Here is a 57,671-nt window from a genome sequence, read left to right on the forward strand (position 1 = left end):
GGCGGGATGAGCGGGGACAATCGCTGCATGAATATCAGCAGTTTCGCTTCGCTCTTTACCCTCAGTGCAGTGGCCAGGCACCAGAACTAGATAACCCATCCCATCTTTTTGCCTTAGGTAATACATTAGGTCGCTTACATGCGGTGTCGTCTAAGAAGCCATTCAAGTATCGGCCAACACTGGCATGGGAGTCTGATATTGCTGATGCGCAAGCACGTGTGATAGCAAGTAAGCGGCTTAATAAGCATCAGCAGCGTGCTTACCATGGGGTCGTGCAAAAAATTCTTCGGCAGCTCAATAAGCATCCTATCGCTAGCGCTCAAATGATCCGTACCCATGGAGATTGCCATTTAGGCAATGTGCTGGGGCGAGATGAATCATTCACGCTGGTGGATTTTGACGACTGCATGATGGCGCCAGCTATTCAGGATATATGGATGTTGCTACCAGTGGGTGATCCCTCTAGCTGGCGAGCCCAATTGAGTGAAATTATGGAAGGATATGAGGAAGAGCAATCCTTTCCGCATGAGCAGCTTTCATTAATTGAGCCTTTGCGTGCTTATCGGCTTATTCGCTATACCGCGTGGCTGTTGTCGCGGTGGGATGATCCTGCTTTTCCTCGTGGATTTCCATGGCTGGCGGAGAGTGGCTACTGGGACCAACATATTCGCCAGCTTGAGCAGCAGTCGCTACAACTTGAGGAGCCTATTTGGCTTGCATAGCTCGCAGCCCTAATAACGTGTCGCTACTTTGATGGGCTGCTGGGCGAGATAAATGCCCCCGTTTGTTTGGTAAAAATTAGTTATTGCCGCTCTCATCAGGGTTGGGGCGTTCAGAAGGAATAGGGTTCGCCACGCCTTCGCCATTGGCTCGGCGACGGGCAGCATTGATTTCTGCTGATGGGTTGTTTTGCGCGTCTATGTTGATGCTTTCGTCGAGTGTGATCAAAAAAGCCTGACCTGGCGATAGGGTGCAAGAAGCATCATCACAAGCGAGGCCATACTGACCATCTTCACCGTAGGCGCTTGCTTCAAAGGCGCCTGTGAAAATATTGCTCTCGGCATCGTGTGTCTCAATGCATGTTGCATCTTGTGTGGTGATACGAATACGCCCGTTTGTCAGCTGTGCGTTCGCTACCAGGATACAATATTTGGGTAACTCATGAGTGGCACCATCGGCTTCCGTCGGGTGCAGTAAAATAGCTTGGTGACGAGACTGGTCGTCTGAAAAAGAAAACTCTTCAATAAGCTCAACACCGATGTTTGCGCCGCTGGGTAGCGATAATGTCTGGTCGTCGGCCAGCAATGGAGAGGTCAGCGCAGATCCAAGAAAAGCAGTTAGTAAAAAAGAGGAAGATTTTAAAAATATAGATTTGGGTGACATAGATTTGGGTGGCATAGATAACTCTCGGATGAGCGCAGCGGATTGAGTTGACATGTTGGGCTCATGATAGCACAGCTTAAATAGTCTCAAAGGGGGGTGCGCGGCACTCTGCCACAGAGGGGTTAGGTGCGTTAAAATATACCAATGTAACGTTTTTTATTGTGCAAAAGTTATTTCAGGTATATTTTTTGTACATGATTGGCTCGCTGCCATCAGCGACTTTTAAACGCAGATAAATTCGCTGGGGATAAACGTTTGTAATCGACAGGCGATTATTTTACTGCGAGTTCGCACAGTTTTGATGAGGCTTTATATGACCGACGACATCGCCCAGCACTATCGGCAAATTATTACAGCACTTGGCGAGAACCCCGATCGTGAGGGGTTGCGTGATACGCCCAAAAGAGCGGCAAAAGCGATGCAGTTTTTGAATGCAGGCTACCAACAATCTCTCGAAGAAATTGTCAATGGCGCTGTATTCGAGTCTCAAACTGATGAAATGGTACTTGTCAAAGATATTGAGCTTTACTCTATGTGTGAGCACCATTTACTGCCTTTTATTGGCAAGTGCCACATTGCTTATTTGCCTAGTGGTCGAGTATTAGGCCTATCGAAGTTCGCTCGCATTGTTGATATGTATGCTAGGCGCATGCAAATCCAAGAAAATTTGACCCGTGAAATAGCGGAAGCAGTGCAACTAGTGACCCAGGCAAGAGGCGTCGCAGTGGTAATAGAGGCGCGACACCTGTGCATGATGATGCGAGGGGTTGAGAAGCAGAACTCCAGTATGACATCGTCTGTGATGCTAGGTGGGTTCCGTAGCAATCAAGCCACCCGTCATGAATTCCTAACCCTGATCAAATGAGTTGATATACGGCAAACATTTGGTCAATGATGCTTTTTCGTCTTAGCATGAGCAGGTGGATGAGCCAACGAGGCCAATCATTCGGTTAGGAGTCTGTCATGGAAGCGCTGAAAGAAACACAGCTGTACTGCCCATTTGCTTATATTGATGGTAGTTGGGTTGCCGCCGACAGCGGTGAACAAATCAACGTCATAAACCCCGCGACGGGAGAGCCTGTCGGTGATATGCCTCGGCTAGGCAAAGTCGAAACAGATCGTGCTATCGATGCAGCAGATGCTGCCCTGCCTGCTTGGCGTGCTTTAACAGCTCAAGAGCGAGCGGATTTACTGCTTAAATGGCACGATCTAATGCTTGAGCACAAGCATGATCTCGCGCTACTCATGACCTATGAGCAAGGCAAGCCGGTAAAAGAGGCTGAAGGTGAGATTGTCTACGCAGCCAGTTTTTTACGCTGGTTTGCTGAAGAAGCTCGGCGTGTATATGGTGAGACGATACCGGCTGCTAAATCGAACCAACGTATTGTCGTGACGAAGCAGCCTGTCGGCGTTGTTGGGGCTATCACGCCTTGGAACTTCCCGTCAGCGATGATCACAAGGAAGGCGGGTGCGGCGTTAGCGGCGGGATGTACTATTGTGGTTAAGCCTGCCAGCCAAACACCCTTTTCCGCGACGGCCTTAGCTTTGTTGGCGGAACGGGCAGGTATACCACGTGGTGTGTTCAATGTGGTGCCTGGTCGTGCAGCTGATATTGCTAAAGCACTCACCCAGTCTCCTAAAGTCCGTAAAATAACCTTTACAGGTTCTACGGAAGTTGGGCGCGATTTGATGGCTCAAGCTGCTGAAAATATTCAAAAAATATCACTTGAATTGGGGGGGAATGCCCCCTTTATAGTCTTTGAAGATGCAGATCTCGATGCTGCTGTCGAAGGTGCTATGGCGGCTAAGTTCCGTAATGCAGGCCAAACGTGTGTGTGTACTAACCGGTTTTTAGTGCAGTCCAGCGTCATCAATGCTTTTTGTGAAAAGCTGGCCGTTGCCATGAATAGCGAGCTATACGTAGGCGATGGCACTAAGCCTAATATCAACATTGGACCGTTGATTGATGAAGATGCTGTGAAAAAAGTCAGCGAGCACGTACAAGACGCTGTCGATAACGGGGCTGAGCTATTGCTTGGTGGGCATCCGCATCCGTTGGGTGGCAATTTCTTCACGCCCACATTAATTAGCTTCGCAACGGATAAAATGAAGGTCGCCCACGAAGAAACGTTTGGCCCGCTGGCGGCTGTGTTTCCTTTCGATGATGAGGAAACTGCCATCGAAATGGCTAACGACACTGAGTATGGCTTGGCGTCCTATTTCTATTCACGAGACCTGGGGCGCGTCTGGCGCGTTGCCGATGCACTGGAGTACGGCATGGTAGGGATTAATACCGGCCTTATCTCTAATGCGGCCGCACCTTTTGGTGGCGTGAAAGCATCAGGGCTTGGGCGTGAAGGGGGACATCAAGGTTTAGAAGAGTATCTTGAGACAAAATATCTGTGTATCGATCTAGGTTAAACGCAGGCGCAAACAGCGCTACCATTTAATAGTACTACCAACAAAAGAGCCCCCACCGGATTTTTCCGGTGGGGGCTCTTTTACATAACGACTCAGTTGCTGCTTATGGCAAGCCGATTAATGGCGGAAATGGCGCATGCCCGTAAATACCATGGCAATGCCCGCTTCGTTGGCGGCGTCAATGACTTCCTGGTCGCGCATAGAACCGCCGGGTTGGATGACTGCGGTAATACCTGCAGCAGCTGCCGCGTCAATGCCGTCACGGAAGGGGAAGAAGGCATCAGATGACATGACTGAGCCAGGCACTGAAAGGCCTTCGTCAGCGGCTTTGATGCCGGCAATTTTCGCTGAGTAAACACGGCTCATTTGGCCTGCGCCAACGCCGACTGTTTGTCCTTCTTTGGCATAAACAATCGCGTTCGACTTAACGAATTTGGCGACTCGCCATGCAAAGGCCAGATCACGAAGCTCTTGTTCTGAAGGTGTCCGCTCGCTCACGACGGTCAGTTCTTCGCGAGTGACCATGCCCTGGTCACGTTCTTGTACCAGCAGCCCGCCATTGACGCGTTTAAGGTCAAGCGCTGGTTGCGCTTCGCCTGGCCAGTGTGCGCTAACATCCAGAAGGCGAACATTCTGTTTTTCTGCCACGATCGCCGCAGCATCGTCACTCACGCCGGGGGCGATAATAACTTCAACAAACTGACGGTCAATAATTGCCCGTGCTGTTTCTGCATCCAGTGCTACGTTGAAGGCGATGATACCGCCAAAGGCGCTGGTTGGATCGGTAGCGAACGCTTTGTCGTATGCTTCCAACGCGGTGGCGCCAATTGCTACGCCGCAAGGGTTGGCGTGCTTGACGATAACGCAGGCAGTCTCATCAAAGGCTTTTACGCACTCAAAAGCTGCGTCTGTGTCAGCCACGTTGTTAAACGAGAGAGGTTTACCCTGCAGGGTTTTAGCGGTGGAGACACTCGGCTCGCTGGCCGTCGGGTCAACATAAAATGCTGCTTGTTGATGCGGGTTCTCGCCGTATCGCATGTCCTGCTTTTTGTGTAGTTGTAGGTTAAAGGTGCGAGCAAACGTTGACTCGTCGCTGGTGACTTTGCGTCCCAGGTAGTCGGCAATGGCACCATCATAACCCGCGGTATGCTCAAACGCTTTCACAGCAAGGTCAAAGCGGGTGGCAGCACTGACTTGCCCCTCTTGAGCGGCTAGCTCTCCCAGCACACGAGCGTAATCACCAGCATTCACGACAATGGTGGTATACGCGTGATTTTTTGCGCATGCGCGCACCATCGTAGGCCCACCGATATCGATGTTTTCGATAGCATCTTCCAGCGTGCATCCAGGGCTGGCAACAGTGGCTGCAAAGGGGTAAAGATTAACGACCACCATGTCGATAGGGGTAATGTCGTTTTCGGCCATTACTGCATCATCTTGACCACGGCGCGCTAAGATTCCGCCGTGAATCTTGGGGTGCAGTGTTTTGACACGCCCATCCATGATTTCGGGAAAACCTGTGTGTTCTGAGACTTCTTTAACAGGAATAGCGTTTTCCTGAAGCAGTCGGAATGTGCCGCCGGTAGAGAGTAGCTCTACGCCGTGTTGGCTCAAGCCGCGGGCAAATTCAACAATGCCAGTTTTATCGGATACGCTCAAAAGGGCGCGACGGACGGGGGTAGCAGTGCTATCAGCCATTAGAGTGCTCGTGTGCAGAGTCGAGAATTATAAACAACAACGCCCCTTATGGGGCGTCACCTTCAATCAATCCGTAAAGTTTGAGTTTTTTGCGCAATGTGCCGCGGTTCAAACCCAGTACATCAGCAGCGCGGGTTTGGTTGCCGTCGGTGTGCTCCAGCACACAGGCGAGTAACGGCGCCTCTACTTCGGCCATCACCATGGCATACAGGTCAGTTGCCTGGCTGCCATCGAGATGCTCGAAGTAGCGGCGTATAGCCGTTTCAACCGCTTCTCTTAAGGGTTGGGGCGGTACGCTGGCGGTTATGTCTGCCAGCGTACCATTGAGCCGAGGCGAGAGTTCGTGAGTGAGCAGGTCGCGTTCAGTCATGCAGCATGGCTTCCTTTAGCTAGCAGACGCGCTGTAGCGTCTTGCGTCATGGCATCGTTAATCCAGTCAGTTTGCGATTCTGGCGTCGTCAGCGCATTGAATTGCTGCTTCAGTAGGCGGCTCTGCTGCTCGCTAAAACGTGGATCTTCGTTTAAGTACCAACCTAGATGTTTTCGCGCTATGCGTACGCCCATTGTCTCGCCATAAAATGCGTGAAGTGCCTGTATGTGCTCGTTAAGAACGCAGTGTCGTTCATTAAGGCTGGGGGCTGCCAGCAACACGTTATGGGCAAGATAATGTGTGATTTGCTGAAAAATCCACGGGTTTCCCTGGGCGCTTCGGCCAACCATTACCGCATCAGCACCCGTGTAGGACAATACATGCTTCGCTTTCTGGGGGCTGTCGATATCGCCATTGGCAATGACAGGTATCGACAGGTGGGATTTTATCTCAGCGATAGTGTCGTACTCTGCCCATCCAGTATAGCGCTGCTCTCGGTGGCGTCCATGTACAGCCAGGGCTTGGATGCCAGCGGACTCTGCTAGCTTGGCAATACGCAGGCCGTTATTAGACTCGGCAGACCAGCCGGTGCGGATCTTCAACGTTACCGGAATATCAACCGCTTTGACGACGGCGTCGAGAATGTCAGCCACTAGCGCTTCGTCACGCATTAGGGCGGACCCAGCCGCTTTATTGCAGACTTTTTTTGCAGGGCACCCCATATTGATATCAATTACCTGGGCGCCTAGTTCTGCGTTGAGTTTTGCTGCGTTGGCGAGCATTTCAGCATCACCGCCTGCAATTTGCACCACACGTGGAGCGGGCTCGCCTTGGTGATCCATCCGCAGCTTGGATTTTCGTGTATGCCATAAAGAGGGGTCGGCGGTGACCATTTCTCCAACCACCCATCCAGCGCCCAGCCGCCTGCAAAGTTGGCGGAAGGGCCGGTCGGTAACGCCAGCCATTGGCGCCAAGATCACTTGGTTAGGTAGTTGGTAAGGCCCAATCATAGGCGGCTGAGTGTTTGGTTTGGTCATTTTGCTGCGCTGTGGGGTATAAATAAAATCGCCGAGTAGGCATTTCAAGGAGGCGTATGATACGCCTACTCGGCGATGGGGTGAAGGCCGTAGGGCAGATTAAGCAGGGCGATGACCTGATAGACGCACCCAGCCTTCGCGGAGTGCAGGCTCATCCATAATTAATCCTTGTGCTTCATAAGCGTTTAATACGTCATCAGCCTGGTTTGCCAGAATCCCGGAGAGCGCTATCCGACCGTTGGGGGCTACATGCCCAGCAATCATCGCTGCTAGCTCAACCAGTGGGCCGGCCAGTATGTTGGCGGTGACAACTGGGTACAGGCCATCAGGCAGTTGCTCGGGATAGTAAAGTGACAGTTGTTGTTCTTGAATATGGTTGCGCTCGGCGTTATCGCGACTTGCCTGGAGGGCTTGTGGGTCAATGTCGGTGCCATCGGCATGACCCGCCCCTAGCTTTAACGCAGCAATGGCCAGAATGCCTGAGCCGCAGCCAACATCCAGAATGGAGTTATCTTGTAAGTCGCCGCTAACCGCAAGACTGTCCAGCCACTCCAGACATAGCGCCGTCGTGGGATGAGTGCCGGTGCCAAACGCAAGTCCTGGATCAAGAATCAGGTTCACTGCATTTTCGTCCGGTGGCGCAAGCCAGCTAGGTACAATCCAGAGGCGTTGACCCATGCGCAGCGGTGTGAAGTCGTCCATCCACTCCCGCTCCCAGTCTCTATCCGCTAGCAGCTCATACTCAATCGTTGGGCAGGGGTCGTCTGGTAGTTGCGACGACCATGCTGATTGAAGCCGCTCCAGCATCGCATCGACGCCTTCAAGGTTATCATAGAGGCCAGTAAGAATAGTGTCTTGCCAAAGAGGGGTAGTGCCTCGCTCGGGCTCGAAGACTGGGTTGTCGTGGGCATCTTGCAAGCTTATTGCTGTCGCCCCTTCTGCTAAAAGCAGCTCTTCTAGCAGCTCGGCTTGCTCGGGAGCAACATGGGCTTTGAGTTGGAGCCAAGGCATTGGGAATCTCCACGGCGTGAATGTGGCCACGCAAATGTAAAACAGTAACGGGGTGGCAATGGCCACCCCGTTGAGTGTTGACTAACAACGTAGAGCGCTTTCGCGCATCAGTTACTCAACTTCTTTTCAAGATAATGGATATTGACGCCGCCTTGGCGGAAATAGCTGTCCCGAACCAAGTCTTTCTGAAGATCAATATTGGTTTTGATCCCTTCAACCAGTATTTCATCCAACGCATTGCGCATGCGTGTGAGGGCGATCTCACGATCAGCACCCCAGGTGATGAGCTTGCCAATTAACGAATCGTAGTAAGGCGGTACTGTGTAACCGGTGTAGAGATGAGAGTCCATCCGTACGCCAAGCCCGCCTGGGGCGTGGAACAGCGTAACTTTGCCGGGAGAAGGCATGAAGGTGCGCGAATCTTCCGCATTGATGCGACACTCAAAGGCATGACCATTCACCTGTACATCTTCTTGACGAATCGAGAGTGGCAAGCCGGAAGCAATGCGCAATTGCTCCTTAACGATATCAACACCCGTGATCATCTCGGTGACAGGGTGTTCTACCTGAACACGGGTATTCATTTCGATGAAGAAGAAATTGCCATCTTCATACAAAAACTCAAAGGTGCCGGCGCCGCGGTAGTTAATCTCAATACAGGCTTGTCGGCAGGCTTCAAGCACTTTGGCGCGCGCTTCAGGGTCTATGCCAGGGGCGGGAGCCTCTTCAAGCACCTTTTGGTGGCGGCGCTGCAATGAACAGTCGCGGTCGTAAAGGTGAATGGCGTTGCCCTGACCGTCAGCCAGTACTTGCACTTCAACATGGCGGGGGTTCTCAAGGAACTTTTCCATGTAAACCGTGCCATCGCCGAAAGAAGAGTGGGCTTCGGTGCGGGTAACATTAATGGCCGAGAGCAAGTGGCCTTCTGTGTGTACCACCCGCATGCCGCGACCACCACCACCTGCGGCGGCTTTAATTATAACCGGGTAACCAATGCGGCGAGCGGTGGTTAAATTGGTTGCTTCATCATCCCCTAGCGGGCCGTCAGAACCAGGCACGGTAGGTACACCGGCAATTTTCATGGCTTCAATGGCGCTAACTTTATCACCCATCAGGCGGATGGTTTCCGCACGAGGGCCAATAAAGGTAAAGCCAGAGCGCTCAACCTGCTCAGCAAAATTAGCATTTTCTGACAGGAAGCCGTAGCCAGGATGAATAGCGCTAGAGTCAGTCACCTCTGCGGCGCTGATCAGCGCTGGAATATTCAAGTACGATTGGGCTGATGAGGCAGGGCCAATGCAGACGGCCTCGTCGGCCAAACGTACATGCATTAATTCGCGGTCAGCTTTGGAGTGAACCGCAACGGTTTTAATTCCAAGCTCTTTGCATGCCCGAAGTATACGAAGGGCAATCTCGCCGCGGTTCGCGATAAGTACCTTGTCCAGCATGGCAGAATCCACCCGTGTTGATATGAAAGATTAAGCGATGACGATCATAGGCTGATCGAATTCCACCGGCTCGCCATCTTCCACCAGGATGGCCTCGACCACGCCGTCGCGGTCGGCTTCAATTTGGTTCATCATCTTCATTGCTTCAACGATACATACCGTGTCGCCTTGCTTGACGGTATCACCGACTTCAACAAAAGATTTTGCGCCCGGTGCCGGGCTACGATAAAACGTGCCCACCATAGGAGAATAAACAGCTTCGCCTCGGTAGCTGGCATTTTGAGGCTCGGCATCGGCAACCGCTGTGCTGGAAGCGACAGGCGCTTGTTGCGTGGGGGCCGTTTGGGCGTATTGCGGCATGGGCTGGGGCTGCCAGTTAACACCGTTAGGATGGCGGCTGATGCGAACAGATTCTTCGCCTTCCTGAATTTCAATTTCGCTGATATTGGACTCTTCGAGTAGCTCAATCAGTTTTTTTACTTTACGAATATCCATATGTGTCGCCCCAAAAATGTGTGAACGGTCAGTGCAGTACGATACATGCAAATAAAAGCGTGCCCATGCTGCAGCGCCTAAAAAGCGCAGTAAACCAGATAAGAAAATGTAGAGAACGCTGCACGTTGGCGAACGTTAACCTGTACACAGTCCTTAAAGATGAGTTTTTAAGCAAATATGGGAGCGGAGTTTGCCGAAAAAGTGCGAGCATGTCCAGTAGTGACCCAGACATGCTCATTGGTTGTGAATTAAACAACTGTTTGACGACGATCGCGACACAACCGCTCAAAAGGCGTTCCTACTGAGTATGGAATGTCCTAGCCTTGTTGCCAACGTTTGAACAAGTCAAGGTGCTGGGCCAGCTCTTCAGCGGTTACCTCGCCTTGGATACGTGCATCGCGAACCTCTACGCCCCCAGTGAAGAATAGCAGGCTAGGAGGGCCAAACAGGTTAAAGCGGTTAAGGAGTTCACGACTGCGCGTATTGGTAGTCGTGACATCGACCGCAATGAGTTGGAAATCGCTCAGTGCCTCAACGACTAACGGATCTGGATACACGTCGCGTTCCATAAGCTTGCAGGAAATACACCAGTCGGCGGTAAAGTGCACAAAGACGGGACGCTGATTGCTTGTAGCCTGTTCAATCGCTGCTTCTAAATCGCTCAGTGTATCTACTTCCTGAAAAGAGAGCGCTTGAGATGGGGCACTGGCTGAACTGTTTAAAGCCGTGAGAGGGCGTAAAGGGTTGTTGCCCCCTTGGGCCGCGCCAATGACCAGCGCTACCCCCCACGCTAGTAGCATTAGGCCTGCCGTTTGGCGCACGCGTGACCAGCCATTAGGTTGGTTGGTGTGTAGCGCGCCCAATACTAGTGCCGTGCCGATGGCCAGTGCCGCCCAGAGGAGCAGGGCAACAGGAGGGGCAACTAATCGTTCAACCATCCAAATAGCGACGCCTAACAGTAACAGGCCGAAGGCGAGTTTAACGCCGTTCATCCAGGCACCTGTGCGAGGTAGGAGTGTTGTGCCAAAGGTGCCTACCAGTAACAGCGGTACACCCATTCCAAGGCCTAGCGCAAACAGGACAGCTCCCCCCATCGCAGCATCACCCGTTGAAGAGATAAACACTAACGCTCCCGCGAGTGGTGCAGTGACGCAAGGGGATACCACCAATACGGATAGTGCGCCTGCGAGCGCCAGACCCGCAGGCCCACTGCGTTGAGCGCGGGCTTGCCAAGCATCGACTTTAGACGCGAGTCGTGGTGAGACACGTAGGTTAAATGCGCCAAACATAGCCAGGGCAAATAGCGAAAATAGAATGGCAAAGGTGATCAGCACAGGTGCTGACTGTAGGTGGGCCTGAAGGTTTAGGCCTGCCCCAAACAGTCCCATTAGTACCCCGACCAGTGCATAAGTAGATGCCATGCCCAGAACATAGCTCGCCGAGAGCACGAACGCGCGTGGTTTGGTAGGATTTTGGCCGACCACAATTGAGGATAAAATCGGGATCATAGGTAGCACGCAAGGCGTAAAGGTAAGCCCTAGCCCCGCGATAAAGAATAGCCCTAGTGCGATGGGGAGGCTGGCGCTACTGATAAGTGTGCTAAAGCGGCTATCCGCGCTTTGCGGGGCAGAAAAACCGACGTTTTGATCTGTGGATTCAGCAGGGGCATCAGGCTGTGGTGCTGGTTCATTTTGCCAGTTAGCGAACCGGCCGGGAGGAGACGTTTCTGATGCGTCCAGCGCAACTGTTTCGGGAGGATAGCAGAGACCAGCATCGGCGCAGCCCTGAAAGGTTAACTCAATGCTGATTGGGCCGTTATAGGGCGTGGTTAGTGGTGTTTCAAACACCAGTGTGTCTCGGAAAATATAGACATCACCCATAAATTCATCATTGGTAAATGTCCCTTCAGGCAGGATTGGTGCTTCAAGCGCTACATTGGCGTCTTGGCTGGTGACGGAGAATTGATGGCGATACAAGTAGTAAGTTTCGGCGATATCGAAACCGATATAAACGCTATCTCCATCATGCCAAGCGGTGGGCTGGAAGGCTTCCAGAACAGGCAAGAAATCACTTTGATTGCTGGAAGAGGAAAACCACTGGGCATGGGCTAGTAGGGGAAGCCAGCAGAGTAACAGTAACAGGCTTAAACGCTTAAAAGACAGCACGAAGTATCCTTACGCAGACATATCAGGGAAATTTTTCAGTAGCATATCCTACCTTGTGATATCAGCGTAGATGCTGCGGTGACGTGACGCGCTTCTTCATGCTCCGTTAATGCCAAATCTAATAAGCCGCCGATAATAGAAAAGGCTGCCACGAGGGCAGCCTTTGATAGTAAAACCGCTTTGGCTTTACTGCTTAACCTGGTGGGTTAAGCCTTTTGGTATGCCGCTACTGATTTTTCAATCGCTTTGCGTGCGGCTTCAACACCTTCCCAGGACTCTACTTTCACCCACTTGCCTTTTTCGAGGTCTTTATAGTTCTCGAAAAAGTGAGCAATCTGCTGGCGGAGCAGTTCAGGAAGGTCAGTGACTTCTTGGACGTCGTCGTACAAGGTGCTTAGCTTGGGGTGCGGAACACATACCAGTTTGGCATCTTCGCCTGCTTCGTCGGTCATATTTAAAATGCCCACCGGGCGAGCGCGAATAATGCTGCCCGGTGCCACTGGGTGAGGTGTTACTACCAGCGCGTCAAGCGGGTCGCCGTCATCGGCGAGCGTGTGAGGGATAAAGCCGTAGTTGGCTGGATAAAACATGGGGGTGGCCATGAAACGGTCCACGAGAAGGGCACCCATGTCTTTATCGATTTCATATTTGATCGGCGCGTGATTAGCAGGAATCTCAATCGCCACATAGATATCGTTGGGCAGATCCTTTCCAGCGGGGATGTTATCGAAGTTCATCGTTTATTCCTTGGCTTGGCTTATGTAGTGCGGTGGCTAAGCAGTTGATGCATTGCATTAATGGCGAAGAATTATACGAATATGGGTGCTGGATTACCAATGCGACATAGGTGTGCTCTGCGGACAAATGTTTAAAATCCTAAAATACCCCCTGTTTTACGCTCTCGCGACGTTTGGCGGGCATCGTTTCCGCTTATCAGCGTGTATCATGTCCAGCGTGTGGTTCCTATGAAGAGCCTTAAGCCTAGGAGGATGAGTGGCGCACGCCCAGTTACTAATCAGTTATGGTCAAGCCTTTGTTGCTCCCGATAGGCGTCTACATCGAAGCTCTATGTCGGTGCGGCTGCCAGATGTGCCGCTGTTGAAAGTGAAAGGTGGATGCGCGGTTATTAGTGACTCGATTTCTCGCAATACAATGGCCAAGCAGGCTGGTGATTTAAGTGTTCGCGGTTTTTTAGCTGACTATTACTCTACGCCTGATCATTGGGACACAAAAACGTCGGCCACAAGAGTGTTGCGAGCACTCAACGGCTGGTGCTATAGCCAAAGCCAGCATGTGAAGGCAGGTAGCTTCGTTTCTTCGTTGTCGGCTATGGTTTATCGCGAGCGAGAAGCACACCTGTTTCATATGGGAGACACATTGGTCTTCCGCTTACGAGGTGCGGAATTTGAGCAGCTCACTCGGGATCATGTGACCGATATAGGCGGGTATCGTTACCCGTCACGTGCTTTGGGTATGGATGGTAGTGTTGATATTGACTATACGCACTTGCCACTCAAACAAGGTGATTTTTTTCTTTTTACCACCCAGGGCGTACGCGGCACACTAATGCCTTCCGACTATGTCCGACTCATTCGTCAAAATGCCAGTGATTTAGACGCTGCTTGTGAATGTCTGGCCAACGAGGCGAAGCAGCGCGCACAGGACAGAGGGTACGGGGGGGATCAGTTTTGTTTTCAACTGGTGCGTATTGATGAATTGCCAGAAGAATCAGAGGATCATCCAGGTCTGATTTATGGCGACTTGCCTATCCCGCCTGAATTAGCCCCAGGTGACCGGCTCGATGGGCTTGAAGTCTTATCGGTGCTTTCTAGAAATGCTCAGTCCAGAGTTTATCGTGTCCGCGATGTTTATTCCGAGCGTGAAATGGTGATGAAGGCTCCCAGCCCTGAGCTTTCTCTGCGCAATGCCTATCTGGAGCATTTTTTGCTACAGCAGTGGGTGGTAGAGCGGGTCAATTCACCGTTTGTCGTAAAAGTGATGGAGTCATCAAGGCCCCGCCGTTACCTTTACTACTTGATGCAACACGTGGAAGGCGAAACGCTTAGGCAGTGGGCGGAACGGCATCCGCAGGCCAGCTTAGTGCAACGCTTGGATATCGCTAATCAGTTAGGAAAAGCAGTTAAAGCGCTACATCACCGCGATATCATTCATCAGCAAATCACACCTGATAATATCTTGATTGATACCCATGGTAAGTTGGTGCTGGCTGACTTTAGTGCGTGTCACATGCGTGAAGTAGATGGACACCGCCACTCTGGCGAATTGCTAAGACAGATCGGTTTTAATGAACACTCGGCACCGGAATATGCGTTAGGCGATAGCGTAGGTCGGCGTAGTGATCAGTACTCGTTGGCGTCAACGGTCTACTGGCTATTAACTGGCGAACTGCCCTATACACTGACGCCTAATCGCCTTCGTAGCCATACCGACCTTGAAGAGCTCAGCTATCGCAGTGCTCGCACGGCGAATCCAGAGATAACCCCCGCGCTGGATGATGCCTTGCGGCGTGCGCTTGACCCACAGCGGGCACTGCGCTTCAGGCGGATGTCTGAATTCTTGCATGCGTTGCGTATGCCGTTAGGGCGAATGCCACCCAGCGAAGAACCCCGACAGGAGTCCCGTCGTTTTTGGCAAGGTGTGGCAGGTATTCTCTTACTGCTGCTCGTGCTTTCCTGGCTGCTGCGTTAACCAGCTTACTATCACGTCAGCTTAAAGTGGTTACCAAAAAGCGGCCCGATGAAACCATTCATCGGGCCGCTCCGTTGCTGATTACGAGATGCTTACAGGGTGAATTTAGGCAGCTTTTGCTCGACTTTTGCAAGTTTCAATTTGGCTACTTTGGGCAGGCCATTTTCAAACGGTGGGAAATCTTCACCCTGGATGAGCGGTGAGAGATACTCTCGGCAGGCTGGGGTAATTGCAAATCCGTTTTCGCTAATAAAGTCGCGGGGCATGAATTTTTCTTGGTTAGCCACCTGAGCCAGCGGAGCGGAGATGACATCCCACTGATAAGGCATCTGAGAAATGCGGCGTATGGCAGGCATCATGGCGTTTTTACCCGCCAGTGCTAATGTTACCGCCTCGCGGCCCACGGCATAAGCTTGCTCAACGTCGGTTTTAGACGCTAAGTGGCGCGCTGCACGCTGTAAATAATCAGCAACTGCCCAGTGGTATTTGTAACCAAGGTCTTGCTTTACCATGCCTGCAAGCGTCGGCGCGACACCGCCTAGCTGACGGTGACCAAAGGCATCCGTATTGCCGGCATCAGCAAGGAAGGTGCCGTCTTCATAGCGGGCGCCCTCTGATACAACGATGACGCAGTAGCCGTACTTATTAACACTTTCTTCCACTCGCGCCATAACGGCTTTGCGGTCAAAGGCGACTTCAGGGAAGATAATCAGATGGGGAGGCTCACCTTCGCCTGCTCCCGCTAACCCGCCCGCTGCTGCAATCCAGCCTGCATGACGACCCATCACTTCCAGCACAAATACTTTAGTAGACGTCGCGCACATTGACGCGATATCCAGCGAAGCTTCACGGGTTGAGGTGGCAATATACTTAGCAACGCTGCCAAAGCCAGGGCTATTGTCGGTAATAGGTAGGTCGTTATCCACTGTTTTGGGCACATGAATAGCTGTCAGGGGATAGCCAAGCTTTTCAGACAGCTGTGACACTTTGAGGCAGGTATCTGCGCTGTCACCGCCACCATTGTAAAAAAAGTAACGGATATCGTGGGCTTTAAAGACCTCAATTAAACGCTCATATTGAGTGCGATGAGTGTCGATATCTTTAAGCTTATAACGACAAGAACCGAACGCACCGCCTGGGGTGTAGCGCAAAGCGGCAATAGATTCATCGCTCTCTTGCGTCACATCGATGAGATCTTCTGTTAAGGCACCGATAATGCCGTTATGACCGGCATATACCTTGCCAATCTGATCGGGCGCTTGCCGGCAAGCTTCGATAACACCGCAGGCGCTGGCATTGATGACGGCGGTAACGCCACCGGATTGGGCGTAAAAGGCATTATGCTGAGCCATGGAAACGTCTCATCTCCTGAAAACGGGGGTTAAATCGTTATACAAGCAAAGGAAAGTAGCTTTCCTTTGCTTGCTTGAAAAGCCTGTTCCTTGGAACAGGCCATTAAAACAACGTAGCGTATGATGGCCGCAAAGTTTAGCGTAAAGCCGTTGCAGGTGCATCACGAGGCCTGGTTACTCGGCATCATCTAGCTCCTGTTCCTGCTGAGCCAGCCGCCATCCACCTAAGTCCTTATAGCGATTGACCATCGCGCAAAATAGATCTGCCGTACGCTCGGTATCATAACGGGCCGAGTGAGCAGATTTGTTGTCGAACTCGATACCTGCTGCGCGGCAAGCACGGGCGAGCACGGTTTGGCCATATACAAAGCCTGCTAGCGTAGCAGTATCAAAGCTGGAAAAAGGGTGGAAAGGGTTGCGTTTTACACCACAACGGTTAGCTGCTGCATTGAGAAAGCCGTGATCAAAGGCAGAGTTGTGGCCAACAAGAATTGCCCGCGAACAACCGTGTGCTTTTATTGATTTTCGGATAGGACGGAAAATTTCACCGAGTGCTTCAGACTCGCTCAGCGCTACTTGACGACGCAGTGGGTCATCAAGATTGATGCCTGTAAAATCAAGAGCAGACTGCTCCACGTTTGCGCCTTCAAACGGGTGGATGTGGTACGCATAAGTGGCATCGGGTAATAAATTACCGTCTGGATCCATGGTGAGCGTCACGGCGGCAATTTCGAGTACAGCGTCATTTTGGGCGTTGAACCCCCCCGTTTCTAAATCAATGACAACCGGCAGATAACTGCGAAATCGTTGGGCCATTAATTCGCGGGCAAATGCCTCGCTCATGCAACTCTCCTTAGTAAAGCGAGTAATTGGTCAGGACAAGTGGTTAAAGCAACCTCTTTGTTGGGGTGATTCTAGCAGCTTTACCCCTAAGGCGTCGTTGACGGTATTCGCTGAGCATTGAGAGCGCTATACTCAGGGTTTGTGTTATCGCGCAGTACATAGCGCTGCGTATTTTGGTGAACTGCTTTTCATAAACAAGGAGCAAAGAATGTCCGATGTCAAAAAGGTTGTGCTGGCGTATTCAGGCGGCCTGGACACATCCGTTATCGTGAAGTGGTTGCAAGAGACCTACAACTGCGAGGTAGTAACCTTTACAGCCGACATCGGTCAAGGTGAAGAAGTCGAACCTGCACGTACTAAGGCTCAAGCGCTGGGTGTTAAAGAGATTTACATTGAAGACCTTCGCGAAGAGTTTGTTCGCGACTATGTGTTCCCAATGTTCCGTGCCAACACGATTTATGAAGGGGAGTACCTGCTGGGTACCTCCATCGCACGTCCTTTAATTGCCAAGCGTTTGATTGAAATCGCTAACGAGACTGGCGCTGACGCCATTTCTCATGGTGCGACCGGTAAAGGTAATGACCAGGTGCGCTTTGAGCTGGGTGGCTATGCACTGAAACCTGGTGTGAAGGTTATTGCTCCCTGGCGTGAGTGGGATCTCACTTCTCGTGAGAAGTTGATGGCTTACTGTGAAGAGCACAACATCCCGGTTGACTTCTCAAATAAAAAGAAAAAATCACCGTACTCCATGGATGCCAACTTGTTGCATATCTCCTACGAGGGCGGCATTTTGGAAGACCCGTGGGCCGAAGCAGAAGAAGACATGTGGCGCTGGAGTGTTTCTCCCGAAGCCGCTCCAGAGCAGCCGACTTACGTAGAGCTGACCTTTGAGAATGGCGATATTGTAGCCATCGATGGTGAGACGCTTAAGCCCCATGAAGTGCTTGAAAAGTTGAACAAGCTGGGTGGCGACAACGGCATTGGCCGCTTAGATATCGTTGAAAACCGCTATGTTGGTATGAAATCCCGCGGTTGTTACGAAACGCCAGGGGGCACGATTATGCTGCGTGCCCACCGCGCTATCGAATCGCTGACACTCGACCGTGAAGAAGCACACCTTAAAGATCAATTGATGCCTAAATATGCAGAGGTGATCTACAACGGTTATTGGTGGAGCCCTGAGCGCCGTATGTTGCAAGCAGCCATCGACGAAACCCAGAAAAACGTCGCGGGTGTTGTTCGCATGAAGCTCTACAAAGGCAATGCTACGGTTGTTGGGCGTAAGTCTGAGCAGTCGTTATTTGATGAGTCTATTGCTACCTTTGAAGACGATGCAGGTGCTTACGATCAAAAAGATGCAGAAGGCTTTATCAAGCTGAATGCACTGCGTTTGCGCATTGCTGCCGGTAAAGGTCGCCTACAAAGTTAAGCTTGCACAAAGCGGCCAGCACGGTGCTGGCCGCTTGTATTGCTGGAGAGTGTGTATGTTTAAAAAATTGTTTTCAGGCCTGTTAGGTGGCTCGGCAAAAGACGTCTCAGAGGGCGGCACCAATGCTGCTGAGCCTGTTGAATATAAAGACTATTTGATTGTCTCGCAGCCTGACAACCAAAGCGGGCAATATCGCGTTAGTGGTTGGATTCGCAAGCTGGATAGCGAAGGAGTGACCCACGAGCACCGTTTTGAGCGTTCTGACATGCTGCCAGGCCGTGACGCCTGTGATGCAATGATGATAACCAAAGCGCAGCGCTTTATTGATGAAGTAGGTGAGGATATGTTCACCACTGATCCTCGTCAGGGTAGCGAATCCTAACAACGTCACGTTTTTCTAATTAAGGAGCGGCGTATGCGCATTGTATACCGAGCTTCCCCTTGGCGTTCCTTGATTGGTCATAATGGCGCATTTGATGTCCCCGCGCTGACCGCACCGTTACGCGACCTCCACGCGACCGTTTTCGCTTCGCATAGAACCTTGGCGGATGCCTATGCCGCCCAGCCAGCTTTTGTGGATACACTTGTACATTATGACGTACCTGCCTGGCGTATTAGCCAGTTAATTAGCGATCATAATGCTTGGCTATACCGCCAAGCCATTACGCGCTCGATTGACGAAATGCAAGCGCAAGGGTGGGGAGAGCCGCCGGTAGATTACTGCGTGCTCATGCTTGGCTCTGCAGCGCGATATGAAAGCTTGCTAGGTCCCGATCAGGATAATGCACTGATTATCGACGACTATCCGGATGCCCGCCACGTCGAAATCGATGGTTATTTTCAAGCGCTGAGCATGCGCTTCACTCAGCGTTTAGACGAAGTGGGCATACCGCTTTGCCATGGCCATGTGATGGCACGTTGGCCGATGTGGCGTAAGCGTCTGAGCGAATGGCAGCAACAATTAGACATTTGGAGTGCTGACCGCCAGGTAAAACGTGTTCAGCAAACTAATATATTGCTCGATTTTGCACCGGTCATGGGCAATCCTGCGCTTGCGGAATCGCTCGGGGCAGGCGTTGCCTCAACGCTTTCTGATGCACCATTATTTCTGCACGAGATGGCAGCATTGCTTGATGAACTGCCGGTGGCGTTAGATCGTTTTGGGCGCATTGCCTCGCATCCGACGCTTGAAGCACCTTACGATCAGGCGGTGAATCTTAAGCGCCAGGGGTTAATGCCTCTGATTAGTGCGCTTAGATTACTTTGCATACGCCACCAGTGTTATGAAATAGGTACTCGTGAGCGCCTGTTGGCGCTTTCGCATTTCACTAATGCATTAACAAAAGCACAGTCGGCATTACTGCTAGCCGCTTTTGAGCGTATGCAGCACTATCTGCTAGGCCAGCAGCGCCATAACATGGCACATGGCCAAGTGGCAGATGGTTGGGTGGATTTGCGCCGGTTGCGTGACGACGAACGGTTATTGCTAAAGTTTGATATGCAGCAAATTAAGGCATTTGTGAATCAGGTGAAGAAGGCATAACGTCTAGCCGTCTATTGTTTTCGGGTCGTCAGGCACTGCCTTATCTGGCGCTGCAGGAAGTTCGAGGGTTAAGCACGCACCACCCAGAGTTTTAGCGTCTTCCACCCAGAGCCGCCCGCCAAGGTGGGCGATGATCCCTCGGCTAATTGGCAGACCAAGGCCACTGCCTTTAGGGCGCCCGCGTGGTGTCTCACCGCTTTGCTGTATTTGATGAAACTTCTCAAAGACGCGCTCACGTTCATCAGCGCTGATGCCTGGGCCATTGTCTTCCACGCTTAAGCGGTAGTGTTGGCGATGCCGGTAAAGGGAGAGGCGTACTTCAGGATGATCTCGGTCGGCAAATTTACTGGCGTTATCAAGTAGATTAATAATGACCTGTTCCAGCCGGTCTTGATCACCGACCACTATTGCGGTCTCTGCTGTTATGCTGACGTCGAGTGAAATGCCACGATCTTCGTGTAAACGTGCAACGGCATCAACGCTTTGCCGAGCGAGTGCTGATAAATCAAGCGGCGTAGGATTGAGCGTTAAGCGCCCGCTCTCTAAACGAGCGAGGTCAAGAATCTCCTCAATTAAACGCGAAAGCCGCTGGCTCTCATGCACAATAACCCCCAGAAAATGCTGGCGCTTTTCGTCGGGCAGTTGGCCACTATCACGTAAAATTTCGGCGAAGGCTCGGATCGACGTCAGCGGGGTGCGGAGCTCATGACTTACCATCGCTACAAATTCGTCTTTCAACCGATCGAGCTCCCGCAGCCGTTCATTGGCACCACGTAGTTCATCACTCACTGCTAATAGCTCTTGGGATTTTTGCTCTAAACGGCGGTTGTACTCCAGCGTCTGTGACGTTGTATCAAGAATGCTTAGAATCGATTCAATATCTAAGGCTTCTCCACGCACGACCGAGTTGATCAATACCCGTGCTGATGCGCTGCCCAGCGAGCCTGCTAGTGCCTGCTCAGAACGAGTAATCAAATCAGCCGTTGCGGGGTTGTCAGGGTGCTCGTTGCTTTTGCTATCGCTTTGACTAAATACGCGGTGTGTTACCTGGTTACCCAAGTAGCGAATCAGCAGTTCCTTTAATTCGCCCTGGGTGGTTTGGCCGCGCCACAGCGCCGTCGTTTGTAAATTGGGGTGTAAGGCCTGGGTGAATAGAGCCGCCTGGGTTTGTTCAAACGGTGTGGGGCGGGTGAAAAGTGATATGCCCACCAGTAGCCCTATATTGGCTAACATGCTCCACAGCAGGGAGTGGGTATAAATATCCCAACCGTCAAGGCCAAATAAGCGGTAGGGGATTAGCCAGGAAATGCCCCAGGGGCCTTGGGTCAGTAACGTTGCATCTAACCAACCCGATTGAGCGAAGCCTGGTATCAATAGGGTGTAGCTCCAAACCACAAAGCCGGCGATAAGACCAGCGGTGGCTCCCTTACGAGTGGCACCACGCCAATAAAGGCCAATCAATAACGCAGGCGCAAACTGAGCGGCTCCCGCAAAAGAGACAAGCCCTATCGTAACCAGACTATACGAGTCGCCAATCAACGCGTGATACAGATAGCCAAGTAGCAGAATCAGCACAATGGCGATACGCCGGATACCTAGCAGCCAACCGGCTAGCTCTCCGCTGGTACTGAGGTGCATTCGCTTAGAGCGCAGCAATAAAGGCATAACCAGTTGATTGCTGACCATTGTAGAAAGCGCAATGGTTTCTACAATGACCATGCCCGTGGCTGCAGAAAGCCCACCGATAAATACCAACAGGGGTAATCCTTCAAGCCCTGCTGAGAGTGGAAGTGTGAGAACAAAACTGTCTGAATCACCTGCGCCAACGCCTAACAACAAGCCCGCGAAGGCAATCGGGATAACGAACAAATTGATCAGCAGCATATAAAGCGGGAACAACCAGCTCGCCCGGGTTAAATGCTGTTCATCGACGTTTTCAACCACTAATACCTGGAACTGGCGAGGTAGCGTTAGAAAGGCTAAAAAAGCCAGTATCAGCATGCCCACCCAGCCTGTAGCACCTCCGGGGACGCTATTCAGTCCCATCTTTTCGACCAGTTCAGGTGTGGCGGCCACACTACTAAACAGTGCTCCAGGGCCTTCATACATGACGAACACGACAAAAATGCCAACGGCCATAAAGGCCACCAGCTTGACGAGTGATTCCAAGGCAATTGCGGCGACCATACCTTCATGCCGCTCACTTGCATCTAAATGACGGGTGCCAAAAAGAATAATAAATACCGCTAATACCAACGCAACCCAAAGTGACTTATCCATCCAAAAGCGTTCATCAACCAGGGTGGTGTCAGCGGTGTTGGGGTAGTTCACTAAGACAGCATGGCTAACCGTGATAGCTTTTAACTGCAGCGCAATATAAGGCGTAATGCTAATAAGCGCCATTAAGGCAACCAGCGCTCCAAGGCTGGTGCTTTTTCCATAGCGAGCGCTAATAAAGTCTGCAATAGAGGTGATCCGCTGGCGGGCGGCAATGCGTACCATTTTGCGGATCACAACAGGAGCCATCAGCATGGCCAGCGTGGGGCCAAGATAGATAAGCAAAAAGCTAGGACCATGTTCGGCTGCTCGGCCAACACTGCCGTAAAAGGTCCATGCAGTACAGTAAACGGCGATAGATAGCGCGTATACCGTTGGTGAGCCAATCAGCGAACGGCCTTGCTCTGCACGCCGGTCACCCCATGCGGCGACGATAAACAGCAGTGCCAAATAGCCAAAGGCAGTAACAAGAATTAGGGCATCTGTACGCATGGCCTGCATCCCGCGCGTTGTTCCATTAGCGTTGTTCCATTAGCCAAGCAGTTAGGCCGATGACCACCCCCCAGGCTGCGAAGAGGTAGAGCGGTAGCCAGCTCACACTGGAAGAGGAAAATCGGTCAACGATGATGATCAGCGGTGGGCTGAACAGGAAGATCGCCACTGCGAGAAGGGCGATTAAGCGCTCGGATTTCCTGGATTTTCCATTAGTGAGTTTCATGAGGCGCTCGCATCTTGTCGGTCAAATGCGTTGGCTTGAAGTGCCAGTAGTTGTTCCAGCGTATCTACGCCACGTGCTTCTAGCCTTGGTAACAGGGCTAACCATAGCTCAGCGGTAACACGAGCATCACCTAATGCAGTGTGGCGTGTGCCAGGTGGGAATGCCAAGTCGTAGCGCTGGGCGAGCGTATCTAAATCATGCCCGTCTAATGCTTCATCCAAGGCCCTTGAAATGAGCAGGGTGTCAATGACAGGTAGATCAAAGGTAACGCCTTTATTGCTGATGGCGAGCATGTCAAACGAGGCATTGTGCGCCAGCAGAACAGCCTCCCCAACATAGTCACGAAAGCGAGTAAGGACAATATCCAGCGGTGGAGCACCCGCTACATCGGCATCTGTCAGCCCATGTATGGCGGTGCTGGCAAGCGGGATGGGGCGTCGTGGATCTACTTTTTGATCAAAGACCTCATTGGCCAGCAAGCGAGCGTTTACCACGCGGCAAGCGCCCAGACTGATGACGGTGTCGCCTCGGCGAAGTTCAAGCCCGGTGGTCTCGGTATCAAACGCCACGACTTCTAAACTCCGCAGCGCTCGGTTTGCCAGCGCTTCATCCGGCGGTGGAAGGTCGGCGATGCCGAAATCATGAAACTCGGGTCGAGGTGGCGCGGTTTCTCTCGGTGCTCCGACGCGTTCAATGGCTGGTAACGGCAGTCGTAAACGGGCGTGAATGCCATCATCGTCAGCCAGGCTCCAAATATCACTGGCGTGCTGGCGTAATACGTCGGATACCAGGGGCATGAGCGGTAGCGAAGGCAATGGCTGACGACGCCACTTTGACAGCTCCTGCTCGGGTAGTGCGCTACCTTGCCAAATCAAATCCAAATAAACGCGCTTGTTGCCCAGGCATATTTCACCTTCAAAGTGACTAACGGGTAGTTGGGAGTTGAGATGTTTCACCAAAGAGTCAAATAGCACGATTAAGGCTGGTGCGTCGCCTTTAAACCATGCAGGCATACCTACAGGGGTGATTAAGCGGTGAGCTGGGTCAAGGCGTTCATCCAATGCTTGCCAAAAATCATTTGACCACATTGGGGTTAAACGCTCGCCTTGATGCTGCAGATCGTCTAATAGCTGTCCAATTTGAGCGACCGTATTACCCAACGTAACGCCCTCTTCTTGAATAACGTGTTCAAAACGCTGACGCAGCGTGGGGTTATCCGTTCCGTTATGGCGCAGCTGAATTAAGGCGTCAGCAGCGCTGGTGAGGCTGGCGGTATGTCGACGTAGTAGAGGTAGCATTGTTGCCAACTCTGCTCTTACCCCCATTTCATTCGACCATGACGCGGTCGCATCGCCAAACGTTAGCAGTGTTTCACCATCACTACCTGGGACTCGGCGCAGAATGACCTTTAGCCAGCGGTTGTCGCACGGAGCGAGTAGCTCCCTGGGAGAGCCGTCGGTGGGTAATTGGCTGAGCGCTTGTTGAAGGCTAGCGACGGGTAACAGGGCTTCCAAGCGCTTACCCAAGCCCAGAGATGCGTTATCGACAAAGAAATCTTCAGCCGCCTGATTAAACAGCATTAGTCGGCGATGATGGTCGCAGAGTAACAGAGGAGTTTCGAGGACTTGTAAGAGGGTCTCTAACTCTCGGCGAATTTTAGCCGCACTGCGAGCGCCTTCTGTGTGAGCAGTCGCTAGGCGGTTGCGATCTCCACGCCAGCTTTCGCGGACGCGGCGCAAGTCAGGCCCAAGGCCCTTGAGCCAACCTTCAGGTGGATGTTCATCCCTTGCATCAGGGTTCGCGACCAGCCTTGCCAACTGAACTTGTAAGTGGCGCAGCGGGGTAAATAGCATGCGTTCTAACAGCAGGCCTACTAAAAAAATAGTGGCGCCACCAGAGAAACTGCCTAGCCAAAGCGCGGCACGAGTGATGCCTGTGGGCGAGAGTTGGGCATCAAGCCAAGCAGCGAAGATAGCGCCCCCTAGCAGGCTGATACCACTCAGGAGTAGCCACAGACCTATCAGGCGTTGACGTTTTGGAAGCCCGCTCCGGGTCATGGTTGCTTCCCATTCAGCAATGATTTGACTTTCTCAATGAGTGCTTGTGTTGAAAATGGCTTGGTGATGTAGTCATCGGCACCAAGCGCCATACCTTTTTCCCGCTCTATATCTCGCCCATGAGCGGTCAGCATAATGACGGGAAGGCGCGCTGTGGTTTCTGAGCTGCGCAGATGCTCCAGTACATCAAAACCACTGATTCCAGGGAGGCTAATATCTAGAAGGAGTAGGTCGGGGGCATTCTCACTAATTCGCTCCAGCGCCGTTTCGCCGTCATAAGCAGTAACCACCTGAAAACCTGCCTGCTCCATTAAAAACTCTAGAGACAGGACAATATTGGGCTCGTCGTCGACCACCAGTACTTTGGCCATGCAGCTCTCCCTATGGGTGTGGAAGTAGGGGGTGTGAAATAGACTTATAAAAGAGTTTAGGCAGACGATGCCACTCAGCCAAGACGACCTTCGACGTGGGTTGACATCCTTGAGTGATGCATTGCCGCTAGTTATAGAGTCTTTACAAAACTAACGACACTCTACAACTTTTGGGGTAAATCAAAATATTAATCAAGCTTCTTCATGGACTTAACTATTTAGTCGTACCAATATATATAGCGATATAAAGCTTGTTGCGTATTTCAATAACAACGAACCATCATCTAGGAGCTACGCCCATGAGTGCGATTGTCTTGCTAGTGGTGGGTCTTGGTGCCATGGCTTTGGGATACTTTGTGTACTCAAAGTTTATTGCAGAAAAGATCTACCAATTGGATCCTGACTTCAAAACGCCTGCCCACGAATTTGAGGATGGTGTTGACTACGTACCCACTAACCGCTTTGTGCTATGGGGGCACCACTTCACGTCAGTGGCTGGTGCTGCCCCGATTGTTGGGCCTGCTATCGCGGTGATCTGGGGGTGGGCACCCGCCTTTTTGTGGGTGGTATTCGGGACTATTTTCTTTGCCGGTATACATGATTTCGGCGCTATCTGGGCCAGTGTGCGCAATAAAGCGAAATCTGTTGGTGCCCTGACAGGTGACGTCGTAGGTAAGCGTGCTCGCAGTATTTTCATGATCGTTATATTTTTAGTCCTGCTGATGGTGAACGCTGTATTTGCGGTGGTCATTGCTGGGCTGATGATGAATTTCTCAAGCGCAGTAGTCCCCGTGTGGGGGGCCATTTTGGTGGCCTTGGTAATTGGCCAGCTTATCTATCGGCGCATTCTTAGTCTGCCGGTTGTCTCCATTATCGGTGTCGTGGCGCTCTATGCATTAATCGGTATTGGGCCTTCTGTTCCGATTCAAATGCCAGCTGAAGTCGGTGGGATGTCTGGCAATGCGGTATGGATCCTGATCCTGTTTGGTTACGCTGCCATTGCTTCACTGCTGCCGGTGTGGGTGTTACTTCAGCCACGCGACTACATCAACGGTCTACAGCTTTTTATCGGTTTGATTATTCTCTATGGTGCCTTGGTACTGCTGAATCCAACCATGGTCGCGCCTGCATTTAATAGTGACGTACCCGCAGGAACACCCTCGTTAATACCCCTGTTATTTGTCACTATCGCCTGCGGTGCTATTTCTGGGTTCCATGGGTTGGTGTCGTCAGGCACTACATCGAAACAGCTCAACAAAGAGACTGACGCACGTTTTGTTGGCTACTTTGGCGCAGTGGGTGAAGGCATGCTGGCGCTGGCTGCTATTCTGGCAGCGACGGCAGGTTTTGCTACGTTAGGTGATTGGCAGGCGATGTACAGCGCCTTTGGCCAAGGGGGCGTGAACGCTTTTGTCGAAGGGGGAGCCTTTATTATTCACAATGGTATTGGTTTGCCTGAAGCCACGGCAGCCACACTGCTAACCGTTATGGCCGCGTTGTTTGCGGGCACCACCATGGATACGGGACTTCGCCTCCAGCGCTACATCTTCCAAGAGTGGGGCGATATTTATAACCAGCAGTGGATGAAAAAACCTGCCATCGCAACGTTTCTGGCCGTCGGCAGCTGCTTGCTACTGGCGTTTGGTGCCGGGGGCGCAGATGGTTCGGGCGGGTTGATCATCTGGCCGCTATTTGGCACCACTAACCAGTTGTTAGCTGGTCTGACGCTGCTGGTGATCACGGTGATGCTAGTGCGTATGAAGCGCCCCATGTGGTACACGCTTGCACCGCTATGCTTCTTGCTGGTGATGACGATTTTGGCGCTACTAATACAGCTACGCACCTTCTGGAATCAGGGCAACATGTTCTTGCTGGTACTGGATATCGTGGTATTGATTGCAGCGATTATGGTGGCCATGGAGTGTGCCTCGGCGTTGAAGCGCTCGCGTGCCGAAATGGCGATGCAGAAGGATTAATGCTGTCACTGCTCCGTTAATTGACATAACCAGGAGGTAATCTCATGCACGATGACCCAACGTCCGGGTCGTCGTCACGTCGCGATAAACTGCGGGCTTGGTTAGACCAAGCCCGTTTTTTTACCGAAGAGGTTTATAGTGCCCGCTATCGAGGTGCTATTGCCCGAGCTCAGCGCGACGAAGACGATCTGTTTATGCTGCTGGTATTTTCCGAAATGATGGGCTTACAGAATCCAGCCTCTTATTACACGCTAGAGCTACAGCCACTACTGCTGGAGCGTTTTCACGAATGGCACCAGCGGATGGGTATGGAGCACTCTCCATTGGATCACTTTCGCTGCTGTTGATGTTCCAGTGGCAACAGTCTCGAATTCGGCCAAACGTGAGGAAGTATCATGCAAGCAGTTCTTAATCGCCGTCTGCTTTGGGTAGGCGGCAAAGGTGGCGTGGGTAAAACCACCGTTGCAGCATCATTGGCAGTGCTTGCGGCCAGCCGTGGGAAACGTGTATTGGTGGTTTCTACCGATCCGGCACATAGCCTGGGCGATGTATTTGATCGCACCCTGGGTGATACACCACGGCGCTTATTACCCAACTTAGATGCCATGGAAATTGATCCTGACATTGAAGTCGAAGCCCACTTGGCGCGAGTGGTCAAGCAAATGCGCCGCTTTGCAGCCCCCGACATGATGCAAGAACTGGAGCGTCAGATGCGCCTGACGCGGCAATCTCCGGGTACTCAGGAAGCTGCGTTGCTTGAGCGGCTAGCCCGCTTAATGGTGGATGACAGTGCCCCCTATGACCTGATTATCTTTGATACCGCGCCGACGGGGCATACCCTTCGATTACTCACGTTGCCAGAGGCAATGGCAGCCTGGACGGATGGCTTGTTAGCGCACAACCGTAAATCAGCTGAACTTGGTAAAGTATTAGATCATCTGACCCCGAAGCGCGGGCGTGATGTGGCGACGCCGTTTGATGACCCCTCGGAAGACCCCCTAGCGGAACTGGATGAGCGCACCCGCGACGTGGCGAAAACGCTGATAGACCGGCGGCGGCTGTTTCATCAAGCCAGGCGACGAATTGAAGATCAGAAAGCATGCAGTTTTCTATTCGTGATGACGCCAGAAAGGCTACCCATATTGGAAACGGATCGCGCGGTAAAGGCATTGGAGGACGTTCATATACCGGTTGCTGGTGTGTTGATTAATCGGGTTATTCCCACCGATGCCGACGGTGAGTTTCTACAGGCGCGTCGTGAGCAGGAAGCGAGTTACCTGGCACGTATTGATCAGCTATTTGAACGTTTGCCGCGCCCGTCGCTCCCTTGGCTGCCCACTGATGTTCAAGGCATCGGTGTGTTAGAGGTGTTGGCGACAAAGCTGGAACAGCAGGGTTTTTAATGCGGGTACTATTACTATCGGCCTACGAAGCGGTTAGTCACCGCTACTGGGCGCAAAGCCTAATGGCCGAACTTGATGACATCTCTTGGACACTTCTGAGCTTACCGCCGCGCCACTTTTCATGGCGCATTCGCGGTAACCCATTGAACTGGTGGCTCAAAGAGCATGAGACCCTCAGCCACTCCTACGATGTTGTGTTGGCCACCTCGATGGTGGATATCGCCACGCTCGTTGGCTTATTTCCCCATCTGGGGCAAGCTAAAAAGATAGTTTACTTCCATGAAAACCAGTTTGCTTATCCTGAATCCAGCGACCAGATACCCCAGGTAGAGGCAAAGATGGTGAACCTCTACGCGGCACTGGCGGCAGACACGCTGGTGTTTAATACTGCCTATAATCGCGACTCCTTCTTCGAGGGTGCTCGGCAGTTTTTGAAGAAAATGCCTGAAAATCTGCCGGCAGCCAAACCGCTAGAGCGATTACGTCAGCAGGCGAAAGTATTACCTGTCCCGATAATGCCGTTAGCTGGCACTTCTCAGTCTAATGCCAACCCACGGCGTATTATTTGGAACCATCGTTGGGAGTACGATAAGAATCCCGACGATTTTTTCGCGGTGCTGTTAACGCTGAGTGAGCAGCAGGTGCCTTTTGAACTGGCGGTACTTGGCCAGCGTTTTCGCGATGTTCCGCCTATTTTTGCTGAGGCAGAAGAACGCTTGGCGGCACAGACGATTTGCTGGGGGCCCCAGCCTGAACAAGCGTATCAGGCACTGTTGAATGGCGGTGGCATTGTGGTCTCCACTACGTGGCACGAGTTCCAAGGGTTAGCCATTATGGAAGCTGCCCAGCGCGGAGCGATTCCGCTGGTGCCAGATAGGCTGTGTTTCCCCGAGCTATACCCTAGTGACTATCGCTTTGATGGAACCCAAGGAGGCCTTTACCAGCGGCTTCATGCTTGGCTATCAAATCCAGGCAGTCAGCCTGAGTTGTTAAATACCCAACAGTGGCAGTGGCCGGAGTGGCGTAGCGCTTACCGAACGCTTTTGATGAATCCTTGATCGACGCTAGGCTCAATCCAGTGAGTCTAGCCGCCGAGTCGGCCAGTGTACGACCGCCGTATGGCGGCGCATCTTTTTGGCGAGTGAGGGGTGTTCGCGCTGAATGACGTGTTCGGCGAAATCAGAAAGAAAACGCGATTTCAGTTCAGCGCGTGCTCGATCTACGCCACTGTGCTGATAGGGGGTTGAAGCAAGCAGCATAAAGCCATCGTCAGGGATTCTTCCCGCCTGCATGTTAGCGTCAATAATCGCTGCGGCGGTGCCAATGGGTTCGGCTAAATCAGGGCCATAGGGGCCGATAATCAGCGCGGTGTTGGGTAGGTGTAGAAAATCAAATCCACGACCAATACAGATGACCCATTCACGGTGCTCAATATCTAGCTCTCGCTTAACACCGTGCAACGCACTTACGTGAGCAAGGTTGCCTTCTAGCAGCGGTAGTAAATCCTTCTGGATCTCTTTTGGCATATCCGGGCATAGGCTCGCGAGCCGAGCGTCTAACGCTTCTTCGCAGTGACCTAGCCAGTCACGTATATCAAGCACGTCACCTTGGGGGCCGTGAATGATCAGCGCGTCACTGTCGGTTTCGAAGCCACATACTAACGGATAAACCTGCTGATGATCACTGCCGAACAGCTGGCCTGCTTGCTTCGCGATAGCGTAGGCATGGGCTTTGGCGGCTTCGGTGTCACAATCAAACCCGGCACAACCGCGTGCTTGATGGCCGCTTGAAAAGTGATAAGTGATCAGCATTAGGGTAGCGTGGCCCGATTTGGCAGCGTCTATCACGGCCTCGGTAAGCAGTTCACCCAGATAGGGCCACCCTAAATCGAAAATACCCCCTAAGTTCCTGAAGGGGGTAATAATACCCAGTGGCGTGCGGGTGGCGTGAGGAATGTGGATACGACCATCCATGCACTTCATCACGACGATTGAAGTGGGATGCTGTGCCATATAACGTTGCCGCGCCAGCCAAGCGCCAGGGCTACAAAAATGCTCGGCGTGCTGTTTGGAAAGGCTCAATAGCGCATCAATACGCTGGGCGATAGGCTGATCATGAAGCAGTTTAGCAGGGCTAGGCATTAGTAACCTCGGGAGTGTCGCCTGGGCGATTAGGCAAGTTCGGTTTTATCTTTATAGTCGCACAAATCTTCAATAATGCAGCTGCCGCAGCGTGGTTTACGAGCAATGCAGGTATAACGCCCATGTAAGATCAGCCAGTGATGGGCGTCCTGTTTAAATGCATTAGGAACATGGCGTAGTAGTTTCTGCTCAACCTCAACGACATCTTTACCCTTGGCGATTCCCGTGCGGTTAGCAACCCGAAAAATATGGGTATCCACGGCAATGGTGGGTTGGCCAAACGCGGTATTGAGGATTACATTGGCGGTTTTTCTCCCAACCCCGGGTAAGGCTTCCAGTGCCTTGCGTGTTTCGGGCACCTCACCACCATGTTGATTGATCAGTAAGTGGCAGGTTTTCATCAGGTTTTCGGCTTTGGTGTTAAACAGCCCGATGGTTTTGATGTAACTCTTTAGCCCATCAATACCAAGGTCAATGATCGCTTGGGGAGTATTGGCCACAGGAAACAGTTTGGCAGTGGCTTTATTGACCCCAACGTCTGTTGCTTGAGCAGAGAGCAGCACGGCCGCCAGCAGTTCAAAAGGGGTTCCCCAGTGTAGCTCAGTCGTGGGATGCGGATTTTCCGCCTGCAGGCGAGCAAAGATTTCGTGTCGCTTTTGGGCATTCATGGGGTGTTCTCTTGGTTATTTGATAGTGCCGGTGACGCGTACTCGACGCTCTGTTCGGGGTGCCACTGTTGCAGGTTGCGCACGCGCAGCAAGGTGTTGATCAAGCACATTCTTTAAAGCGATTAACAGGCCTGCAACAAAAAAAGCACCGGGAGGTAATACAAAAAACAGGAACTGGTAATCGTTGACCAGGGTTAATTGCCAATTAGCGGCGACCGGGCCGAACAGTAATGCCATATCACTAAACAGTGTGCCCTTACCGAGCAGTTCGCGGATTGCTCCTAACAGTACCAATACGGCCCCAAAGCCCACTCCCATCATAAAACCATCGATAGCGGCAGGTAGTACCGGTTGGCGAGATGCAAACGCATCGGCACGTCCTAGAATGGCGCAGTTAGTAACAATCAGCGGAATAAAAATCCCCAACACTTGATAGAGCGAGTAAGCAAATGCTGCCATTAAAAGCTCTGCGCAGGTTACAAAGGCGGCAATCACCATCACAAACGCGGGCAGCCGTACCGCGCTGGGAACTTGGTGGCGAATCAGTGAAATGGTCGTGCTGGAGCCGACCATGACGAGCAACGTGGCAATTGCCAGCCCCAGTGCATTCACCACGCTGCCGCTAACGGCTAGCAGCGGGCATAGCCCCAGCAGTTGAACAAGAGCAGGATTGTTTGACCAAAGGCCGTTACGGGTGAGTTCGCGCCACTGGCTCATGGACTTGGCTCCTCGAAAGTGATGGGGAGGTCAGTGTCAGCGACATAGTTGAGCGCGCGGTGAACGGCATTGACGACTGCACGAGGTGTAATGGTGGCACCGGTAAACGCATCAAAATGGCCGCCATCTTTGCGAACGGCCCATCCATTCGGCGGCAGGCTGTTTAAACCCAACCCATTAAAGTTGGTTATCCAGTCGCTTCGCTGGCGCTCAATATCATCACCTAGCCCAGGCGTTTCCTGGTGCTGGGTAACACGTACACCGGTGATGCGTTGCTGCTGGTCGATGCCTACCAGTAGCTGAATCTCGCCGTTATAGCCTTGCCGTGTCACCACGGGAAGAATGATGACGCTTCGAGTGCCGCTTTGTACATGCCAGCCACGTTGCGAGTCACGTTGAGAGGCTTGATGCCCAAGCTGTTCGGGGCTGGGTAGCTCGAAGCTACTTTCTAACACTGTTTGCACCGCTATATCGACAAAGGGGGCTGGCAAGACTTCCTGTAACTGTCGGTGTTGATAGGCTTGCTGGTGAGCCGCAATACGTTCGGCAGTTACGGCACGGGTGAGTGCCACACTGCCAGCGGTGACCAGTGAGAACACCCCTAAGGCGAAAGCGCCGCGTAGCATGGCCTGGCGGGGAGTCATCGTGATTCTCCCTGCCCTGTGCGCTGTTGCGATTTAGGCTGCCCCGTGGGGCGTGGCACGGTATAGATATCTAAGAGCGGTACACATAGGTTCATCAGTAAAACGGCAAATGCCACGGCATCTGGGTAGCCGCCAAACGTACGAATTACCATGACCAAGACGCCGATCCCAGCGCCAAAAATAAGCTTGCCGCGGCGGCTAGTGGCTGCCGAGACAGGATCAGTGGCAATAAAAAATGCCCCGAACAGCGTTGCCCCAGTGACTAAGTGGAAAAATGGCGAGGCATAGTGGCTGGGGGCGCTGGCATAAAAAAGCGTTGCAAGTACCGTCATGCTAACAAGCATTGAAACAGGGATATGCCAACTAATAATCCGTTTGCCAATCAATAGCAGTCCACCCGCTAGCCAGGCTAGGGCTACATTGCGCCAAGCGTTCAGCGTTCCCTCCGGTAGCGGTCGATCCGCCCAAAATTCGCTGGCCAGCACCGCTTCCCCTTTATGTTTAAAGGCATCAAGCGGCGTGGCGCCACTTAGTGCATCAAGCGCCGAACCCGGCAAGGTGCCGCTTATCTTGCCCCATAGGTTTTCGGGTATCAGTGGCTGCGGAGGCGACCATAATGTCATGTAGGTGGGAAACGACACTAGCAACAGCGCATAACCCACCATGGCGGGGTTGAAGGGATTATGGCCTAGTCCGCCATACAGCTGTTTAGCGACCACTACGGCAGCAATAACCCCAGTGCCAATTAGCCACCAGGGACTTGCCGGTGGTAACGATGCACCTAAGAGTACGCCTGTTAGTAACGCGCTTGAATCCATAAGCGCAGGCGGTAACGGACGGCGGCGGAACTTCAACACGAGTGCTTCTGCGGCTAACGCAAACAGTGCAGCAAGCAGTACGTTACTAACGATGCCCAGCCCGAAGTAAAACGTCATGGCTCCAATGCCTGGCAATGTAGCAACGATCACCCAGCGCATTAAATGGGCAGTAGGAGGGGCTGCGCCTAATTGCGAGGCGCGCATCATACTCATGGTGTTTCCTTTTTTGGGGCTGCAGCGCGAGCCTCTGCAAGTCGAGCATCGGCCGCCTTGAGATTTTCCTGAGCGGTAGCCAACTGAGTTTCTAAATCATCATGGCGCTGGTGTGGGTCTTGCTCAGCCGCTCTGGCTAATACTTTTTCAGCTTTCTTAACGGCCGCTTTAGCGGCGGTTTGCGCAATGCGTAAGCTACGTAAATCTGCCGTGGGCGTAACGCTGCCTGATGGCGGGCTGTTGCTAGACGGCTGGTGTTTTTGCGCGAGCCTGGCCTGGCGACGCGCCTGTTTCTCTGCCTCTTCGCGTGCCAGCCGGGCTTGACGAAATTCGAATCGATGCTTGGCGTGGTCAGCTTTGGCGGTTTCTATCCGCTTAAGCCGAATGCGCTGTTTTGCCGCACGATAATCCTGCACTAGAGGAATATGACTGGGGCATACAAAGCTACAAGCGTCGCATTCAATACAATCAAATAAGTGAAGCTTCTCAAGTGCATCATCGGTCGCGGCTCGGGCATACCAGTGCAACTGCTGAGGGAGAAGCTGTACAGGACATACGCTTTCACAGGCTCCACAGCGAATGCAGGGTGTCTCTGACGGCGCTGGCGGTAATTCTTCATAAGTGGCCGCAATTAGGCAGTTGGTGGTTTTCGTGACCGGCGCATCTAGGGTGGTGAGTGGCGTTCCCATCATTGGACCGCCGACAATGACTTGGTGTAGATGCTTGGTTTCCAGTCCTGCATGCGCGAGTAGTGCCTTAATAGGCGTGCCGAGACGAACCCAATAGTTACCTGGCGCGTTAATCGCATCTCCTGTGAGCGTCACAATACGTTCGACCAGTGGCTTGCCATCGCGCACAGCGTAAAGTGCTGCCAGCAACGTACCAGGATTATGGCAAAGTGCGCCTATATCGCCGGGCAAACCGCCGCTCGGAATATCGCGATTTAATAGCTTTTTGATTAATTGCCGCTCGCCTCCGCTAGGGTAACGGGTTTCAATGACCTTAAGCGTGATACCAGTGGGTTGCTGGTAGTGGGGAAGGGCGGCTTTAAGCGCACCGATTGCTTGTGGTTTGTTATCTTCAATGCCGACCACAATTTGTTCAGCGCCACAGAGCTTGGCGATAAGCTGTGCGCCTTCAAGCACGTCATTGGCGTAGTACCGCAGTGTCAGGTCGTCTGCGGTGATGTAGGGTTCGCACTCGGCGGCGTTCACCACCAGCGTATCAATAGAGTGATGTTTGGCGACCTGGGCCTTGATATAGGTAGGAAAACCTGCGCCACCTAGCCCCGTTAGGCCGCAGGTGTCCAGTCTTTCAACCAGCATTTCATTGGCAGCGGTTCGCCAGTCAAGCGGTGGTAGCAGTTGCCATTGGTCTTGGCCATCTGCCTCAATGGTAATGGTGCTGTCACTGATGTGAGTGACAGTGCCGCTGACACTCGCATGCAGGTTAGCCGATACCATGCCGTCGCGCTGAGCGAGCAGGTTACCCACGCGAACCGTATCACCAATGTTAACCACAGGGAGGGCGGCGCTGCCTGAATGCTGTTTCAGCGGAAGCACTACGCTAATAGGTAGCGTAGCGGTGCGGAGGGGAGACTGGTTCGAACGCTCTTTTCGATCAGGTGGGGTGATGCCACCCGGAAAATTATAGTCGGGCATGCTCACTCCTGCTTGGCTGGCGGTCGCTGGCGATGAGTGGCGAGGGATTAATTACCGGCTGCCATTGGTTGAGCGGCTTTGCCCTTGGCAGCATATCAATACAGTCCACGGGGCAGGGTGCGACGCATAAGTCACAGCCAGTGCATTCATCTTCTATGACAGTGTGCATCTGTTTAGCGGCACCAATAATGGCATCCACCGGGCACGCTTGGATGCACTTAGTACAGCCAATGCATTCGGCTTCACGAATAAACGCGACGGTATCTTCGCTGCTTGCCTCTCCATCCAATGGCGCGGGCTCGCGGCCCAATAAATCTGCTAACGCGTGGATAGTGGCTTCGCCGCCAGGTGGGCATTTGTTCAGGGCATCCCCCTGATTAATGGCCTCAGCATAGGGTCGGCAGCCTGGATAGCCGCACTGTCCGCACTGGGTTTGCGGTAGTAAGGCGTCAATTTGCTCAACCAGTGGGTTTTCTTCACCTTTAAAGCGCACACTGGCCATACCCAGCAGTGCGCCAAAGGTTATTCCAATTCCGGTGAGCACGCCTATGGCACTGAAAATGCCCCACCATGAAAACGTATCAACCATGGTGGTTACCCCTGAGCTAAGCCGGAAAAACCAAGAAAGGCCAGCGACATCAGGCTAGCTGTCACCATCGCAATGGCGGCACCTTTAAATGGTTTAGGTACATCAGCAGTTGCTAAACGCTCTCGCATGGCCGCAAACAGCACTAAAATCATCGAAAACCCCAACGCTGCGCCTAGGCCATAAAGTGTGGTGTGTACAAAATTCAGGTCACGGTTAAGTGATAGCAGTGCGACGCCAAGTACCGCACAGTTAGTGGTGATGAGTGGCAGAAAAATTCCCAATACTTGATGCAGTAAGGGACTTAGTTGGCGCACCATAATTTCGGTGAATTGCACGACAGCAGCAATCACCACAATAAAGCTGATGGTGCGAAGGTAGGTAACATCCAATGGCACCAGTAGCCCGTGATAGACCACGTAGCTAGCAGCAGAAGCCAGGGTCAGTACAAACGTCGTCGCTAACGACATACCCATGGCGGATTCCAGTTTATTTGAAACCCCCATAAACGGGCAAAGGCCTAAGAACTGTACCAACACAAAGTTGTTGACCAGCGCAGTGCTGACCAAAATTAACAGGAGCTCACTCATAGCAGCTTATTGTGCGCAGAAACGGAGCGGCTGGCTAGTGATGGCTCAAATAGCACCACTTGGTGGCGACCTGCTGCTTTAGCAAGATAGAGAGCTTGGTCGGCAGAGCTCATAACAGCACTCGGGGTCTGGGATTGACAGTCTTGCAACATGGCGATGCCAACGCTAACCGTAACGAATGGCTTTACTGGAGATGTTGCGTGGGGTAATTGCAAGTGGTCTATTGCTAGCATGAGATGTTCGCCAACATCTTTGGCTGAGCTGGGCGACGCTTCGGGCAATATAACGCTAAACTCTTCTCCGCCCGTTCTGGCAATTAAAAATCCGAATCTAGTTGAGACACTGTTAAAGGCACTAGCGACCTGCTGCAAGCACTCATCGCCGCGTTGATGCCCATAATGGTCGTTGTATAGCTTAAAGTGATCAATATCCAGCATCATGACAGCAAGAGGAGCTGATGTGGCAGTCGCTTCAGAAAAGGCGACATCCAGGCGCTGATCAAAAAGTCGGCGGTTAGGGAGGCCTGTCAGGGCGTCATGGGTGGATAGCTTTAGTAGCTCAGCGTTGAGCTGCTGCTGACAGGTGAACTGTTCCTGAAAGGCGCGTGAAAGCAAACCTATTTCGTCATTACGCTTGGTAAGCCCATGGGTGTCTGCCCCAACTGTACTGATTTGCTGGGTAAATTGGGTAAGTAAGCGCAGTGGCTTCAGCACAATTTTCTCAAGTAGCAGTAACACCAAGGCAATGACCATTATCATCAGGCCTGCGGTCCAGAGCAGTACATAGCGAAAAGTGGTCAAGCTGGTTAAATAGTTGGTACGATTGAGCTCTATTCCTACTCCTAATGATAAGTGATTGATCGAGCCATAGGCTGGGAAATAGCGTTCGGCATATACCGTATTGCCCGAGAAGCTGAAAGTGTCGTTGATGGGAGCTGCCTCGTGACTTAGGTTAAGAGTAAGAGGGAGCCCTGTATAAACCTCCATAAAGGCCAGCCATTCAGCGTCTAAGGAACGTGTCTTAAATAACCAACCAGTTGATACGCCACTTTTGTCGGTACGTAAAATAGGGCTAGAGGCCATCATTGCTGTGGGTGGGCCAGCGTAAATGCTATTCTGATCGGTACTGTTTTCAGCAATGGCTGCCCGCATATTGTTTACCCATGGGGACATCCAACTGCAATCATTGATGGGAGTCCTACATGTTTGATAGATGCCAGTTTTAGGGTTTATGCCAGCCAAAAAATAGATGTCTTCGTTACTAGTGAAAAACGCCATCAACTGATAGCGCATATCTTCAAACATTTCTTGGCTAAAGTTAACGTCTGCGTAGCGCGAATATTCTCCTTGGACAAACTTATAGGTATCGTCCCAGTGGGCCCAGTCACGCACCTGGGCATGCAGTTGCTGCTGGTCAAGCTGAAAGCTTCGCTCAACACGATCCAGCTCCCGTTTAACCGTCGCACGTTCTTCTGCCTGCAATGCTGGGAATATAACCCATGCGCTGATAGCAGCAAGCGCAGCCATTGCACATAAAAGCAGTCCGCCTAGAGCAGCGAAAAAACGAAAACGCAACGACCATGGGATACGCTGGTGCATAAAGCGGACTCAGTTAAGTTTAACCATCAGGCTTTTAAAAAGAAGAGGCTAAAGCAATGTGTCTGCCCCTGTGCTGGCGTATACCTAGGGATAAGGTGCGCCCTGGGCGAAATAACCCAGGGCTAAAGTATACCTAACTAGGTGACGCGCTGTCCTGGTTCTGCACCAGCGTCAGGGGAGAGTAGGTAAATACCTTCGTCATTGGCCGAGGCCAGTACCATGCCTTCAGAGATGCCAAAGCGCATTTTTCGAGGGGCTAAGTTGGCGACCATAATGGTTAAACGGCCTTCAAGCGCTTCTGGTGAGTAAGCTGAGCGGATACCCGAAAACACATTGCGCGTTTCGCCGCCCAAATCCAGCGTGAGTTGAAGTAGCTTATCTGCACCTTCTACATACTGCGCCTTTGCGATACGGGCAATGCGCAGATCAACCTTGGCAAAATCTTCAAAGCTAATTTCTGGTGCAATTGGATCTTCGGCGAGAGGACCTTTTGGGGTATTTTTTAGCTTCTGTTCTTCCACCAAATCCTCCTTTGACGCCTCAATCATGGTGTCGATTTTATCCCGGTCAACCCGTGTCATCAGTGGCTTGAACTTGTTGATTGGGTGGTTGACGAGCAGATTGTTGCGGCTTTCCCAATCTAAGGAATCCACATTTAAGAACTCACGTGCTTGCTCTGCCATGGTGGGTACTACCGGTGCAAGGTATACCATCAGTTGGCGGAACAAGTTGATGCCCACTGAGCATATTTCAAGGACCTCTGTATCGTGGCCTTCTTGCTTGGCCAGTGCCCAGGGGGCTTTGTCGGCGATATAGGTATTGGCTTCATCGGCCAGTTCCATAATTTTGCGCATGGCACGGCTGAATTCGCGTGCCTCAAAGTCGTCAGCAATACCGTCACCAGCAGCAATAAAGCGGGCAACCATCTGGGGTTCAGCGCAGTGTTCCGCTAGCTTACCGTTACCTAGTTTTTTCACGAAGCCCGCACAGCGGCTGGCGATGTTCACTACCTTGCCAACTAGATCAGAATTCACCCGAGCAGCAAAGTCTTCTAGGTTGAGATCTAGGTCATCGACCTTTGAGGTGAGTTTTGCCGCAAAGTAGTAACGCAAGTACTCGGGGTTTAAATACTCAGCGTAAGTCGACGCTTTAATAAAGGTGCCGCGAGACTTGGACATCTTGGCGCCATCAACGGTTAGAAAGCCATGGCAATTAACCGCAGTGGGCGTGCGCAGCTCGGCACCGTGGAGCATGGCAGGCCAAAACAGTGCATGGAAATAAACGATGTCTTTACCAATGAAGTGGTATATCTCGGCGGTGGAATCTTTTTGCCAAAAGCTATCAAAATCAATGCCATCGCGATCACAAAGATTTTTAAAGCTGGCTAGGTAGCCAATCGGAGCATCAAGCCATACATAAAAGTATTTACCGGGGGCATCGGGAATTTCAAAACCGAAGTAGGGCGCGTCCCGGGAGATATCCCATTCGTTAAAGCCCGACTCAAACCACTCCATTAGTTTATTGCGGATTTGCGGCTGTACGTGACCATCGTTAATCCATTGCTGAAGAAACTCAGCAAAGTCAGGCAGCTTGAAAAAATAGTGAGTAGAGCTACGCACTTCAGGGGTGGCCCCTGATATAGCGGAAACCGGATTAATTAAGTCGGCGGGTGTATAGGTGGCGCCACATTTCTCGCAATTATCACCGTATTGGTCATCAGCACCACACTTTGGGCAGGTTCCCTTAATGAAGCGGTCGGCTAGGAACAAGCCTTTCTGGGGATCAAACATTTGCTCAATATCGCGGGTAGCAATATGGCCTTTGTCGCGCAAGCGGGTGTAAATTAGCTCGCTAAAATAGCGGTTCTCATCTGAGTGCGTCGAGTGGTAGTTATCAAAACCAACGCCAAAACGGGCAAAGTCTTCCTGATGATCCTGGGACACACGTGCGATCAATGCTTCCGGTGTGATGCCCTCTTGCTCGGCGCGCAACATGATGGCAGTACCATGGGCATCATCTGCACAAACGTAGTAGCACTGCTGGCCACGACTTTTTTGAAAACGCACCCAAATGTCGGTTTGGATGTACTCAAGCAGGTGACCCAGGTGAATGGCTCCATTTGCATAGGGGAGCGCGCTCGTCACCAGGATGTTGCGCGGGGCAGTATTAGACATGGTGAGTGATGATTCCGGTTAGGCGGTACAAATGAAGACGGCGAAGGGGAGTAAGCTTCGCCGGTAACGTTACTGTGATATGTGTAACAGTTTAAAACACTAGTAGAGCGCTTGCTCTTCTTGAACCACTTCTCGCAGCAGCTCAAGGAAAAGTTTATCTGCTTCAGAGTGCTCAGCCGAGTCTTCGGGTATATGCACGCTGGTAGTATCAGAGATTTCATTCGCAATGCGAGCCATTACCGCTGGGCTATTGCCTTCGGTTAGCTCCTGGCGTGCAATCGCAAGCGACTGTTCGAGAATTTTTGGGTCTTGTAGCAACTTGCGAATGAAGCCGCGTAGTTCATTGATAATACGTGTTTTTTGAATTTCTGAAGCGGACATTAGGGGTCTCCTTAAGACCACGCTTGGCGAAAACGCCAAGCGAGACCAATCAATAGTTTGACCATAGCACTTTTTTAACGGCTGAGCATGCTCTGCCTACCCGTTTGGCGTCAGTAAGTTAGCCAGGGCTATAGGCTTAAACGTCCTGCTTTGTGCTTCACTGGATTGGCATATTGCTCTAGCCAATAGGGCTGAAGCGCTTTTGGAACGCTAGCCAGTTTTGCTTTGAAACGCTCTCTATCTTGGCGTGTAATTGCCTTCCGAGCTACCAGTTCAGGGGCTTCGCCCAGTGCTTCTAAGGCGAGATAATGGCTTGGAAACAGGCGGTAGCCACCGATGACCTGGCGATCAATTTCTGCTGCGACTTCATCAGGTGTCGCCATGTCAGACCCTACTGGGCTTCCAAAGCGTAGCTGGACTCTGCCTTTTGAGCCGGTGATTCCAGACACAATAGAACGGATATCCTCAAACTCACTTTTGGCATAACTACCTTGAGTGGCAATGTCGTGCAGTTCTTGAGCTTTCTGCAGGTCGCAAGGATCATACTCATAGCTGATGGAGACGGGCACCAGCTTGAGCTCGGCAATGGCGTCGCCAAATACCATGTCACGCTCTGCGTGGCGTCTGGCCATCGTTAGCATTTTGATGATGGCTGGATCCGTTTTATCAATACCGCTTTTTGCACGTCCTTCACGCTGAGCCATCCAGATAGAGTGTTGATCAAGGGTGATTGAGTGGCGTATGTAAGCAGAAAGCTGCTGATAAGCTGCCAGCATGGCTCGTTTACCACGGGCGCTACGCGGGACGATAAAGCTCTTGTTTAAGCGCATTAAATCTGTGACGTATGGCTTTTTCAGCAGATTGTCGCCAATCGCGATTCGCACCGTATCGCGGTCAGCCTGATACAACGCGTAGTTGACAAACGCGGGATCCAGCGAAATATCGCGGTGGTTGCCGATAAACAGGTAGGCGCTATCATCGTCCAGCTTATCAAGCCCACTGACTTCAAAGGCGTCTGTGGTGGTGCGAATCATGCGCTCCATGTAATGTGCGATGCGCATTTGAAAATCGCGAACAGTAGTCACGTCTTTCACTTCGCGTCGAATGGCATGACCAGCGAGCGCACGGGCAATAGGGGGAGCCCACTTGGCCATGCGCGGCAACCTGAAGCGAGTCAGAGCGTCTAAAAGCTCGCTGTCATGAGACAAGCGTTTAAGGACGTCAGACACCTCGTGATCCATGTAAGGGCGAATATCTGCCCAAGGGTCGTTGGCAGTGTCAGCGTTGGGTGCGTTATTGTGTTGAGTCATGCGATCCGTTGGATATAAGCAAAAAAATCGGTTCACAGCAGCAAAACTCTGAGAGTTAGGTTCCTTGCTGCGCTGCGGGTTCCCGCTGAGCTTCACCGCCTAGCCACTCTAGCAAGCGGGTGATGTCATCGGATAGCGCTTGTGCCATCAAAATAAAGTCCGTTTCCAGGCGTGCAAGCGCATCATCACCGTCATCTGCATGGTCGGCTTCTTCAATTAAGGCGTCACCAAAACGCAATGATTTAAGCGCCAAATCATCGTGGAGCACAAAGCTTAAGCGGCCTTCTAGGCTAACGGCGAGTTTGCTAGCCTGGCGCCCGCTCTCAAGCAATTGCTGAATCTCGTCGCTGTCCAGGTCAACTTGGCGGGCGCGTAACACGCCGTCATCACCTTTTGCTTTTAACTCGACTTGATCGCCTAGCTGTAGGTCGGTGGGGCGGCTGGCTGGATCGCCAAGCCATGTCGTCATGGCGCGAATAGGCAGCGTTTGAGTGGCCAATGGTGTGGCTTTTAAGCTACCTAGCGTTTCACGCAACAGGTCAAGTATATCTTCTGCCCGTGTGCGGGAACTGGCGTTTATGCCGATGAGCTGGCGACGGGTGTCCCACCACAGATCAACTTTCTGGCTGCGCACAAATGCGCGTGGCATCAGCTCTTCAGTGACTTGCTCTTTTAGCGCTGTTTTTTCTTTACGAGTTACTTTGCGACCCTCGCTGGCTTCAATGTCAGCGACTTTGTCATCGACTTCCTCTTTAATCACTGACGCTGGTAGTAAGCGTTCTTGGCGCAGTGCAGATAGAAGCCTGTGGCCCTGGATCTCATGTAACCGCTGTCCACTACCTAAGCGTCCCGCTGGGGCAGTCCATCCTAAACGGCGTGCATCTGCATTGCCCAGCGGCTTTGCTGCATGCTCGTCTAGCGCATTCGTTAATGTGTGAGCATCTAGCTCAGGCGCGCCATGGAGGCGATATAGATGTAGGTGCTTAAACCACATGTCACCAATCCTATTCAAAAGGTGGCACATTATGGCGAAACCAAGCCTTTCCTACCAGCGTATTAGGGTTATGCTAAATGTTGCATGAGTTTTAAACTTGTGTTTGATTCCTTCTTTGAAATACTGCTTAACAAATTGACAAATAAAGAGGTGGGTATGTCTGAATCAATTTCCAGTGTGGCGCTGCGAGTGCGTGGTTATCATTTAGATGGCTACGGGCATGTGAATAACGCACGTTACCTAGAATTCATGGAAGAGGGCCGCTGGGCATTTTTTGATGAGCAATCGCGCTTGATCAATCAGCTTAAGCAATCTGGGAAAGCATTTGTGGTCGTTAATTTAAATATTGATTATCGCGCGGCCGCGGTTCAAGGCGATGATCTGAAAGTTTTGACCGGCATGATAGAAGTGGGCGAGCGAAGCGCCATTTGCCACCACCGAATTGTGAGGGAAGATGGCGTGCTGGTTGCCCAGGCAGATCTAACCTTTGTGCTGCTAGATTTACAGGCAAATAAAGCAGCTCCTATTGAAGGCGATGTGCGTGTGGCATTAACAGAGCTCCTGGTTGGCAAAGAGGCTTTTTCAGCGTAAATCGCAATGGCGGCCTCACTGACTGCCCTTGGTGCTTATGCAGTGGTATGATGGCGTTGTATCTGCGCGCCGCCTTGTGGTGATATTAAGGGCGGTATTTTAAGCGCTTTCAACTCTCGCAGTGCCAATGCAGTGCAAAGGATCTGACTTTCATGGGTGACATCGCCAGAGAAATCTTGCCCGTCAATATTGAAGACGAGCTCAAACAGTCGTACCTCGACTATGCGATGAGTGTCATTATCGGTCGCGCGCTCCCTGATGTGCGTGACGGCCTCAAACCAGTTCACAGGCGTGTGCTTTTTGCCATGCACGAGCTGGGCAATGACTGGAATAAACCGTACAAGAAGTCGGCGCGTGTCGTCGGCGATGTCATCGGTAAATACCACCCGCATGGTGATAGTGCGGTTTATGACACCATTGTTCGTATGGCTCAGCACTTTTCCATGCGCCACGTGCTGGTGGATGGTCAAGGTAACTTTGGCTCGATCGACGGCGATAACGCGGCTGCCATGCGTTATACCGAGGTGCGCATGGCGCGCCTTGCCCACGAGCTGCTGGCTGACCTGGAAAAAGATACGGTCGACTGGGTCGATAACTACGACGGTACCGAGCGTATTCCAGCAGTGCTGCCGACCAAAGTGCCGAACCTGTTAATCAACGGGTCGTCGGGCATCGCGGTAGGTATGGCGACTAATATCCCGCCTCACAACATGCGCGAAGTCATCGCCGGTTGTCTTGCGCTTATTGACGATTATACGCTCACCGTCGATGACCTGATGGAGTATATCCCAGGGCCTGATTTTCCGACGGGCGGCATTATTAACGGCCGTGCGGGGATACTTGATGCGTACCGCACAGGGCGTGGGCGGATTTATGTGCGCGCCTGCCATACCATTGAGCATGATGATAAGAGTGGTCGTGACCATATCATCATCACTGAACTGCCATATCAGGTGAATAAAGCGCGGCTGATTGAAAAAATCGCTGAGCTGGTCAAAGAGAAAAAAATCGAAGGCATTGCCGAGCTTCGCGATGAGTCAGATAAAGATGGTCTACGCGTCGTTATCGAGATCAAGCGCGGCGAGTCTGGTGATGTGGTCGTTAATAACTTGTTTGCTCAAACACAGCTACAAAATGTGTTTGGCATCAACATGGTCGCGTTGGAAAACGGTCAGCCCCGCACTCTGAACCTCAAAGAGATGCTTGAGGCGTTTATTCGCCACCGCCGTGAAGTGGTTACTCGGCGCACCTTGTATGAATTGAAAAAGGCGCGTGAGCGTGGTCATTTATTGGAAGGCTTGGCAGTTGCCATCTCCAATATTGATGAAGTTATTGAGCTTATTAAGGCATCTCCAAATGCCGCAGAAGCACGCGAAAAGCTGCTCGCAAAAACGTGGCAACCTGGTCAGGTAACCGCCATGCTGGAGCGTGCAGGGGCGACATCGTGCAAGCCGGAAGAGCTGGGTGAAGGCTTTGGCCTAAATACTGCGGCGACAGAATATCGGCTTTCGCCGGCTCAGGCTCAAGCGATTCTGGAGCTTCGTCTGCACCGCTTAACAGGGCTTGAAACCGAAAAGCTGCTGGATGAATACCTCTCGATCCTTGAAAAAATTGCTGAATTCTCTGAAATTCTGGCCTCTCCCGATCGTTTGATGGAAGTGATCCGAGAAGAGCTGCACGCTGTGCGTGACCAGTTTGCCGATGATCGCCGCACGGAAATTCAGGCTAGCCACCTTGACCTGTCGATTGAAGATTTGATCGCAGAAGAAGACATGGTGGTCACGGTATCCCGCTCTGGTTACGCCAAGACTCAGCCGCTATCTGATTATCAAGCTCAGCGTCGCGGTGGCCGTGGTAAGTCAGCAACCGCGATGAAAGATGAGGATGTTATTGAGCATTTGCTGGTGGCATCGACCCATGACACCGTGCTGCTGTTTTCTAATCGTGGCAAGGTTTACTGGCTGAAAGTGTATGAAATGCCCAATGCCAGCCGTGGCTCTCGCGGTAAGCCATTAGTGAATATGCTGCCTCTGGAAGAGGGTGAAGCGGTTAACGCCATTTTGCCGGTACGTGATTACGATCCAGAGCACTACATCTTCTTCGCTACTGCAAAAGGTACGGTCAAGCGTACCAGTCTTGAGCAGTTCTCCCGCCCGCGTAGCGTTGGCTTGATTGCTATTGATCTGGAAGAGGGCGATCGCTTGGTGGGGGCTGCCATTACGTCGGGCACTGATCACGCCATGCTGCTCTCTTCTAACGGTAAAGCGATCCGCTTTGAAGAAGGCAATGTGCGCGCCATGGGCCGCACCGCTCGCGGTGTACGCGGTATGCGCCTGGCGGGTGAAGCTGAAGTCATTAGCTTGATCATACCGAAGAGCCAGCAAATCGACGCAGAAGATGACAGCGAAGCAGAAGTTGATACGCAGGCTGTCGCAGCAGAAAATGCTCAAGCGGAAGGTCAGATCTATATTCTCACGGCAAGTGAGAATGGCTACGGTAAGCGTACGCGCCTGGAGGAGTTCCCGCTACGCGGTCGAGGTGGGCAGGGTGTCATTGCGATGCAAACCAGTGAGCGTAATGGTTCCCTGGTAGCAGCAATGCAGGTCTATGACAGTGACGAAATGATGCTGATCACTGATCGCGGTACCTTGGTTCGTACTCGGGTTGAAGAGGTGTCGACGACATCGCGTAATACCCAGGGCGTTATGCTGATTCGCTTGGGTAAAGAAGAGAAGTTAGTCAAAACTGTCCGTGTGGATGAGCCTGCAGAAACAGACGTTTTTGAGTCAGATGCTTCAGAAGCAGATGCACTTGAATCAGGCGAGCAAGGCAACACTGACGATGGCGCACAGGAACCGGGAACCGATGACACGTCATTATAACTTTTGTGCAGGGCCTGCGGCCCTGCCTGTCGCAGTACTAGAGCGCGCACGTAATGAGCTGCTGGATTACCAAGGGCGCGGTCTGTCGGTGATGGAGATGAGTCACCGCAGCGATGAATTTGTTGCGATTGCTGAGCGTGCTGAGGCCGACCTGCGTGATCTGCTGGGTATCCCCAGTCATTACAAAGTGCTTTTCTTGCAGGGTGGGGCCAGCATGCAGTTTGCAATGCTGCCCATGAACTTGCTTGGGCAGGGTGGTAGTGCCAACTTCATCCAGACGGGCATCTGGGGTAAAAAAGCCATCAGTGAGGCTAAACGGCTAGGGTTTAACTGCCACTTGGCGGCGAGTAGTGAGGCTAACGGTCATACGGCGGTGCCTAATGAAGATGTGCTGTCGATAAGCAGCGATGCCGCCTACTTGCATTACACCTCAAATGAAACCATTGGTGGTCTTGAGTTTGACTATACGCCAAAGGTTCAGCGTGCTGATGGAGCACGTGTGCCGCTGGTTTGTGATATGTCATCAAACATTCTATCCGGCCCTATTGATGTCACGCAGTTTGGGGTGATTTATGCGGGTGCGCAAAAGAATATCGGACCGGCTGGCTTAACGTTGGTCGCTGTTCGTGAAGACTTGCTTGGCAACGCGCCAGGCAATATTCCGTCGCTATTTGACTATCAAATGCTTGCGGACGCAGGTTCTATGGTAAATACGCCGCCTACCTTTGCATGGTACTTGGCAGGCCTTGTTTTCCAGTGGTTAAAAGATGATATCGGCGGCTTAGAGGCGATGGATGCTATTAACCAGCGCAAAGCGGAGAAGCTTTACGCTGCTATCGATGCCAGTGATTTTTACACTAACCCGATTGTTGGTCGTAACCGCTCTCGTATGAACGTTCCGTTTGTGCTAGCCGATGCCAGTTTAGACAGTGCGTTCTTACAAGAAGCTGATGAAGCGGGGCTTCTTAACCTAAAGGGGCATCGTAGTGTTGGTGGTATGCGCGCAAGTTTATATAACGCGGTGCCTGAAGAGGCTGTTGATGCGTTAATCGCCTTTATGGCGGATTTTGAACAACGAAGAGGCTAACCATCATGTCCGATACGCCGATTAATTTAGACGACTTACGTCAACGTATCGACCAGTTGGATGGCGATATTCTGCGCTTGATTAGTGAGCGCGCCAACTGCGCCCAGCAGGTGGCACACGTTAAGCTTGCTCAAGATAAAGACGCTGTGTTCTATCGCCCTGAGCGAGAAGCGCAGGTATTGCGCCGTATCATGTCGTTAAACCAAGGCCCGTTAGATTCTGAGGAGATGGCTAGGCTGTTTCGCGAGATCATGTCGGCATGTTTAGCGCTAGAGCAGCCGGTCAAAGTTGCCTATTTAGGTCCTGAAGGCACCTTTACCCAGCAAGCAGCGCTTAAGCACTTTGGTGAGAGTGCCGTTAGCATGCCCATGGCGGCGATTGATGAAGTGTTTCGTGAAGTCGAGGCTGGTGCTGTTCATTACGGTGTTGTGCCAGTAGAAAACTCCACTGAAGGGGTGGTAAACCATACGCTCGACACCTTCATGGATTCCTCGATCAGAATTTGCGGTGAAGTCGTTTTGCGTATTCATCACCACCTTCTGATTAGTGAAACGACGCGTCGCGATAAAGTATCTCGGGTTTATTCCCACCCGCAATCGTTCGGCCAATGCCGCAAATGGCTAGATGCTCACTATCCGCATGCGGAACGGGTTCCTGTTTCTTCCAATGCAGAGGCTGCCAAGCTAGTAAAAACCGAATGGCATAGCGCAGCCATTGCAGGTGATATGGCGGCCAAGCTATACGGCTTAGAGCGAATAGCCGATAAGATTGAAGACCGCCCCGACAACTCCACGCGTTTCTTAATCATTGGCAACCAGGATGTGCCGATGTCGGGGGACGATAAAACGTCGATTGTCGTGGCTATGCGCAACCAGCCAGGTGCGCTGCATGATCTGCTGGAGCCTTTCCATAGGCACCGCATTGATTTGACCCGCATTGAAACGCGCCCTTCGCGTACTGGTGTATGGAACTACGTTTTCTTTATTGATTTCAAAGGCCACCGCGATGAACCTGAAGTGGCGGCTGTGCTTGAAGAGATTAAGTTGCGCGCTTCTGAGCTGCGTGTGCTTGGTTCCTACCCCTTGGGCGTGCTGTGACGGGGCTTGATGTGCATGAGTTAGCGTCAACTATCGAAGCAGGGACAACTGTCGAAACTAGGCCAGTATGCCATGAGTCGCGTTTGCTTATTGTCGGGTTAGGCTTGATCGGCGGGTCTCTAGCCGCAGCGCTGCGTGCTTCAGGCTTTAAAGGGACTATCTCAGCCTGCGATCCCAGTGCGTCGGAAATAGCGCTGGGGATTGAAAAGGGGCTGATAGATACTGGCGGTTCAGAACTAGCTGAGCTGATTGACGAGGTCTCCATGGTGGTGCTGGCGGTGCCGGTTTTAGCTATGGAAAGCGTAATGGCTAACCTGGCGGGAGAGCTTCACCGTGCGTCTGAACATGTGGTGATTACCGACGTAGGGAGTACAAAAGCAACGATTCGTAACTGTGCGGTGCGCACCTTTGGCGAGATGCCTCCATCAATGGTTCTTGGCCACCCTATTGCGGGTTCTGAAAAAAGTGGTGTTGCAGCGGCTAATCCGTCGCTATACATCAATCACAAAGTGATTCTTACCCCTGAGCCCGACACAGATGCAGAGGCGCTTTCTCGGGTTGAAACGCTTTGGGCTGCCGCTGGGGCTGACGTTCTTCAAATGAGCGTTGAGCGGCATGATCAAGTGTTGGCACGTACCAGCCATTTGCCGCATTTGCTGGCATTTTCGTTGGTCGATACGCTGGCACGCCAAGATGAGCGATTAGATATCTTTCGCTATGCAGCCGGTGGGTTTCGTGACTTTACCCGAATTGCTGGCAGCGACCCTGTGATGTGGCGCGATATCTTTATTGCTAATCGTGAGGCTGTACTGTCGTCTTTGGATGATTTTGAGGCTGGTCTTGCACGGCTTCGGCAGGCCGTGGAGATCGGGGATAGTGATGCCTTGATTGCTACGTTTGATCGTGCCAGCCATGCGCGCCACTACTTTGATACCTTATTGAATAAAACCAGTTACCAGGCGGAATATCATATGCAACCACACGGTAAAGTGACTTATCGGGTGCAGCCAGGCGGCCAGGCACAAGGTCGTCTACGTGTGCCAGGCGATAAATCAATGTCCCATCGTTCTATTATGCTGGGTGCCTTGGCTGAGGGGGTTACTGAAGTTAAAGGATTTTTAGAGGGTGAAGACAGCCTCGCAACACTTCAAGCCTTCCGTGAAATGGGCGTGGCAATAGAAGGACCACAACAAGGTCGCGTCACTATTCACGGTGTGGGTATGCAAGGTTTGAAAGCGCCTTCTGGTCCGCTTTATGTAGGAAACTCAGGCACCGCCATGCGTTTATTTGCTGGCTTATTAGCAGGTCAAGCGTTTGATAGTGAGCTAACCGGTGATGAGTCGTTAACCAAGCGGCCAATGGGGCGTGTAGCGGATCCGCTGCGTTTGATGGGGGCGACTATCGACACCGCTGAAGGTGGCCGTCCGCCGCTTAAAATTAAAGGCGGCGCTGCGTTGAAGGGCATTGACTACGATATGCCTATGGCCAGTGCGCAAGTAAAATCTTGCTTGCTGTTAGCAGGTCTATACGCAGAAGGCGAAACTCGCGTGCGTGAGCCTGCACCTACTCGCGATCATACTGAACGTATGCTTAACGGCTTTGGCTATAATGTTTTGCGCGAGGGCGATACCTGCTGGTTGCAAGGCGGTGGAAAATTGACGGCGGGGCCAATTGATGTCCCTTCGGATATTTCTTCTGCGACGTTCTTTTTAGTAGCCGCGGCTATTACTCCAGGCGCTGATATTACCCTTGAGCACGTAGGTATCAACCCTACACGCATTGGCGTCATTAATATTCTCAGCCTAATGGGTGCCGACTTAACGCTCGACAATGAGCATGAAGTTGGTGGTGAGCCGGTGGCTGATATTCGTATTCGTTATGCGCCGTTAAAAGGTATTGATATTCCTGTGGATCAGGTGCCGCTGGCGATTGATGAGTTTCCTGCGCTGTTTATTGCTGCTGCAAATGCGCAAGGCAAAACGCGCCTGCGCGGTGCGGAAGAGTTGCGCGTTAAAGAGTCTGATCGAATTCAGGCGATGGCAGATGGCTTAGCTATTTTGGGTGTTGAGCACACGGTGGTAGCCGATGGAATTGATATCGTCGGTAACGGTGATCAAGCCGTGCCTAGCTATGGTGGTGGCCGTATTGACAGCCTAGGTGATCACCGTATTGCCATGGCGTTTGCGATTGCCTCATTGCGTGCAGGTGGCGAAATCATTATTGACGACTGCGCCAATGTGGCGACTTCCTTCCCAGATTTTGTGGCACTCGCCCAACGTATTGGTATGAACGTTAGTGTGGAGGAAGCCAGTGGCCGCTGATATCCCCATTCTAACCATCGACGGTCCCGGTGGTGCAGGCAAGGGTACCATTAGCAACTTGATTGCAGAGCGTACAGGCTGGCACTTGCTAGACAGTGGTGCACTGTATCGGCTTACCGCGCATGCGGCATTAAAGCACGCTATTGCCTTAGACAATGAGGCATCACTTGCCCAGCTTGCTGCTCGGCTTGATGTTGCTTTTCCTGTGACGGATGGTCAGTCTCAGACGCTGTTAGAGGGCGAGGACGTGTCTCGTGCTATACGTACTGAGCAAGCAGGGGAGCGTGCTTCCCGTGTGGCGGCATTGCCGAGCGTCCGCCAAGCGCTGTTGCAGCGGCAGCGTGATTTTTATCAGGCACCAGGTTTAGTGGCAGATGGGCGTGATATGGGAACCGTTGTCTTTACAGAGGCTCCGCTGAAGATTTTCTTGACCGCAAGTGCAGACGAACGGGCTCGCAGGCGGCATCTTCAGTTGCAGGAAGCTGGGGTAGATGCTAGTCTTTCGAGTCTTTTGAAGGAGATTCAGGCACGCGATGCACGCGACACGCAGCGCAGTGTGGCTCCTCTCAAGCCGGCAGACGATGCCATAGTGCTTGATACCACGCGCCTGAGCATACCGGAAGTGGTTGATCGGTTGACCGAACTGCTTGCCCAGCGTGGCATGTACAGCGGCATTTGATTCTCCCTTGCGGCGTTTTTGGAAAGGTGTCACGACGTGGCAGGGCGATAACTCCATATCCGAGAGCCCGGTCAGGTCTAACCAGCGCTAACACCTCCAGAAGCAGAATGACATTAGGCCCGTACTCGCTGGTGGTACGGAGAAGGCATTTATGCCTCAACAACGTTGATCACGTAGGAAAACCATGAGCGAAAGCTTTGCTGAACTGTTTGAACAGTCCCTTAACGACATCAATATGGAGCCAGGCGCTATTGTCGCGGCTCAGGTTGTCGACATTGATGGTGATTGGGTCACCGTTAACGCTGGTCTGAAGTCTGAAGGTCAGATCCCTGCGTCACAATTCCGCGATGAAAATGGTGAGCTGAACATCGCTATCGGTGACGACGTTCATGTTGCACTTGAAGCTGTTGAAGATGGCTTTGGTGAAACACGTCTGTCCCGTGAGAAAGCCAAGCGCGCAGAAGCTTGGAAGATTCTGGAAGCAGCCTTCGAGAAAGACGAAATCATCAAGGGCGTGATCAACGGTAAAGTCAAAGGCGGCTTCACTGTCGATGTCGACTCTATCCGTGCCTTCTTGCCGGGTTCTTTGGTCGACGTTCGTCCGGTTCGCGACACTGCGCACCTGGAGAACAAAGAGCTAGATTTCAAAGTTATCAAGCTTGATCCGAAGCGCAACAACGTTGTTGTATCGCGTCGTGCAGTGCTGGAAGCAGAAAACAGTGCTGAGCGTGAAGCGCTGCTGGCTACTCTGCAGGAAGGCCAGCAAATCAAAGGTATCGTTAAGAACCTGACTGATTACGGTGCCTTCGTTGATCTAGGCGGCGTTGATGGCTTGCTGCACATCACTGACATGGCGTGGAAGCGTATTAAGCATCCGTCAGAAATCGTTGCTGTTGGCGACGAGATCAATGTTAAAGTCCTGAAGTTTGACCGTGAGCGCAATCGCGTATCGCTGGGTCTCAAGCAGTTGGGCGAAGATCCGTGGGTCAACATCAAAGACCGTTACCCGGAAGGCACCAAGGTACACGCTGTCGTCACCAATCTGACCGATTACGGCTGCTTTGCGGAGCTGGAAGAGGGTGTTGAAGGTTTGGTTCACGTTTCAGAAATGGACTGGACTAACAAGAACATCCATCCGTCCAAAGTTGTCCAAGTGGGCGACGATGTTGACGTTATGGTTCTTGATATCGATGAAGAGCGTCGTCGTATTTCTCTGGGTATTAAGCAGTGCACTGCTAACCCGTGGGAGACATTCAACGCTGAATACAACAAGGGCGATCGCGTTTCAGGTACCATCAAGTCAATCACAGACTTTGGTATCTTTATCGGCCTTGAAGGCGGTATCGACGGCTTGGTACACCTGTCTGATATTTCTTGGACAGAAACGGGTGAAGAAGCCGTTCGTAGCTTCAAGAAAGGCGACGAAGCTGAAGCCGTTATCTTGTCAATCGACCCTGAGCGTGAGCGCATTTCCTTAGGTATCAAGCAAATGGATTCTGATCCTGTTGCTGAGTACCTGTCAGTTAATGACAAGGGAAGCATCGTTACTGGTCGTATTGTTGAAGTAGATGCCAAAGAAGCGCACGTTGAGCTAGCCACAGACGTAATTGCTATTCTTAAAGCATCTGAAATCAGTGCTGATCGTGTCGAAGATGCACGCAATGTGCTGAACGAAGGTGACAGTGTTGAAGCGCGTATCGTTAATGTCGATCGCAAGAGTCGTCAGATTAACCTGTCGATTAAAGCGAAAGAGCAGGATGATACTCGTCAGAACCTGAAAAAACTGCGTGAGCAAGAGCCAACAGAAGCGGGTGGCCCGACCACCATTGGTGATTTGATCAAGCAGCAAATGGGTCAAGACTAATTATTTGGTTTTTAGATCCTAAAAACGCCGCCCTCTTGGGCGGCGTTTTTTTTATGAGTTTGAATGAAACCAAAGCGAGTAGTATCGTTTGTTTCTAGTATGAAGATAGTTCTTACAGTAACCTCTTAGCTATAAAAATCGGTTAGTAATTAAGGTAAAATCAACTAGACTGTTGTCAGATAGCCCATTTGCAGCAATAATGTGTCCGCATCCTGAACTTATGCGTATTGAGTTGATCGATTGTATAGCTCGCGCGGTTAAACTTATTCTAAAAAGGAACTCCTATGTCGTTATTAAATGAGTATATCCAAAAGGAACAGCAGCTAAAGCAACTGCAAGAAGATTTGCAGCGCCTGGAAGGTGATCAGCGTTTGAAAAGCGAGCTGGAATTTAAGGCGAAGCTTGAAGCGCTAATGAATGAGTTTGGCAAGCGTCCGTCTGATGTGATCGCGCTACTGGATCCGGGCTCAGACCAGCGTGGTAACAAGGCGTCTGCCGGATCTTCTACGCGCCGTAAGCGTCGTCTTAAGATTTACAAAAACCCGCACACTGGCGAGGTTATCGAAACTCGTGGTGGCAATCATAAAGGCCTGCGTAGCTGGAAAGACGAGCATGGTGATGAAGCCGTCGAGTCTTGGCTAGAGCGCATGGAAGACTAAGATATTTTAACCGGCACTTCTGAATAGAAGTGCCGGTTTTGGTTTGATGATGAGGCTTGGATAGCTTAGGGCTTCAAGCTACGTAGTTAAGGGGATTCTTAACTCTAAATGATGCGCTAGCCATAATACTTGTGGCGCTTCACCGCTGATATGCAAGCGCTTTTTATTATTCAATAATGTTACCAGTGCTGCTGATAGCGCATAAGATAATTGTGAAAAATTATCGAAGTGTGTTTTAGCATAATAGTGTGAGGGTGTGTCTACCCGACGGTATGTGGCAGGAAGGGCTAAATGCGTGGCAGTATCTCTGTTACCCAGATAAAGTCCCAAATCAGTTCTGATGTGATTGAAGGCTGATTTTTCTGCTATCGCTTCCACTTTCTCTGTTAAAAGATCTGGTAGTATCATGATGGGTGTAGGCGCTTCCAGCTGCGCATGTAAGCATTCTAAGTGATTGGCGTGGTGCATGGTGCAGCCAAGGCCGCTAATTCGCTCAGGCGCTTTATAGAGCCGCATTAATACGGTATGTGTTGGTTGGCCCTTCTCTATCGTGGTTGTGAAGCATTTTACTGGTTTTTGCACGCGATGCATGCGTTTGACCGCTTGGCGATACTCTCTAGGAGTTAGCTGATAGCGCCGCTGAAACGCCCTTGAGAATGACGAGTGATTGATATATCCGCAGCGTAAAGCAATTTGCGCTATATTTTGTGGAGTGAGAGAAAGTAATACAGCGGCTCGCTCAAGACGCCTTTGTTCACGATAAGCGCTGGGCGAGATACTGAAGCAGTGACGAAACTGGCGTCGTACTTGTGACGCGGAGTATCCCAAGTGGTTGGCAAGGTCTTCGATCCCTAGCGGCTTATCGAGCGTGTCTTGCAGCCAGATCTCAGCGCGCGTCATTGCATTGAACATTATCTGGCCTCCTATGCTTGAGTCGTACAGGTTGTTACTCATCTCACCTGTCGTGCACCCTCTGAGTGCTTGCATGGTCGTCAACTGGTTGGCATTAATACTGTGATTGCCAACCAAGTAGGTAAGACGCTACGTAAGCGCCCTCAGGTTGATGCTTTGCTGGATGTTGATGCTTATGGCTGGCTGGTGTTGCTTCATGCGACAAGTCATTGCATCCCGCTTAATTAATGTAACCGCAGGTTATTGCTGCGCGGTGATGCCTTTATGCTGGCAAGTGAGGGCAAAGGCAAGTTTGCTCGATGGTTTTACTCGTTTGTGCACAGTTTTTTTAAAAAAAGGCCTGTTTTAATAGGCTTATCGCCCATTTCAAGTAAGGTGTAAATGAAACATCGATGAAATATCAAAAGGTTCAAAAACAGCTCGATGAGCGTGAGAAGCTGCGTAAGTTTCGTGAGCTAGATGATGCTTTCTCGCAGGCTCTGCGTCAGTTAGAAGACCCTAATAGCGATTTCGATATTCCAACGGGACCGCCGGTTCGTTCCATCGCAGCATTAGAAGCTGAAGATGAAGCAGTTCGCGCGCGAGAGCAAGATCGCGTATTTCATCAGCGCCTTAAAGCGCTAATCAGCGAATATGATGTGTCCGAACGTGACGTTAGCGACGTTATACAAACGCTGCTTGAATACAACCTTTGGGAACTTGATAAAACGCCAGCGATTACTGGCTGATTTGATAAGGGTCGCTTAGCGGTACCGAAAGATGCGCAAGCTGGGCAAAAAGGGTTCGTCTTCTAGTTTCTCGTCTCGACGTTTAGCCCTGGTGCGAGTAGTCGGGGGTGTATCTGAGGGTGCTTTGAGGTGAGGCAGCCGGCCTTCGTTTGCGGGGACTATGAGTGGCATTGCAATATTATGTGCCCGCCGTGTGTGACCATCAGCGAGCGGTTCAACAAAGAATAGATTAGCACGCATTAATGGCGCTTGGGTTTGTACCTGAGCCAAAACTTCATTGCTAGGAATGCCTGCCAATTTGTTTAGTTGAATGCGAACGTGGGGAGCATCGCTATCTAGCTGTAAAAGTTTATGCTCGGCTTCCTGAACGCTGACTCGTTTAATCGAGCGGCCGCTGCTATACCATGCGAGTCTCACTCTGGAGACAGGCGCTGGAGCGATAGGGATGTGTCGCCAACACTGTTTTAAATGCAGCCTTGCAAAGCCGCTTTTGCGCAACACTTCATTGAGAGATGGGTGACGACGCGGTAAGCGTGATTTAACGTCATTTAGTGCATTGGGCTCTGCTTGTTTGATACGCGTGAGTAAGTCACTAATATGTGATTTAGCATGGTTAATAGTGTGGAATTCATTTATCAATTCGTCATTAGCGGCGATGACCGCTATGTAGTTGCGCGTTTCTCGTCCGTCTTGACCCTGCTGATGCCACATATCTAACAGTGCTTCCCTTAGCCAAGAGGAATCGCCTGGCGCACGACAAAATCGCCAGGTAGGCGGATGACATGACTCATACAGTACGGCAGCCCGCTCAATGGTGGCCACTAACTGGTCAAATTGAGCATCGATTTCGTGCAGCAAGTGATAAATAGGCAGCGTGGCGTCAGTCATTGAAGGCGGGCTCTAAGGCTGTTAAAACAAGTGTCTATGCGAAAGAAATCAGCTAAGAAAGAGGCGCATCCCTATCGGCTTGAGCAAGCAGAGTATCTAGGTCTGCTTCGTCCATGGCGGATTCTCCCGAAATACGGTGAGACTCTTCAGCCCAAGCGCCTAAATCAAGTAGCTGACAGCGTTTACTACAAAAGGGCCGGAACGTACTGGCTGGCTCCCAAACAACTTGCTTGCCGCACTGTGGACAAGCAACTTCAAGCGGTGAATCATTAGCAGGCGTAGGCATGAAAAATTCCTGACGTTATAAGAGCATGGAGCGATAGCGTTAAGCGCACTCTGCACGATAATACTGATCTAGCTGAGCTACTTGGCGCATCATATCGGCATGGTCGCCACTGTTATCGATGATGTCGTCACCTCTAGCGAGGCGTTCCTGACGAGACAGTTGGGCGGCGAGGATAGCACGCACCTGGGTTTCACTCACGCCATCACGTGCAAGTGTGCGCGTTAGTTGGATTGTTTCTGGGACATCTACGACCAGCGTGCGGCTAACAAGCATGTCTTGCCCAGATTCGAACAGTAGTGGCGATACCAGCAAGACATAGGGTGACTGCTGTTGAAGGTTTTCAAGATGTGAAAGAAGTCGCTCACGCACCCGAGGGTGGGTGACGGACTCTAGCCACCGGCGTTGCTCAGGGGCTTCAAAAACGATCGTACGAAGCGCTGATCTGTTTAGCGTGCCGTCGGTATTTAATACCTCGG

Annotated in this window: 53 protein-coding genes (2 of these 53 only partly in view); 21 read left to right on the forward strand and 32 right to left on the reverse strand. The window is 51.7% G+C overall.

Annotation, left to right across the window (positions count from 1 at the left end; all coding sequences use genetic code 11):
• A protein-coding gene (locus tag HZS79_RS02275) for a serine/threonine protein kinase (protein WP_162218381.1) crosses the window boundary here: on the forward strand, positions 1-722 show its 3' portion. The gene continues 253 nt to the left of window position 1, outside the view; only the last 722 of its 975 coding nucleotides appear in the window; the start codon falls outside the window, past its left edge; the stop codon is at positions 720-722.
• Positions 723-798: 76 nt separating this feature from the next.
• On the opposite strand, the gene HZS79_RS02280 is transcribed toward HZS79_RS02275, so the two are convergent.
• Positions 799-1,437: a hypothetical protein gene (locus HZS79_RS02280; RefSeq protein ID WP_246311384.1), complete on the reverse strand. Its 639-nt coding sequence runs from the start codon at positions 1,435-1,437 to the stop codon at positions 799-801.
• A 259-nt stretch (positions 1,438-1,696) separates the two neighbouring features.
• Between HZS79_RS02280 and folE the strand changes: the two genes are divergently transcribed.
• Both folE and HZS79_RS02290 read left to right on the forward strand, forming a co-directional pair.
• Positions 1,697-2,248, forward strand: coding sequence for a GTP cyclohydrolase I FolE (gene folE, locus HZS79_RS02285; protein WP_162218380.1), 552 nt, complete (start codon positions 1,697-1,699; stop codon positions 2,246-2,248).
• Between the two features lie 98 nt (positions 2,249-2,346).
• The gene (locus HZS79_RS02290; protein WP_162218379.1) at positions 2,347-3,804 is read left to right on the forward strand and encodes an NAD-dependent succinate-semialdehyde dehydrogenase; all 1,458 of its coding nucleotides are present in this window, start codon (positions 2,347-2,349) and stop codon (positions 3,802-3,804) included.
• A gap of 117 nt (positions 3,805-3,921) precedes the next feature.
• On the opposite strand, the gene purH is transcribed toward HZS79_RS02290, so the two are convergent.
• From purH to ppa, 8 genes are all read right to left on the reverse strand, one after another.
• Positions 3,922-5,502 (reverse strand): bifunctional phosphoribosylaminoimidazolecarboxamide formyltransferase/IMP cyclohydrolase, encoded by a 1,581-nt coding sequence (purH, locus tag HZS79_RS02295; protein WP_162218378.1) that lies wholly within the window; start codon positions 5,500-5,502, stop codon positions 3,922-3,924.
• A gap of 46 nt (positions 5,503-5,548) precedes the next feature.
• The gene (gene fis, locus HZS79_RS02300) at positions 5,549-5,872 is read right to left on the reverse strand and encodes a DNA-binding transcriptional regulator Fis (RefSeq protein ID WP_162218377.1); all 324 of its coding nucleotides are present in this window, start codon (positions 5,870-5,872) and stop codon (positions 5,549-5,551) included.
• Complete coding sequence (dusB, locus tag HZS79_RS02305; protein WP_179926945.1) at positions 5,869-6,909, reverse strand: tRNA dihydrouridine synthase DusB; 1,041 nt, start codon at positions 6,907-6,909, stop codon at positions 5,869-5,871. Before dusB ends, fis begins: the two co-directional genes overlap by 4 nt.
• Before the next feature lie 99 nt (positions 6,910-7,008).
• Positions 7,009-7,920 (reverse strand): 50S ribosomal protein L11 methyltransferase, encoded by a 912-nt coding sequence (prmA, locus tag HZS79_RS02310; protein ID WP_179926946.1) that lies wholly within the window; start codon positions 7,918-7,920, stop codon positions 7,009-7,011.
• A 107-nt stretch (positions 7,921-8,027) separates the two neighbouring features.
• Positions 8,028-9,368: an acetyl-CoA carboxylase biotin carboxylase subunit gene (accC, locus tag HZS79_RS02315; protein ID WP_179926947.1), complete on the reverse strand. Its 1,341-nt coding sequence runs from the start codon at positions 9,366-9,368 to the stop codon at positions 8,028-8,030.
• A 30-nt stretch (positions 9,369-9,398) separates the two neighbouring features.
• Positions 9,399-9,863, reverse strand: coding sequence for an acetyl-CoA carboxylase biotin carboxyl carrier protein (gene accB, locus HZS79_RS02320; RefSeq protein ID WP_162218373.1), 465 nt, complete (start codon positions 9,861-9,863; stop codon positions 9,399-9,401).
• Positions 9,864-10,180: 317 nt separating this feature from the next.
• Positions 10,181-12,028, reverse strand: coding sequence for a protein-disulfide reductase DsbD (gene dsbD, locus HZS79_RS02325; RefSeq protein WP_162218372.1), 1,848 nt, complete (start codon positions 12,026-12,028; stop codon positions 10,181-10,183).
• A 206-nt stretch (positions 12,029-12,234) separates the two neighbouring features.
• Positions 12,235-12,765: an inorganic diphosphatase gene (ppa, locus tag HZS79_RS02330; protein ID WP_009724723.1), complete on the reverse strand. Its 531-nt coding sequence runs from the start codon at positions 12,763-12,765 to the stop codon at positions 12,235-12,237.
• A 256-nt stretch (positions 12,766-13,021) separates the two neighbouring features.
• Here ppa and HZS79_RS02335 point away from each other — a divergent pair, with 256 nt between their 5' ends.
• Positions 13,022-14,737, forward strand: coding sequence for a protein kinase domain-containing protein (locus tag HZS79_RS02335; protein WP_162218371.1), 1,716 nt, complete (start codon positions 13,022-13,024; stop codon positions 14,735-14,737).
• Between the two features lie 92 nt (positions 14,738-14,829).
• Here HZS79_RS02335 and HZS79_RS02340 read toward each other — a convergent pair whose 3' ends face one another.
• Together HZS79_RS02340 and rnt are read right to left on the reverse strand one after the other, a co-directional pair.
• Entirely contained in the window at positions 14,830-16,089 is a 1,260-nt protein-coding gene (locus HZS79_RS02340; protein ID WP_179926948.1) for a 6-phosphofructokinase, read from the reverse strand.
• Positions 16,090-16,263: 174 nt separating this feature from the next.
• On the reverse strand, positions 16,264-16,932 hold the full coding sequence (gene rnt, locus HZS79_RS02345) for a ribonuclease T (RefSeq protein WP_162218369.1): 669 nt from the start codon (positions 16,930-16,932) through the stop codon (positions 16,264-16,266).
• A 208-nt stretch (positions 16,933-17,140) separates the two neighbouring features.
• Between rnt and HZS79_RS02350 the strand changes: the two genes are divergently transcribed.
• Genes HZS79_RS02350 through HZS79_RS02360 form a run of 3 tightly spaced genes read left to right on the forward strand, consistent with a single transcriptional unit; the run spans position 17,141 to position 19,904 of the window.
• On the forward strand, positions 17,141-18,361 hold the full coding sequence (locus tag HZS79_RS02350; protein WP_162218368.1) for an argininosuccinate synthase: 1,221 nt from the start codon (positions 17,141-17,143) through the stop codon (positions 18,359-18,361).
• Between the two features lie 55 nt (positions 18,362-18,416).
• Entirely contained in the window at positions 18,417-18,743 is a 327-nt protein-coding gene (locus HZS79_RS02355) for an HlyU family transcriptional regulator (protein ID WP_162218367.1), read from the forward strand.
• Positions 18,744-18,776: 33 nt separating this feature from the next.
• Positions 18,777-19,904: a DUF294 nucleotidyltransferase-like domain-containing protein gene (locus HZS79_RS02360; RefSeq protein WP_162218366.1), complete on the forward strand. Its 1,128-nt coding sequence runs from the start codon at positions 18,777-18,779 to the stop codon at positions 19,902-19,904.
• 3 nt (positions 19,905-19,907) lie between these two features.
• Here the strand turns inward: HZS79_RS02360 and HZS79_RS02365 are convergent, their stop codons facing one another.
• The 4 genes from HZS79_RS02365 to HZS79_RS02380 are packed head-to-tail and all read right to left on the reverse strand — an operon-like array spanning position 19,908 to position 25,327.
• Positions 19,908-22,673 carry a sensor histidine kinase gene (locus HZS79_RS02365; RefSeq protein ID WP_179926949.1) on the reverse strand — a complete coding sequence of 922 codons (2,766 nt, stop codon included), beginning with the start codon at positions 22,671-22,673 and terminating at the stop codon, positions 19,908-19,910.
• Between the two features lie 25 nt (positions 22,674-22,698).
• Positions 22,699-22,899: a hypothetical protein gene (locus tag HZS79_RS02370; RefSeq protein ID WP_162217443.1), complete on the reverse strand. Its 201-nt coding sequence runs from the start codon at positions 22,897-22,899 to the stop codon at positions 22,699-22,701.
• Positions 22,896-24,956: a 3'-5' exonuclease gene (locus tag HZS79_RS02375; RefSeq protein ID WP_162217442.1), complete on the reverse strand. Its 2,061-nt coding sequence runs from the start codon at positions 24,954-24,956 to the stop codon at positions 22,896-22,898. The genes HZS79_RS02370 and HZS79_RS02375 overlap by 4 nt, the downstream gene beginning before the upstream one ends.
• Entirely contained in the window at positions 24,953-25,327 is a 375-nt protein-coding gene (locus HZS79_RS02380; protein ID WP_162217441.1) for a response regulator transcription factor, read from the reverse strand. Before HZS79_RS02380 ends, HZS79_RS02375 begins: the two co-directional genes overlap by 4 nt.
• 299 nt (positions 25,328-25,626) lie before the next feature.
• Here HZS79_RS02380 and HZS79_RS02385 point away from each other — a divergent pair, with 299 nt between their 5' ends.
• The 4 genes from HZS79_RS02385 to HZS79_RS02400 are packed head-to-tail and all read left to right on the forward strand — an operon-like array spanning position 25,627 to position 29,764.
• A complete protein-coding gene (locus HZS79_RS02385) occupies positions 25,627-27,303 on the forward strand; it encodes a carbon starvation CstA family protein (RefSeq protein WP_162217440.1) in 1,677 nt (558 codons plus the stop codon).
• A 44-nt stretch (positions 27,304-27,347) separates the two neighbouring features.
• Positions 27,348-27,650, forward strand: a complete 303-nt coding sequence (locus HZS79_RS02390; protein WP_162217439.1) for a cory-CC-star protein — start codon at positions 27,348-27,350, stop codon at positions 27,648-27,650.
• A 48-nt stretch (positions 27,651-27,698) separates the two neighbouring features.
• Complete coding sequence (locus HZS79_RS02395) at positions 27,699-28,706, forward strand: ArsA family ATPase (RefSeq protein ID WP_162217438.1); 1,008 nt, start codon at positions 27,699-27,701, stop codon at positions 28,704-28,706.
• Positions 28,706-29,764 carry a tRNA-queuosine alpha-mannosyltransferase domain-containing protein gene (locus HZS79_RS02400; protein ID WP_179926950.1) on the forward strand — a complete coding sequence of 353 codons (1,059 nt, stop codon included), beginning with the start codon at positions 28,706-28,708 and terminating at the stop codon, positions 29,762-29,764. The genes HZS79_RS02395 and HZS79_RS02400 overlap by 1 nt, the downstream gene beginning before the upstream one ends.
• 12 nt (positions 29,765-29,776) lie before the next feature.
• On the opposite strand, the gene HZS79_RS02405 is transcribed toward HZS79_RS02400, so the two are convergent.
• From HZS79_RS02405 to HZS79_RS02465, 13 genes are all read right to left on the reverse strand, one after another.
• Positions 29,777-30,847: a carboxysome shell carbonic anhydrase domain-containg protein gene (locus HZS79_RS02405; RefSeq protein ID WP_162217436.1), complete on the reverse strand. Its 1,071-nt coding sequence runs from the start codon at positions 30,845-30,847 to the stop codon at positions 29,777-29,779.
• A gap of 29 nt (positions 30,848-30,876) precedes the next feature.
• Positions 30,877-31,515: an endonuclease III gene (gene nth / locus HZS79_RS02410; RefSeq protein ID WP_162217435.1), complete on the reverse strand. Its 639-nt coding sequence runs from the start codon at positions 31,513-31,515 to the stop codon at positions 30,877-30,879.
• A 15-nt stretch (positions 31,516-31,530) separates the two neighbouring features.
• Positions 31,531-32,232, reverse strand: a complete 702-nt coding sequence (locus tag HZS79_RS02415) for an electron transport complex subunit E (protein ID WP_179926951.1) — start codon at positions 32,230-32,232, stop codon at positions 31,531-31,533.
• A complete protein-coding gene (gene rsxG / locus HZS79_RS02420; protein WP_179926952.1) occupies positions 32,229-32,876 on the reverse strand; it encodes an electron transport complex subunit RsxG in 648 nt (215 codons plus the stop codon). Before rsxG ends, HZS79_RS02415 begins: the two co-directional genes overlap by 4 nt.
• Entirely contained in the window at positions 32,873-33,907 is a 1,035-nt protein-coding gene (locus HZS79_RS02425) for an RnfABCDGE type electron transport complex subunit D (RefSeq protein ID WP_179926953.1), read from the reverse strand. Before HZS79_RS02425 ends, rsxG begins: the two co-directional genes overlap by 4 nt.
• Positions 33,904-35,568, reverse strand: a complete 1,665-nt coding sequence (gene rsxC / locus HZS79_RS02430; protein WP_179926954.1) for an electron transport complex subunit RsxC — start codon at positions 35,566-35,568, stop codon at positions 33,904-33,906. Before rsxC ends, HZS79_RS02425 begins: the two co-directional genes overlap by 4 nt.
• Positions 35,555-36,157: an electron transport complex subunit RsxB gene (rsxB, locus tag HZS79_RS02435; protein WP_179926955.1), complete on the reverse strand. Its 603-nt coding sequence runs from the start codon at positions 36,155-36,157 to the stop codon at positions 35,555-35,557. The genes rsxC and rsxB overlap by 14 nt, the downstream gene beginning before the upstream one ends.
• A gap of 5 nt (positions 36,158-36,162) precedes the next feature.
• Positions 36,163-36,744, reverse strand: coding sequence for an electron transport complex subunit RsxA (gene rsxA / locus HZS79_RS02440; protein ID WP_162217429.1), 582 nt, complete (start codon positions 36,742-36,744; stop codon positions 36,163-36,165).
• Positions 36,741-38,342: a sensor domain-containing diguanylate cyclase gene (locus HZS79_RS02445; protein ID WP_162217428.1), complete on the reverse strand. Its 1,602-nt coding sequence runs from the start codon at positions 38,340-38,342 to the stop codon at positions 36,741-36,743. Before HZS79_RS02445 ends, rsxA begins: the two co-directional genes overlap by 4 nt.
• A 137-nt stretch (positions 38,343-38,479) precedes the next feature.
• Positions 38,480-40,516, reverse strand: a complete 2,037-nt coding sequence (metG, locus tag HZS79_RS02450; protein ID WP_162217427.1) for a methionine--tRNA ligase — start codon at positions 40,514-40,516, stop codon at positions 38,480-38,482.
• 99 nt (positions 40,517-40,615) lie between these two features.
• Complete coding sequence (locus HZS79_RS02455; protein ID WP_162217426.1) at positions 40,616-40,897, reverse strand: hypothetical protein; 282 nt, start codon at positions 40,895-40,897, stop codon at positions 40,616-40,618.
• Positions 40,898-41,025: 128 nt separating this feature from the next.
• Positions 41,026-42,207 (reverse strand): 1-acyl-sn-glycerol-3-phosphate acyltransferase, encoded by a 1,182-nt coding sequence (locus tag HZS79_RS02460; RefSeq protein ID WP_179926956.1) that lies wholly within the window; start codon positions 42,205-42,207, stop codon positions 41,026-41,028.
• A gap of 55 nt (positions 42,208-42,262) precedes the next feature.
• Positions 42,263-43,201 carry a recombination-associated protein RdgC gene (locus HZS79_RS02465; protein ID WP_162217424.1) on the reverse strand — a complete coding sequence of 313 codons (939 nt, stop codon included), beginning with the start codon at positions 43,199-43,201 and terminating at the stop codon, positions 42,263-42,265.
• 156 nt (positions 43,202-43,357) lie between these two features.
• Here HZS79_RS02465 and HZS79_RS02470 point away from each other — a divergent pair, with 156 nt between their 5' ends.
• From HZS79_RS02470 to HZS79_RS02505, 8 genes are all read left to right on the forward strand, one after another.
• Positions 43,358-43,792, forward strand: a complete 435-nt coding sequence (locus HZS79_RS02470) for an acyl-CoA thioesterase (RefSeq protein WP_162217423.1) — start codon at positions 43,358-43,360, stop codon at positions 43,790-43,792.
• A 152-nt stretch (positions 43,793-43,944) separates the two neighbouring features.
• Entirely contained in the window at positions 43,945-46,674 is a 2,730-nt protein-coding gene (gyrA, locus tag HZS79_RS02475) for a DNA gyrase subunit A (RefSeq protein WP_179926957.1), read from the forward strand.
• Positions 46,658-47,761: a 3-phosphoserine/phosphohydroxythreonine transaminase gene (gene serC / locus HZS79_RS02480; RefSeq protein WP_179926958.1), complete on the forward strand. Its 1,104-nt coding sequence runs from the start codon at positions 46,658-46,660 to the stop codon at positions 47,759-47,761. Before gyrA ends, serC begins: the two co-directional genes overlap by 17 nt.
• Positions 47,762-47,766: 5 nt before the next feature.
• Positions 47,767-48,858, forward strand: a complete 1,092-nt coding sequence (pheA, locus tag HZS79_RS02485; protein WP_162217420.1) for a prephenate dehydratase — start codon at positions 47,767-47,769, stop codon at positions 48,856-48,858.
• 11 nt (positions 48,859-48,869) lie between these two features.
• Positions 48,870-51,179 (forward strand): bifunctional prephenate dehydrogenase/3-phosphoshikimate 1-carboxyvinyltransferase, encoded by a 2,310-nt coding sequence (locus HZS79_RS02490; RefSeq protein ID WP_371829558.1) that lies wholly within the window; start codon positions 48,870-48,872, stop codon positions 51,177-51,179.
• Complete coding sequence (cmk, locus tag HZS79_RS02495) at positions 51,169-51,858, forward strand: (d)CMP kinase (RefSeq protein ID WP_179926959.1); 690 nt, start codon at positions 51,169-51,171, stop codon at positions 51,856-51,858. Before HZS79_RS02490 ends, cmk begins: the two co-directional genes overlap by 11 nt.
• A 184-nt stretch (positions 51,859-52,042) precedes the next feature.
• The gene (gene rpsA, locus HZS79_RS02500; protein ID WP_179926960.1) at positions 52,043-53,722 is read left to right on the forward strand and encodes a 30S ribosomal protein S1; all 1,680 of its coding nucleotides are present in this window, start codon (positions 52,043-52,045) and stop codon (positions 53,720-53,722) included.
• Between the two features lie 284 nt (positions 53,723-54,006).
• Entirely contained in the window at positions 54,007-54,381 is a 375-nt protein-coding gene (locus tag HZS79_RS02505) for a histone-like nucleoid-structuring protein, MvaT/MvaU family (RefSeq protein WP_162217417.1), read from the forward strand.
• 78 nt (positions 54,382-54,459) lie between these two features.
• Here the strand turns inward: HZS79_RS02505 and HZS79_RS02510 are convergent, their stop codons facing one another.
• The gene (locus HZS79_RS02510; protein WP_162217454.1) at positions 54,460-55,293 is read right to left on the reverse strand and encodes a helix-turn-helix transcriptional regulator; all 834 of its coding nucleotides are present in this window, start codon (positions 55,291-55,293) and stop codon (positions 54,460-54,462) included.
• A gap of 69 nt (positions 55,294-55,362) precedes the next feature.
• Between HZS79_RS02510 and HZS79_RS02515 the strand changes: the two genes are divergently transcribed.
• Together HZS79_RS02515 and HZS79_RS02520 are read left to right on the forward strand one after the other, a co-directional pair.
• On the forward strand, positions 55,363-55,521 hold the full coding sequence (locus tag HZS79_RS02515) for a hypothetical protein (protein ID WP_162217416.1): 159 nt from the start codon (positions 55,363-55,365) through the stop codon (positions 55,519-55,521).
• Positions 55,522-55,685: 164 nt separating this feature from the next.
• Positions 55,686-56,021 (forward strand): hypothetical protein, encoded by a 336-nt coding sequence (locus HZS79_RS02520; protein WP_179926961.1) that lies wholly within the window; start codon positions 55,686-55,688, stop codon positions 56,019-56,021.
• 15 nt (positions 56,022-56,036) lie between these two features.
• Here HZS79_RS02520 and HZS79_RS02525 read toward each other — a convergent pair whose 3' ends face one another.
• The 3 genes in view from HZS79_RS02525 to coaE are tightly spaced (at most 52 nt apart) and all read right to left on the reverse strand, a layout consistent with a single transcriptional unit that may run on beyond the window.
• A complete protein-coding gene (locus HZS79_RS02525; RefSeq protein ID WP_162217414.1) occupies positions 56,037-56,909 on the reverse strand; it encodes a DNA replication terminus site-binding protein in 873 nt (290 codons plus the stop codon).
• Positions 56,910-56,961: 52 nt separating this feature from the next.
• Positions 56,962-57,195, reverse strand: coding sequence for a DNA gyrase inhibitor YacG (gene yacG, locus HZS79_RS02530; protein WP_162217413.1), 234 nt, complete (start codon positions 57,193-57,195; stop codon positions 56,962-56,964).
• 39 nt (positions 57,196-57,234) lie between these two features.
• Positions 57,235-57,671, reverse strand: the 3' portion of a protein-coding gene (gene coaE / locus HZS79_RS02535) for a dephospho-CoA kinase (protein WP_162217412.1). 160 nt of this gene lie beyond the right edge of the window; 437 of the gene's 597 nt are visible here — the last part of the coding sequence; the start codon falls outside the window, past its right edge; the stop codon is at positions 57,235-57,237.

The sequence above is a fragment of the Vreelandella zhaodongensis genome (assembly GCF_013415115.1).
GTDB classification, from domain to species: Bacteria; Pseudomonadota; Gammaproteobacteria; order Pseudomonadales; family Halomonadaceae; genus Vreelandella; species Vreelandella zhaodongensis.

Excerpts from the sequence above, each read along its gene's own strand:
- HZS79_RS02280 (WP_246311384.1), bottom strand. The coding sequence starts at position 1,437 with ATGTCAACTCAATCCGCTGCGCTCATCCGAGAGTTATCTATGCCACCC.
- folE (WP_162218380.1), top strand. The coding sequence starts at position 1,697 with ATGACCGACGACATCGCCCAGCACTATCGGCAAATTATTACAGCACTT.
- HZS79_RS02290 (WP_162218379.1), top strand. The coding sequence starts at position 2,347 with ATGGAAGCGCTGAAAGAAACACAGCTGTACTGCCCATTTGCTTATATT.
- purH (WP_162218378.1), bottom strand. The coding sequence starts at position 5,502 with ATGGCTGATAGCACTGCTACCCCCGTCCGTCGCGCCCTTTTGAGCGTA.
- fis (WP_162218377.1), bottom strand. The coding sequence starts at position 5,872 with ATGACTGAACGCGACCTGCTCACTCACGAACTCTCGCCTCGGCTCAAT.
- dusB (WP_179926945.1), bottom strand. The coding sequence starts at position 6,909 with ATGACCAAACCAAACACTCAGCCGCCTATGATTGGGCCTTACCAACTA.
- prmA (WP_179926946.1), bottom strand. The coding sequence starts at position 7,920 with ATGCCTTGGCTCCAACTCAAAGCCCATGTTGCTCCCGAGCAAGCCGAG.
- accC (WP_179926947.1), bottom strand. The coding sequence starts at position 9,368 with ATGCTGGACAAGGTACTTATCGCGAACCGCGGCGAGATTGCCCTTCGT.
- accB (WP_162218373.1), bottom strand. The coding sequence starts at position 9,863 with ATGGATATTCGTAAAGTAAAAAAACTGATTGAGCTACTCGAAGAGTCC.
- ppa (WP_009724723.1), bottom strand. The coding sequence starts at position 12,765 with ATGAACTTCGATAACATCCCCGCTGGAAAGGATCTGCCCAACGATATC.
- HZS79_RS02340 (WP_179926948.1), bottom strand. The coding sequence starts at position 16,089 with ATGGCTCAGCATAATGCCTTTTACGCCCAATCCGGTGGCGTTACCGCC.
- rnt (WP_162218369.1), bottom strand. The coding sequence starts at position 16,932 with ATGAGCGAGGCATTTGCCCGCGAATTAATGGCCCAACGATTTCGCAGT.
- HZS79_RS02350 (WP_162218368.1), top strand. The coding sequence starts at position 17,141 with ATGTCCGATGTCAAAAAGGTTGTGCTGGCGTATTCAGGCGGCCTGGAC.
- HZS79_RS02355 (WP_162218367.1), top strand. The coding sequence starts at position 18,417 with ATGTTTAAAAAATTGTTTTCAGGCCTGTTAGGTGGCTCGGCAAAAGAC.
- HZS79_RS02360 (WP_162218366.1), top strand. The coding sequence starts at position 18,777 with ATGCGCATTGTATACCGAGCTTCCCCTTGGCGTTCCTTGATTGGTCAT.
- HZS79_RS02365 (WP_179926949.1), bottom strand. The coding sequence starts at position 22,673 with ATGCGTACAGATGCCCTAATTCTTGTTACTGCCTTTGGCTATTTGGCA.
- HZS79_RS02370 (WP_162217443.1), bottom strand. The coding sequence starts at position 22,899 with ATGAAACTCACTAATGGAAAATCCAGGAAATCCGAGCGCTTAATCGCC.
- HZS79_RS02375 (WP_162217442.1), bottom strand. The coding sequence starts at position 24,956 with ATGACCCGGAGCGGGCTTCCAAAACGTCAACGCCTGATAGGTCTGTGG.
- HZS79_RS02380 (WP_162217441.1), bottom strand. The coding sequence starts at position 25,327 with ATGGCCAAAGTACTGGTGGTCGACGACGAGCCCAATATTGTCCTGTCT.
- HZS79_RS02385 (WP_162217440.1), top strand. The coding sequence starts at position 25,627 with ATGAGTGCGATTGTCTTGCTAGTGGTGGGTCTTGGTGCCATGGCTTTG.
- HZS79_RS02390 (WP_162217439.1), top strand. The coding sequence starts at position 27,348 with ATGCACGATGACCCAACGTCCGGGTCGTCGTCACGTCGCGATAAACTG.
- HZS79_RS02395 (WP_162217438.1), top strand. The coding sequence starts at position 27,699 with ATGCAAGCAGTTCTTAATCGCCGTCTGCTTTGGGTAGGCGGCAAAGGT.
- HZS79_RS02400 (WP_179926950.1), top strand. The coding sequence starts at position 28,706 with ATGCGGGTACTATTACTATCGGCCTACGAAGCGGTTAGTCACCGCTAC.
- HZS79_RS02405 (WP_162217436.1), bottom strand. The coding sequence starts at position 30,847 with ATGCCTAGCCCTGCTAAACTGCTTCATGATCAGCCTATCGCCCAGCGT.
- nth (WP_162217435.1), bottom strand. The coding sequence starts at position 31,515 with ATGAATGCCCAAAAGCGACACGAAATCTTTGCTCGCCTGCAGGCGGAA.
- HZS79_RS02415 (WP_179926951.1), bottom strand. The coding sequence starts at position 32,232 with ATGAGCCAGTGGCGCGAACTCACCCGTAACGGCCTTTGGTCAAACAAT.
- rsxG (WP_179926952.1), bottom strand. The coding sequence starts at position 32,876 with ATGACTCCCCGCCAGGCCATGCTACGCGGCGCTTTCGCCTTAGGGGTG.
- HZS79_RS02425 (WP_179926953.1), bottom strand. The coding sequence starts at position 33,907 with ATGAGTATGATGCGCGCCTCGCAATTAGGCGCAGCCCCTCCTACTGCC.
- rsxC (WP_179926954.1), bottom strand. The coding sequence starts at position 35,568 with ATGCCCGACTATAATTTTCCGGGTGGCATCACCCCACCTGATCGAAAA.
- rsxB (WP_179926955.1), bottom strand. The coding sequence starts at position 36,157 with ATGGTTGATACGTTTTCATGGTGGGGCATTTTCAGTGCCATAGGCGTG.
- rsxA (WP_162217429.1), bottom strand. The coding sequence starts at position 36,744 with ATGAGTGAGCTCCTGTTAATTTTGGTCAGCACTGCGCTGGTCAACAAC.
- HZS79_RS02445 (WP_162217428.1), bottom strand. The coding sequence starts at position 38,342 with ATGCACCAGCGTATCCCATGGTCGTTGCGTTTTCGTTTTTTCGCTGCT.
- metG (WP_162217427.1), bottom strand. The coding sequence starts at position 40,516 with ATGTCTAATACTGCCCCGCGCAACATCCTGGTGACGAGCGCGCTCCCC.
- HZS79_RS02455 (WP_162217426.1), bottom strand. The coding sequence starts at position 40,897 with ATGTCCGCTTCAGAAATTCAAAAAACACGTATTATCAATGAACTACGC.
- HZS79_RS02460 (WP_179926956.1), bottom strand. The coding sequence starts at position 42,207 with ATGACTCAACACAATAACGCACCCAACGCTGACACTGCCAACGACCCT.
- HZS79_RS02465 (WP_162217424.1), bottom strand. The coding sequence starts at position 43,201 with ATGTGGTTTAAGCACCTACATCTATATCGCCTCCATGGCGCGCCTGAG.
- HZS79_RS02470 (WP_162217423.1), top strand. The coding sequence starts at position 43,358 with ATGTCTGAATCAATTTCCAGTGTGGCGCTGCGAGTGCGTGGTTATCAT.
- gyrA (WP_179926957.1), top strand. The coding sequence starts at position 43,945 with ATGGGTGACATCGCCAGAGAAATCTTGCCCGTCAATATTGAAGACGAG.
- serC (WP_179926958.1), top strand. The coding sequence starts at position 46,658 with ATGACACGTCATTATAACTTTTGTGCAGGGCCTGCGGCCCTGCCTGTC.
- pheA (WP_162217420.1), top strand. The coding sequence starts at position 47,767 with ATGTCCGATACGCCGATTAATTTAGACGACTTACGTCAACGTATCGAC.
- rpsA (WP_179926960.1), top strand. The coding sequence starts at position 52,043 with ATGAGCGAAAGCTTTGCTGAACTGTTTGAACAGTCCCTTAACGACATC.
- HZS79_RS02505 (WP_162217417.1), top strand. The coding sequence starts at position 54,007 with ATGTCGTTATTAAATGAGTATATCCAAAAGGAACAGCAGCTAAAGCAA.
- HZS79_RS02510 (WP_162217454.1), bottom strand. The coding sequence starts at position 55,293 with ATGTTCAATGCAATGACGCGCGCTGAGATCTGGCTGCAAGACACGCTC.
- HZS79_RS02520 (WP_179926961.1), top strand. The coding sequence starts at position 55,686 with ATGAAATATCAAAAGGTTCAAAAACAGCTCGATGAGCGTGAGAAGCTG.
- HZS79_RS02525 (WP_162217414.1), bottom strand. The coding sequence starts at position 56,909 with ATGACTGACGCCACGCTGCCTATTTATCACTTGCTGCACGAAATCGAT.
- yacG (WP_162217413.1), bottom strand. The coding sequence starts at position 57,195 with ATGCCTACGCCTGCTAATGATTCACCGCTTGAAGTTGCTTGTCCACAG.